A 48,818-nucleotide genomic window follows, 5' to 3' on the forward strand; every position below is an offset into this window, starting at 1 on the left:
CGCCGCACATCCGCATGGCGTGGCCGCTCCTGGTGCTGGTGGGCTTCTGCAACACGTTCTACCTCACCCAGACCAGCACCTATCTCCAGCAGCGCGTACCCGACCATCTTCGCGGGCGCGTGATGAGCCTCTACTCGCTCTGCTGGAACCTCATGCCGCTGGGCGGGCTGCTCGCAGGCGTGCTGGCGTCACTGGTCGATGCCCGCTTCGCGGTGCTGGTGGGCGGCGCGATGGTCGCGGTGAACGCGCTGCTGCTGCTGGGCTCGGCGCGGCTGCGCGCGATCCGTTAGGCGCGCTTCCAGGGTATCCTGAGCGGCCATGACGGTCCCGCGACGCATCTTCACGAAACTCCTGGCCATCGGCGTGCTCGCCGCGCCCCTCGCGGCAATTGCCCAGTCGACGCGGACTCCGCGTATCGGATGGCTCGGAAACGGCGGCCCAAGACCAGTCTCCAAGAGCCTCGCGGCATTCCGACAAGGGCTGCAGCAGCGGGGCTGGATCGAGGGCCAGAACGTGATCATCGACTATCGGTGGGCGGAAGGAAACCTCAGTCGGTTCCCTGCGCTCATCGACGAGCTCATCGAGCTCAAGGTCGATGTCATCGTGCTCTCGGGTACATCGGCGATCCAGGCCGCCCGGAGCGCAACCAGCACGGTGCCGCTCGTCATCATCTACCTCGTCGATCCGGTGACGGCAGGGTTTGTACCGAGTCTCGCGCACCCCGGCGGCAATGTGACCGGAGTGGCCTCCGAGTTCGAAGCGCTGATCACCAAGCAGCTCGGACTTCTCAAGGAGACGGTGCCCGCCGCGTCTCGGATCGCTGTCCTGAAACGCCCTGAGCTGCCGCCCGCCGTCATGCGCTCCGCCGAGATGGCGGCCCGCGAGCTAGGTCTCGTGCTACAGCTCATGGAGGTTACCGAAGCGGCGCAATTCGAATCGGCCTTTCGGAAGGCGCGGGCCGATGGAGCGGGCGCGATGCTCGTGCTTCCCTCACCGTTCTTCTACGTGCAACGTCGGTTGTTGATCGAGCTCGCCGCGAAGTACCGCCTGCCCGCGATCTATGAGCTGAGCGACTACGTCGAGGCCGGGGGTCTCATGTCCTACGCTCCGAATGTCAACGAGATGTTCCGGGCCTCCGCGAGCCATGTCGATCGGATACTCAAGGGCGCCCGACCGGGGGACCTGCCGATCGAGCGCCCGACCACGTTCGAGTTCGCGGTGAATCTGAAGGCAGCCAAGGCGATCGGCCTGACGATTCCGCCCGCGGTGCTCGCGCGCGCGGATTCGAGGATCGAGTAGTCGGCGGCGCGCCTACGCGGTCACCATCTCAAGCTGCGCACGGCACCACGCGAGGTCGTCCTCGGTGGCGGGGCACACCACGGCGTCCGGCAGCTCGGGCGCGGTCGGGCCCTCGCCCGCCACCGTGGTGCGATGCATGACGCGGCGATAGCGGTTCTCGTCCCACGGGCGGCCGCGATGCAGCGTGCAGCGGTTGTCCCACATCACGAGATCGCCCGACTCCCAGCGATGCGTGTACACCAAGTCAGGGCGGGTGGCGCGCTCGAGCAGCTCGCGAATGAGGAGCCGCGCCTCGGCCGTGGGCATGCCCACGATCTCGCACGCGTGCGACGCCACGTAGTAGCCCTTGCGCCCGTTCATCGGGTTGACGCGCACCATGGCCTGCGGTACCGGCGGCACCTGGGCGGCGTGCTCGGGCGGCAGGAGATCGCCGCCGACGAGGCCGCGCGAGTACGCGAAGCTGTGGATCGCCACCTTGCCCTCGAGCTGGGCCTGCAGCTCCGGCGAGAGCCGCGTCCACGCCACGCGCATGCTCGCCCACTGGGTCTCGCCGCCCTCAGGCGGCACCTCCCGCCCGGAGAGCAGGGAGGCCATCGCGGGCACGCGCTTGAACGAGCTGTCCGTGTGCCACATCTGATTGCCGGCGTTGAACAGGTTGCGCTTGTCGCCCTTGGGAATGAGCTGGTCCTCGGCGTCCACGTTGGCGAGGTTGGCGATCTGGGGTAGCGTGCGCGCCTTCGTGTCGGTGTTGATGCTGCGGATCGTGACCTCGAGCGGCCCGAAGCGCTCGCTGAACGCGATCTGCTCCTCGTCGGTGAGCGACTGCCCGCGGAAGAGCAGCACCGAGTGCTCGTTGAACGCCGCGACGATCTGCTGGAATGTCGCCTCGTCCGCACGCTTGACGTCGACGCCCAGGATCTCGACGCCGAAGAGAGGGTGCAGCGGGCGGGTCGCGAGGGCCATGGCCAGTCCTCCTCGATGCGGTGCGACCCAGCATAGCACCGACGACGTATCGGAGACGCGACATTGACCGGACGCGCGCCCTCCGCTACCGTGACCTTCATGACGGAAACGCTGCGCCGCTGGCGGCGTGACGAGTACGACCAGCTGGTCGCCATGGGGATGTTCGTCGGCGAGCGACTCGAGCTACTCGACGGCGCGCTCGTCGTGCGGGAGCCGCAGGGCAGCTCGCATGCCGCGATCGTGGCGCACATCGGGCAACTGCTTGGTCGCGCGTTCGGCTCTCGATGGCATCCGCGGCTCCACGCCCCGCTGGCCCTCGACGACGACTCCGAGCCGGAGCCGGACATCGCCATGGTCGAAGGCTCGCCGCTCGACTACCTCGGCGCCCATCCCTCGACGGCACTCCTCGTCGTCGAGGTCAGCGATTCGAGCCTGAGCATCGATCGGCGTCTGAAGGCGAGTCTCTACGCGCGAGCCGGCATCGCCGAATACTGGATCGTGAATCTCGTCGATGGCGCGCTCGAGGTGTATCGCGCGCCCGAGACCGAAGGCTACCGGACCACCCTGCGTCTCGTCCCCCCAGCCACGGTCACTCCGCTCGCCGCGCCCCGGGCTATCATCGCAGTCTCGGACCTCCTGCCATAGCGCCGCGGCACGTGATCGTGTGCGGCGCCGGCGTCGTCGGCGCCTCCACCGCCTACTTCCTCGCCAAGCGTGGCGTCCGCGTCACGCTCATCGAGCGCTCCGGCGTGGCCTGTGCGGCCTCGGGCAAGTCGGGCGGCTTCCTGGCCCTGGACTGGTGCGACGGGTCGCCGCTGGGCCCGCTTGCGCGGGCGAGCTTCACGCTCCACGCCGAGCTGGCGCGCGAGCTCCCCGGTGATCACGGCTACCGCCGCATGGACACCTTCATGCTGGCCGCGCGCGAGCGGGGCGCGGTCGGCGGCGGGCACCGCATCGCCGCGCCCTCGTGGCTGGACGGCGCGGGCGTGGTCACCGCGGCGCTCGGCACGACGGAAACCACCGCGCAGGTGGATCCCGCGCGCTTCACCGGAGCGCTGGTGGCGGGCGCGCAGGCGCGCGGCGCCGCGCTTCACATGGGCGTGGTGGAGCGCGTCGTGGTCGACGGCGGCGGGGCGCGCGGCGTGGTGGTAGCCGGCGCGACGCTCGAGGCCGACGCGGTGGTGCTGGCGCTGGGGCCGTGGACCAGCCACGTGGCGGGCGCGCTGCTCCCGCGCGTGCATGGGCTCAAGGGCTACAGCGTCACGCTGGCCGCGGGCGACATGCCCGCGCACGCGCTGTTCGTGGACTACCGCACCGCGGAGGGCCGGGCCCTCGAGCCCGAGATCTTCCCGCGCGAGAAGGGCGAGGTCTACGTGTGCGGCATGGCCGATCCCGCGCCGCTCCCCGACTCGCCGGACGAGGTGACCGTGAACGCCGCGATGTGCGACGTGCTGACGCGTGCGGCCGGGCGCGTGTCCACCGCGCTGGCCGCGGCCGCCGTCACGAGGCGGCAGGCCTGCTACCGGCCGGTCACCGACGACGGGCTGCCCTTGATCGGCCCCGTCCCCGGCGCGCGCGGCGCCTTCGTGGCGACCGGTCACGGCCCCTGGGGGATGCTGAACGCGCCGGCCACGGGGCACGCCCTCGCCGAGCTGATCGCGACAGGCGCGTCCTCGCTGGATCTCGCCGCCTTCGATCCGCGGCGACTTCGCCCGGCGCGCGGCTAGAGCGTGGCGCGTACGAGCCGCGCGCCCTCGACCAGCGCGCGCAGCTTGCCGCTCGCCGTCTCGCGCGGCAGGTACTTCATCCCGCAGTCCGGCGCCGGCACGAGCCGGTCCGGCGGCAGCCACTCGAGTCCCGCACGAATGCGGTCGGCCACCTGCGCGGGCGTCTCCACCGCGGGGTCGCCGAGGTCGATCACGCCCAGCATGACCGTCTTCGGAGCGAGGTCGGCGAGCACGCCGAGATCGAGCTTCGGCTGGGCGGCCTCGATGGAGATCTGCTGGGCGATGGTGCCGGCCAGCTGAGGGAGGAAGCGGTAGCCGGTGGGCTTCTGCCCGTGCACCACTGCCGCGTAGCCGAAGCAGAGGTGGAGCGCGGTGGGCACGCGCAGCCCCTCCAGGGCGCGGTTGATCACGGGCACCGCGAAGCGCTTGGCCGCCTCGGGGTCGTTGCGGAGCCACGGCTCGTCGAGCTGGATGACGTCGGCGCCGGCGGCCTCGAGGTCGCGCGCCTCCTCGTTCACCGCGATGGCGAAATCCATCGCCAGCGTCTCGATGTCGCGATACGCCTCGTTCTGCGCCTGCTGCGCCAGCGTGAAGGGACCGGGCAGGGTTATCTTGGCCGGGCGGTCGGTGTGGCGCCGGAGGAACTGCATGTCGCGCAGCTCCACGGGCCGCGCGCGGCGGATGCGCCCCACGATGCGCGGCACCGGCGTCTCGGCGCCGTTGGCGGCGCGGATCATCCCGGGATTGGCGGCGTCCACGCCCTCCAGGGCGGTGGCGAAGCGGTTCGAATAGCTCTCGCGGCGCTGCTCGCCGTCGGTGACGATGTCGACGCCCGCGCGCTCCAGCTCGCGAATGGCCAGGATGGTGGCGTCGTCCTGGGCCTCCTCGAGCATCTCAGGCGGCACCTTCCACATCGACTGCAGACGCACGCGCGGCACGCCCTTGGCGAGCGTCGCGCGGTCCACCAGCCACTCGGGCTGGGGCAGGCTCCCCACCACGGTGGTCGGCAGCCGGTGCGCCGGCATCATGAGCGGGCCCGCAATCCCGACTCGAGCAGGCGCGGGAACACGGTGTCGCGGAACGCGGCGATCTCTCCGTCGGGCGGCGCGAACGTGAGCAGCGGCATCAGGTAGAGGTTGCGCACGCCGAGCTTGGTCATCTCGGCGATGCGCGCGGCGGCGTCCGCGGGCGTGCCGATCAGGCCCATGGCCTCGCAGAGCTGGGCCACGATGTCGTCGGGGACGAACGCGGTGGCCTTGATCGCGGCCTCCCAGTCGTGGGCGTGCGAGAGATCGGGATAGACCTGCTTCACCGCCTCGGGAATCTCCATGGGCGGCAGGCGCAGCCCGGCGGGCCCGAGCCAGTAGCCGCCCCAGCGCAGGATGCCCCAGTGGACGGCGGTGGGCCGCGCCAGGCGCAGCGCCTCCGCGCGGCTCGTCATCGTGGACACGCGCACCGCCCAGATGATCTCCAGATCCTCGAGCGACCGGCCCGCGCGCTTGGCGCCGCGCTCGAGATGACCGAGCGCCGTCTCCACGATGCCGCGGTTGAAGCCCACGAGCAGCAGCGCCCCGTCGGCCACCTCGCCCGCCACCTCGATGGCCTTGGGCCCCGAGGCCGCCATGATCACCGGGATGCGGCGCTTCGAGGCGTAGCCCAGACGCCCGGGCGCCGCGCCGAACGTGACCGCCTCGCCCGCGAGCAGGCCCTTCACGGCCTTGATGCACTCGCGCATCTCGGCGAGGGTGGCGGGGGAGCGGCCGATGGTGCTGGCCGAGGTGTAGCCGGTGCCGATCACGAAGCGCACGCGGTTGGGCGCGAGCTCCTCCACCGTCTGGATCGCGCTCGCCAGCACCGAGGCGTGACGCGTGAACGGATTCGTCACCGCGGGGAACAGCGACAGCCGTTTCGTGTGCGCGGCGGCCTGGCCCAGGACCACGAAGGTGTCTCGGCTCAGGAGCTGGCTATCGAGGATGCCGGCGCCGTCGAAGCCCGCCGCCTCGATGCTCCCGATGAGCCTCATGAGGTCCGGCATCGGCGCGGTGCCGGGCACGCGGATGTGGACGCGGACGGGCTCGGTCATGCGGTCAGGCTCCTTTGCGGTCGCGCAGCGTCTTCCGGTCGATCTTCCCCGCCGGCGTCTTCGGCAGCGCGCCCACGATCTCGATGGCCCGCGGGTACTCGTGCTGGCTGAGCCGGCTCTTCACGAACTCCTGGAGCTCGACGGCGAACGCCGGCCCCTTCCCCGGAGCCACGATACACGCTTTCGGGATCTGCCCGCGGAGCTCGTCGGGCACGCCAATCACCGCCGCCTCGCGCACGTCGGGATGCGCGAGCAGCGCCTGCTCGATCTCGAGCGCGCTCATGGTCCAGCCGGCGGAGATGATGACATCGTCCGAGCGCCCGGCGTGGAAGAAGTAGCCGTCGGCGTCCATGTGCCCGCGGTCCTTCACCCGGAACCACTCGCCGCGGCGGCGCACCGCGATCTCGCCCAGCTCGCCGGCCGGCAGCGGGCCCGCGTCGCCCACCACCGCGACCTCCCAGCCGGGCGCGGCCTTGCCGAGCGCACCGCGCCGCACCTCGTAGCCCTCGAAGCCCGGGTAGTCCACGATGATCACGCCGACCTCGGTGCTCCCGTACATGCTGCACGGGGCCACGCCGAAGGCGCCCTTCACGAAATCCCAGGTCTTGGCGTCCATGGGCTCGCCGGTGAACGAGAGCTTGTGCGGCGCAAAGCGCCGGCCCTCCGCCGCACCCGACTCGCGGAGCATGCGATACACGGTGGGCGCGGCGGCGAGATTGGTGATGCCGAAGGCGTGGAGCGCGTCCACGATCCGGTGCCCGTCGAACTTGCCCGAGTAGGAGCCCACCGCGATGCCGAGGGCCAGCGGCGCGATGGTGCCGTGCCAGAGCCCGTGCCCCCACGCGGGCGAGGACGGGCAGAAGTAGCGATCACCCGGAGCGAGGCCGATACCGTAGAGCGCGGCCACCATTAGCGTCACCACCGCCCGATGCGTGTGCCGCACTGCCTCGGGAAGCGCGCGGGTGGTCCCCGAGGTGTACTGGAACAGCGCGAGATCGTCCGGCGCGGTCTCCGGCGTGTAGCGCGGCGAAGCGGCGCGGAGGCGTTCGCCCAGCTCGTCGATGCCGAGCACGGTGACGGCGGGGAAGCGCTCGCGCCAGCGCGCCGCGTCGCGCTCGACGAGGAGCAGCCTCGGATGGCAGTCGTCGATCCGCAGCGCGAGGCCATCGGGGCCGAACAGCGTGAAGAGCGGCACCGCGACGGCGCCCCGCTTCATCGTGCCGAACAACGCGCCGTAGAAGGCCAGCGAGGGCTCGAGCATGATCGCCACACGGTCGCCGCGCGCCACGCCGGCGCCCTCCAGCAGGTGCGCGAAGCGCGACGACCACTCGGCGAGGGCGCTGAAGTCGTGCTCCTCGCGCCGACCGTCGGCGAACTGGATGCGCAGCGCCGTCCCCTTCCCCACGTGCCGGTCCACGCACTCGTGGGCGAGGTTGAGCCGCGTGCGGTCGCCGTCGAAGAGCTCCCACAGCGCGTCCCAGCGGAAGCCCTCGCGGACATCCGGGTAGCGCCGGATATCGAGAATGGACGTCATGCGGCTCAGCGGGTGGGTAGCACGACCTCGGCCATGCCGGAGGCGATCACTTCGCCACGTTGATTCGTCCCATCGAGCGCGAGCGTCACCACGCCCCCGGCGGATTTCCCGGTGACGCGGCCGCGGCACCAGGTCGTGTCGCCGATCAGGTTGTGGCGCAGCACCATCACGTTGAGCCGGCGCAGAAAGCCCGCGTTCCCCATCCAGTTGGTCACGACATGGCCGAGCCAGGCCACGCGCTCCGGGCCGTAGTCGTAGGGGCCGGGCACGCCCACCGCCTTGGCCAGGGCCTCGTCCCAGTGGACGCGCTCCGGCGGCTCGGGCACGCCGAAGTCGTTGGGGATGCCGAGGGCGGGATGACGCTCGAAGAGGTCGAAAGCCAGGCCGTGCGCGCGCACGTAGAGGCTCCCCCAGCCCTGCACGAAGGCCACCACGGAGGTCACGGTGAGCGGGCCCTTCACCACCTCGGGCAGCGCCTCGCCCACGGTCACGTCGTCCCAGCGGCGCGGCGTGGCGCCGCGCGGCGTCTCGGTGGCGTAGGCGCGCTTGATCTGCTCGATGTCCTCCTCGGAGTAGCGGTGCGGGCCGGCGGACTTGTACTTCCCCCGCTCGCGGGCCGTCTCGCGCTCGGTGCGGAAGCACCACGAGTCGGCCTCGCACACGCGCTCGCCGCGCTGATTGGCGAACGTCGTGCGGTAGATCTGCTGGATGGCGCGCTTGGCGAACTTCGACGGCTTCTCGACCAGCGCGTGGAGCACACTCTCGCCCACGACCTTGTCGTCCATCTTAATGGGCCGCTCCCAGCGGAAGTCGGTGCCCGCGTACATCGCGTGGATGCCGGGGAGGCCGCCCACGTAGCCGGACACGATGCGGTCCATGGCGAAGAGAATGGTCGGGGGCGCCACGCCCTCGGCCAGCCAGTAGGGATTGCGGTCACCGATCCCGTGCGCCCAGTGGCGGATGGCGTCGCGGGTGGCCACCTCGATGTAGGGGTCCGGCCGGCGCACCGGCTTGCCGAGCCGCCCCTGCAGCTCGGCGAGGGCCTCGGGAGTGATCGTGGGGAAGCGGGTGGTCGCCAGCGTCTTCATGGTGTGCCGTCCTTTCGCGCTCTGCACGATACCATCGGCCCGTGCGCCTCTTCGACCGGAAGTTCGGCGCCGGCTTCCTCGCCGGCGTGCCCGCCGAGCCCGGCGTGTATCGCTTCTTCGACGCCGCGGGCGCCCTCCTCTATGTCGGCAAGGCGGTCAGCCTGCGGCGACGACTCGGCCAGTACCGGACGGCGCGGCGCAAGAAGCGGGAGCGCAAGCGCCGCGCGCTCGTGAAGGCGGCCGCCACGATCACCTGGGAGGTCTGCGAGTCGGACCTCGCCGCCTCGCTGCAGGAGCTGCGGCTCATCCAGAGTCTGCGCCCGCGAAAGAACGTCTCCGGCGCCTTCTCCTTCCTGTATCCCTTCATCGGGCTCCGCGTGGAGGGGCACGAGACGTTCTTCTGCCTGACCACGCGCCCGGAGATGGTGCCCGCGTTCGAGCTCCACGGGGCCTATCGCTCGCGCGCGATCACGCGCGAGGCCTTCGACGCCCTCGCGCGCCTCCTGCGCTTCGTGGGCCACCCGATCCCCCGTCTGCGCTGCCGCGAGGCGGCGGCCGGCGCCCGCGCGGTGGTGGTGGGCTTCCGTCGCTTGCCGGCGGGCGCCGCTCGCCGCTGGGCCGAGCTTCTCCGGGGCACCTCGCGCGAGGCCCTCGAGTCCCTCGCGCTCGAGCTGCTCGAGCATCCCGGCGCGGTGGCCCGGCGGGCCGAGATCCAGGAGGACCTGGCCGCCGTCGCGCTGTTCTTCGAGGAGGAGGCCGCGGCGCTGGCGCGGGCCCGCGGCGCAATCGGCTACGCCGCCTATCCGGTGCCGCAGCGCGAGCGCGATCTGCTGTTCGTGGAGTCGCGTTACAGTCGCGTTACGTGATCAGCCCGTAGAACTTCCCCGCGTTCTCGCAGACGATCTTCCGCACCGTGGCGGGCGGCAGGTGGCCGAACTGCTCCTCGATGTACTTCGAGGACTCGGGCCAGACACCGTCGCCGTGGGGATAGTCCGAGCCCCACATGAGCGTGTCCTCGCCGATCTCCTCGACAAGGCGAGTGCCGATGCGGTCGAACTGAAAGGTCGCCTTGCACTGCCGCTTCCAGTAGTCGCTGGGGCGCATCGTGAGGCCGAGGTCGTGGAAGCGGTCCTCACACTCGAAGTCCATGCGATCGAGCGCGTAAGGCAGCCAGCCGATGCCGCTCTCGCCGAACGAGATGCGCAGGCGCGGGTAGCGCTCGAGCACCGCGCTGCCGATGACGGCGGCGAGGATGTTGATCAGGTTCATCTGGAAGCCCGACACGCTGGTGAACATGGCGGCGCGCCGGGTGAGGCCGGTCGCCTTCTCGCGCACGCTGGGCGGCATCGTAGGGAAGGTGTGGAAGTGCAGCGGGAGATCCACCTCGTTCACCGCCTCCCAGAGCGGCTCCCACGCGGGATGCCACATGGGCTCCATGTCCCACGAGCACGAGAGCTCCAGCCCGCGCAGCCCGAGCTTGGCGACTCGGTGAATCTCTGCGACCGCCGCGCCGATGTCGCCATAGGGCAGGCACGCGAGCCCGATCTGCCGGTCCGGGTAGTGGCGACAGAAGTCGCGCAGCCAGTCGTTGTAGATGCGGAACATCTCCGCGGCCGCCTCGTGGTCACCCAGGCGCGTGGCCGCGCCGAGGATCCCGAAGATGATCTCGGCCTGCACGCCATCCCGCTCCATGTCCTGAATCCGAAGGTGCGGGTCCGTGGGACGGTAGACGCCGCGCTTGCCATCGTCGTAAAGACCGGTAGACGCCATGACGTCCGCGCGGTAGTGCATGCCCGCCACGTACTTCTGCCCGGAGGGCCCCACGCCGCCCACCAGGCCGAAGGCGGCGCCGTTCTTCGCCGTCCAGCACGGCCCGTCCGGTCCGTCGGTGACGTAGGGCATGCGCTCCTTGAGCGCGGCGGTGGCATTGCTCGTGAATAGGTCGGCGGGAATCCACGGCATGTCGATGTGGCAGTCGGCGGAGATGCGCGTGTAGTTCATGGCTTGAGCCTCAGCTCCTCGTACGGCGCGGAATAGGGAAAGTAGGGGATGAGCGCGAGCCCCGGCTCCTCCACGCGCGGCCCCACGCCGCGGATGAAGCCATTCTCCCAGATGGGGGCGTATGCCGCGCGCTCGTAGAGCAGGCGCTGGATCTGATGGAGCAGCTCCTCGCGCTTCTTCCGATCGGTCTCGCGTGCCTGCCGCTCGTAGAGGTCCTGCACCTCCGGGAGCACACCCGCCGCGTAGGGCGCGCCCTTCACGGCGAGGATCTGGAGGCGCGAGGCCGCGTTGCCCGCGGGGCCGAGCCCGCCGAACACCACGCCCTTGAGCTTCCCCTCCCGCCAGGCCGAGAAGAAGGCCGCGCGCTCCATGGTCCGGATCCTCATGCGGATGCCGACGGCGCTGAGATTGGCCACGATCGCCTCGCCCGCGCCCTCGTAGGGTGGCGCGATCGTGAACTCGCCGCCGTCGAAGCCGCGCGGGTACCCCGCCTCCGCGAGCAGCCGCTTCGCGCGCGCGGGATCGTAGGGATCGGGCTCGATGGTCAGCGCGAAGTCCATCGAGCGCGGCACCACGTTGCCGGTGAGCCCCGCGTAGCCGAGCTGCTCCGCCTGGTTGAGCGTCGGGCGGTCCACCGCCAGGCTCGCCGCCCGGCGCACGCGCGGATCGCGCCACGGCGAGGCCTGGTCCCACTGATCGCGGAAGTCGAGGAAGAAGATCGCGTTGCTGCGCACCGCCATGAGCTTGAGGCCGGGCGTGCGCCGCACCTCCTCGGCCACCGGGCCGTTGAGGAAATAGGCGATGTCCACGTCGCCCTTCTTGAGCGCGGCGCCCCGCGTGGTCTCGTCGGGCAAGCTTCTGAGGACGAGCCGCTTCACGCGTGGCGTCTTTCGCCAGTACCCCTCGAACGCCTCGAAGACCATCTCCACGCCGGGCGTGACGCTGACCACCTTGTAGGGACCCGCGCCGATGGGCGCCTTCTTGAAGCCCTCGTCGCCCACCTTCTCCACGTACTTCCGGGGCACCACCCAGCCCGCGCTGCTCGCGGTGGTGCCGTAGAAGGTGAGGAAGTCCGGCCACGGGTCCTTCAACCTGAACTGCACGCGGTTCGCGTCGAGGGCGCGCACCTCCTTCACCTTGTCCTTGAGGACGTCGGCGAACGCGCCCTTGTAGCGCTCGAAGGAGAACTTCACATCGTCCGCCGTCACCGGCTCGCCGTTGTGGAAGCGAACCCCGCTCCGCAGCCGGAAGTCGTAGACGAGCCCGTCCGGTGACACCGTCCACGACTCGGCGAGGCTCCCCGTGGTCGGCCCCGCGGGCATCGGCTTCACCAGCGCGTCGTGCACCGCGTAGAAGATCATGAAGGGCGTGATCGTGCCCTCGTTCTCCCCGGGATCGAGCCAGCGCGGCGCGAGCGTGAAGTGCACGGCCCAGGTCATCTGCCCGGCCGGCGGCGGATCGGCGGCGGCCGCGGGCGCGGCGTACAGCCCCTGGAGCAGGAGGACGAGAGCGAGCAAGCCGAGCCGTGGCGTCATGAACCCCCTCCCCCTCAGCCCCTCCCCGGCGCTGGGTGGGCCCATGATAAGCCACTGGGCTAGAATCCTCCTGCCCCATGACGCCGACACCACCGGAGACGCGCCCCTTCCAGGTCTTCCGCGGCGGCCGCGTGCTCAGCCTGCCCGAGCATCGCGGCGAGCCAGCCGACGTGCTGCTGGAAGGCGCGACGATTCGCGAGGTCGGCCCGCCGGGCCTCGCCACGCCCGCCGATGCCCAGGTGATCGACGCGCAAGATCGCCTGCTCATGCCCGGGCTGATCAATGCGCATACCCACGCGCACGGGACGCTCGGCAAGGGGCTCGCCGGCGATCGCTGGTCGCTCGAGCTGCTGCTGAACGCCAACCCCAGCGTGGCCGCCGAGCGCACGCTCGAGGACAAGCGCCTCTGCTCGACGCTCTCCGCGGTCGAGATGATCCGCAAGGGGGCCACGGCCTGCTTCGATCTCTTCGTGGAGTTTCCCGCGGCGACCGTCGACGGTATGCTCGCGGTGGGCGAGGGCTACCGCGACGCCGGGCTCCGCGCGGTGGTAGCGCCGATGATCAGCGACCGCACGCTCTACGCCGCCATCCCGGGCTTGCTCGACGCGCTTCCCGAAGCGGAGCGTGAGCGGCTCCAGCACATTCAGGCCGCGCCCACGGAGACGACGCTCGCCACCTGCGCCGAGGTCCTCCGCCGCTGGCCCTTTGACCGCGACCGGCTGCGCCCCGCGCTTGGCCCCACCATCCCGCTGCACTGCACCGACGAGCTCCTCACCGGCTGCCGCGATCTCGCGCGCGAGTGGGGCGCACCGCTCCAGACCCATCTGGCGGAGTCGCGCGTGCAGGCGGTGGCGGGTCCGGCGCGCTATGGTAAGAGCCTCACCGCGCATCTCGACGCGCTCGGCCTTCTCGGCCCCGGCTTCAGCGCGGCGCACGGAGTGTGGATCAGCCCCGACGACATCCGCCGCCTCGCCGATCGCGGCGCCGCCGTCTCGCACAACCCGCTGAGCAATCTCCGCCTCGGCGCCGGCATCGCGCCCGCCCATGCGATGCACGCAGCCGGCGTGCGCGTGGCGATCGGCACCGACGGCGCCAACACCTCGGACTCGCAGAGCGTGTTCGAGGCCATGCGCGCCGCCGCTTATCTTTCACGTGGGCGCAGTCTCGATCCGCGAGAGTGGCTCTCGGTAGGCGACGTGTTCCAGATGGCCACAATGGGCGGCGCGGCGCTGCTCGGCCTGCCCGGGATCGGCCGCATCGCGGCGGGCTACCAAGCCGACCTGGTGATGCTCGATCTCCGCCACGTGAGCTATCTTCCCCTGCACGATCCGCTCCTGCAGGTGGTGGGCGGCGAGAGCGGGCTCGCCATCGAGGGCGTGATGATCGGGGGCCGATGGGCGCTCCGCGACGGGCGCGTGCTCACGGTGGACGAGGAGCGGCTGCGCGCCCGGGTGCACGAGGCATCGGCCCGTCTCACGCCGGGCATCCGGAGCCGGATCGCTCTCTCCAAGGCCCTCGAGCCCTATCTCGACGCCTTCTGCCTGGCCCAGTCCCAGCGGCCGCTCCAGATGTGATACGTTCGCCCCCGGTCGACCCTTCACCCAATCGGAGACTCAGGACCATGGCCGAGAACACCGCCCTTCCCCTCGCCCGCTACACGATCCTCGACCTCACCCGCGCCCGCGCCGGGCCCACGTGCGTGCGCCAGCTCGTCGACTGGGGCGCGCGGGCCATCAAGATCGAGATGCCCGGCGGACGCGACGGCGACGGCATGGGCGGCAACCGCCACGGCTTCGACTTCCAGAACCTCCACCGCGGGAAGGAAGCGATCACGCTGAACCTCCGCGATCCCGAGGGCGTGGCGATCTTCAAGCGCCTCGCCAAGGACGCCGACATCATCGTGGAGAACTACCGCCCGGACGTGAAGCGGCGGCTGGGTATCGACTACGAGGACATCCGCGCGATCAACCCGCGCATCATCTACGGCAGCATCTCCGGCTTCGGCCAGAGCGGGCCATATCGCGATCGCCCCGGCGTGGACCAGATCGCGCAGGGCATGGGCGGGCTCATGTCCATCACCGGGCTACCCGGCCAGGGCCCCGTGCGCGTGGGCATCCCGATCGCCGATCTCTGCTCGGGCGTCTTCCTCGCCCAGGGCATTCTCGTGGCGCTGATCGAGCGCGAGACCACCGGGCAGGGCAAGTGGGTGCACACCTCGCTGCTGGAAGCGCAGCTCTCCATGCTCGACTTCCAGGCCTCCCGCTGGCTCATGTCCAAAGAAGTGGCGCCGCAGGCGGGGAACAATCACCCCACCGGCATTCCGACCGGCGTGTTCGAGACCAAGGACGGCCACATCAACATCGCCGCCGCGGGCGACGATCTCTATGGGCGTTTCTGCAACGCGATCGGGCGGCCCGACCTCCGCACCGATGCGCGATTCTCGACCGCCCGAGCCCGATCGAAGAACCGGGATGAAATGATGGCGGTGCTCATGCCGGTCACACGGCTCAAGACGAGCGCGGAGTGGATTCAGATCCTCAACGACGCGGGCGTGCCCTGCGGGCCGATCTATCGGATCGACGAAGCGTTCGCCGATCCGCAGGTGCAGCATCTCCAGATGGCGCAGCCGGTGACGTCACCCGTCCTCGGCGATCTCACCATCCTCGGCCATCCCGTCTCGCACGGCCCCAAGCGCCTCCCCATCCGGAAGTCGGCGCCCGAGCTCGGTCAGGACAACGACGGCATCCTGGGCAAGTTGGGCTTCGGCCCCGACCAGATCAAGGACCTCGCCAAGCGCGGCGTCATCTGACGGTGAGCGCAGTTCCGCTCGTGGACGCCGATGGCCATGAGCCCTTGCCGATCTGCCGCCGGCATCGGGAGTGGCTGATCGACTACTACAAGGGCCCCGACGGCGTCGTCCTTCGCTACTTCTCCGATGCCGTGCCGATTCGCAAGAAGGACCACGCGGACGACGAGCGGTCCGTGAAGCATCTGCGCGAGTGCCCACGCTGCCGTGCCTGGATCTCCACCATCGTCCCCGAAGCGCAGTATCATCGGCAGGCGCGTCTGGCCCGGTATTGCTGCGCCGGCATGTTCTGCGCCGTCGAGGAGCATGAAGTGCGCGGGTCGCCACGCTTCAGCTTCGACATGTTTCGCGGCGAGGATCCGTGCTGGCAGATCGACGGCCAGAACGTCTTCGCGGTTTACTGTCCATGGTGCGGCGCCAAGCTGCCCGACGGACCCTTCATCACGGAATAGCATCGCGAACGGAGGCGGCATGGACTTCGGGCTCTTCTACCTCATGCAGCGCGACGAAGCCTGGAGCGAGGATGCCGTCTACTCGTCCGACGTCCAGCAGATGCTGGCCGCGGAGGCGCTCGGCTATCACTCGGTGTGGATCGCCGAGCATCACTTCAACGACTACGGGCTCTGCCCGGCCCCGCCGGTGCTCGCCGCCTTCCTCGCCGCGCGCACCACGCGACTCCGCTTCGGCATGGGCGTCTCGCTCCTCCCACTCCATCATCCGGTGGATCTCGCCGAGCAGCTCGCCGTGCTCGACGTGGTGAGCGGCGGCCGGCTCGACGTGGGAATCGGACGCGGCGGCACGCTGCAGGACTACCAGACCTTCCAGTCCAACCGCGACGACGCGCGAGCGCGGGTGGAGGAGGGCATCGAGCTGCTCACGCGCTCGTGGACGGGCGCGCCCTTCGACTTCCAGGGGCGCTTCCACTCCGCGGAAGGCGTGCACGTGCGGCCGCGCCCGGTGCAGCGCCCGCATCCCCCGCTGTACATCGCCGCCAACAGCGAGGACAGCGTGCTCTCCGCGGCGCGTCTGGGCCTGCCCACGCTGGCATCGTTCTTCGTGCCGGTGGCCGAGCTCGAGCGCCGGCGCGACCTCTACCGCGACACCGCCCGCGGCGCCGGCCGCCCCGATGCGGAGATCGCCGCGCTGGAAGCGCGTGGGTGGGGGATGCGAGTCGTTCACGTGGCGCCGAGCCGGGCCGAGGCACTGGCCGCGGTGGAGGCGCCCTTCATGAGCTATCAGGGGAAGATGGCGATGCTGCGCTCCGATCGCACGGGCGGCTCCGTGCCCAACTCCTTCGACCGCAATCTGCTCCGCCTGCGCCCGTTCGAGGAGTACCTCAACGCGGGCTGGACGCATCTGGGCACGCCCGACGAGGTGCGCGAGGGGCTCGAGCGCTACATGGAGACGACCGGCATGCGGCGGCTGCTCCTCCTCATGGCCCTGCCCGGGATCGCCACCGACCTCGCATTGCGGTCGATGCGGATGTTCATGGACCACGTGGCCCCGAAGCTCTCGGCGGCGACCGCTCGCGCCGTCTCGGGTTGAGGGCCGCGCCATGAAGGTCGCCGGGCTCGAGACCTATTTTCTCGCCGCGCCCCTGCCGCAGCCGGTGCGCACGTCCACCCATGTGATCTCCGCAGTGAGCGAGGTGGTGGTGCGGCTCACCACCGACGCGGGCCACGTCGGGATCGGCGAAGGGCATGGGCCCTTCCTCTTCCAGCAGGGGCCCGAAGGCCTCCGCACCGTCGGCAATATCCTGCGCGCCATCACCCCGCTCGTGGTCGGCCAGGATCCCTTCGACACCGAGCGCATCTGGCAGGATCTCTTCGCCCTCACGTACACGAGCGTGCGCGGGATCCCCACCCTCGCGCGGCAGCAGCGGCCCCTCATCACCGCGCTGAGCGCCATCGACATCGCCCTGTGGGATCTCAAGGGCAAGGCGATCGGCCGGCCGGTGCACGCGCTGCTCGGCGGCGCGCTCCGCCCGCGCGTGCCCGCCTACGTCACCGGCTTCTACTACCGCGACGGCGAGACGGACGACGATCTCCGCCGCGAGGCCGCGATGTATCTCGAGGCGGGCTACCGCACGCTGAAGCTCAAGGTGGGCGGGCTCACGCCGGAGGCCGACGCCACGCGCGTCGGCAAGATCCGCAAGGCGGTGGGCAAGGACGTGCAGCTCATGGTGGACGCGAACCAGGGCTGGAGCCTTCCCGACGCGCTGCGCGCCGCCGACCTCCTCGCCGAGCACGACATCTTCTGGTTGGAGGATCCGATGCCCTGGTACGACGAGCGCCAGACGCTCCGCCGGCTCAAGGCCGCGACGAAGATCCCCCTCGCCGCCGGGGAGACCGAGGTGAGCCCGTTCGGCCTGCGCACCTTGCTGGCCGAGGGCCTGGTGGACTACCTCATCGTCGACTCCACCTGGGCCGGCGGGCTCACCACGTGGCGCAAGGCCGCGGTGCTGGCCGAGCTCCATCAGATCCCCATGGCCGCTCACCACGATCCGCAGATCCACGTGCACGCGGTGGCGGCCAGCCCCACCGGCTTCATCCTGGAATCGTTCGCCGATCCCACGCGCGATCCGCTCTGGTTCGAGCTCTTCCGCGAGCGGCCGGCCATCGTGGATGGCTTCATGGCGGTGCCCGAGACGCCCGGCCTCGGCCTCGAGCTGCGCGACGAAGCGCTACAGAAGTACGGCGTGAAGGTCGGCTGAGCCGATGCGCGCCGCCGCCCTCGGCCTCGTCGTCGCGCTGGCGCTGCTGTCGCTGCCTGCACCGTCCGCCCACGCCAAGGACTGCCGCGGCGAGACCCCGCTGCCCGCCGATCACGCCGTCGTCCCCGCTGCGTCCAGCGTCCCCGCCGAGATCGCCGCATTCCTGGGTGAGTGGAGCGGCACCTGGACGGCGCGCGGGCAGGAGTGGGAGTGCATGGTGCTGGTCGTGCAGGAGGTGTACGCGAACGGCTACGCGCGCGGTGTGTACAGCGTGGGCATGGCCGAGGCGCCGGGCAATTCGGCGCCAACGTTCTTCAAGATAGCCGGACGCATCGCCGATGCAACCCTGCGCTTCACCCTTCCCATAGAGCTGCCGACCGCCTTCGCGTATCGCTTGGACGGCGACCGCTTGCTCGGCACGTTCAACGGCGACCGCGCCGAGGTGATCCTGACGCGGGTGCCGGACCTGGCCGCGCTCGAGTGTGGCACCGCCTACCGCACGCCCGTCGCCGCACCCGGTGCGACTCGCGACCGCCTCACCGCCGGCGAGCTGCTCGCGACGCCGGAGGACTCAAGGCGGCCGATCCACAACGACTACTTCCTCCCCATCGGCCCCGTTGGCCCACCACGTCACACCCTTCGTGGGATCCTGACGGTGCCGCCCTTCACCGCTGCGCCCACGCAACTCGGCTGTGATGCGCGCTCCCAAGATATCCCCGGATTCTCCGTCGCGTTCTTTACGGATGGGGACCAGCTCGTGCCCGTACTCCGCGACGTGATCCCCGGCGCGCGCATCATCCTCTCGCGCGGGCGCGTCTGGTCCGAGCCGGGCGACGGCGGCCTCTCGCGCGCGTCGTTTCCGTTCGTGGCCATCAACGACGTCAACAACTTCACCCACAACGTGATCGCGACCTTCGTCTACGACGACACGCGCGTGTCGAGCCTCGCCGTGCAGACGGTGCAGGAGACGGCGATGTGGGCCAAGCTGGACTACGCCGCGCGCCTTCCCATGAGCTACACGCCCGGCCCCATTCCCGGCGAGGCGGCGCAGCGCGCCGAGCTCCGCGCCGTCGTCGCCGCGGAGCTGCCGATGCGTCCGTGGTCCTCCCTCGGAAACGTGCCCGCCCTCGCCGGCTTCGACGGCGACTCTCGGACGGAGGACGTGAGCGCCAGCGGCCTCGTGATGGACGGCGTGCTCTACGTGCGGGGCTGCAACACGCGCTACGGCCCCTTCCCCTATTGCCGCCAGATGCGCCACGGCGTCTTCTCCGTGACGAAATCGCTCGGCGCCGCCGTGGCCCTGCTGCGCCTCGCCCAGAAGTACGGCGACGCGGTCTTCGACGCCGAGCTGACCGACTATCTGCCCGCCGGTGCCCACGCAGGCTGGAACAAGGTCACGTTCGCGCACGCGCTCGGCATGACCACCGCCATCGGCGACGAGAAGCCGGTCCGCGAGCCCAACGACATCGTCGCGGACGAGAATCGCCCAAAGATGTTCCGCTTCCTGGAGAAGCGGACCGCGCGCGAGAAGCTCGACCTCGCCCTTTCCTACCGGCGCTATCCCTGGAACCCCGGCGAGGTGCTTCGCTACAACTCGACGCAAACCTATGTCCTCGCCTGGGCCATGGATGCCTACCTCAAGCGGCGCGAGGGGCCGCAGGCGAATCTCTGGGACATGATGCGCCGCGAAGTGCTCCGGCCCATCGGCATTCTCGACACCCCGATCATGCGCACCCTCGAGCCGGAGGGCCGGCCGGGCCTGCCCATTCTCGCTTACGGCATGTACCTCAGCGTCGACGACGCGGCGAAGCTCGCCGGCCTGCTCCAGGCGGGTGGACGCCACGGGGGCGTGCAGCTCCTGAGCCCCACCCGCCTCGCCGACGCGCTCTATCAGAAGGACGCCGGCGCGGGGCTGCCCACCGGCGGGATCAATCAGTTCGGCGACGGGCGCTATCACTTCTCCTTCTGGTCGATTCCCTATCGAGCCGCCGCCGGCTGCACCGTCCGCGTCCCGTTCGCGCTGGGCTACGGCGGCAACGTCGTGATGCTCCTTCCCAACGGGATCTCCACCTTCCGCTTCTCCGATGGCGGCAATCTCGACGTCGACTCGATGGTGCTGGCCGGCGACGCGCTGCGCCCGCTCTGCACATCCGCCGGGCCGACCCCGCCGGCCGCGCCGCCCCTTACCGCCGCGCAGATCGCCGCCGACGTGGTCGGGCGCGCGTACACCGTCGGCCCCTCCCGGATCACCTACGCGCCGGAGGGCCGCGTCTACAGCCGCTGGCCCGAGGGCGTGGACGTGGGCACGTGGCGCGTCACCGCCGACGGGCGCTTCTGCCGCATCTGGCACGTCTCGGACGGCGGGCGCGAGCGCTGCTACGTCGTGCGGCCGACCGCGGACGGCTGGCAGCTCGACAACCCCGAGCGATTCACGCGGGTGCTGCTCAAGCGCGCGCCCGCCGAGTGAGGGAGAGGACCCGCCCATGCCCGTCGTCTTCGAGAAGCGCGGACCCATCGGCCTCGTCACGCTGAGCCGGCCCAAGTCGCGCAACGCCTGGGGCGCGGACTTCAACGAGGGCCTCGCGAAATATTTTCTCGCCATGGAGGACGACGACGAGATCCGCTGCGCCGTCCTCACCGGCGACGAGGCGGGCGGCGCCTTCTCCGCGGGCGCCGATCTCAAGGACCCGAAGACGCATACGATGGCCTCCGCCGCCGACTTCATCAAGAGCCTGCCCAAGCGCCGCGACCGTGCCTTCGAGGTGCTGGGCAATTTCCCCAAGCCCCTCGTGGGCGCGGTGAACGGTTACGCGGTGGGCATCGGCTGCATCGTGACGTTCTGCTGCGATCTGCTCGTGGCCTCTGACCGCGCGGAGTGGCGGCTGCCCCAGGTGAAGCTCGGCATCCTGCCCGCCTACGGGGGCGCCGCGCGCCTCGCGCGCTGGGTGGGGCGCGGCAACGCCATGCGCCTCACGCTCGGCATTCCGCTCGGCGCGGAGGAAGCGCTCCGCATCGGCCTCGCCCAGTGGGTGGTGCCGCACCCGCGCCTCATGGACAAGGCCCTCGAGGTGGCCGAGCACCTCGCCTCCCTGCCCCCGCTGGCCGCGCGGCTCGCCAAGGAGTCGCTGATTCGCGGGCTGGACGTGCCGAACCTCGCCGACGCCTCGCTGGTTGACCTCTACCGCTTCGCGACCCTCGAGCTCACCGAGGACAAAGCAGAGGGCCACGCGGCCTGGCGGGAGAAGCGCAAGCCGACGTTCCGCGGCCGCTGAGCGGCCGGCGGCGCCTCCGCTCACTCCGTCGCGCGATCACTTGCTGTAGCTGATCCGGTAGATCGCGCCCGCGTGGTCGTCGGAGACGAGCAGTGAGCCGTCCTTCATCACGAGCACGTCGACCGGCCGGCCGAGATAGGCGTTGTTCTCCACGAGGCCGTTCATGAAGGGCTCGACGCTCTTCAAGGTCCCGTTGGGGTTCAGGAACACCGCCACCACGTCGGCCGCGTACTTCCTCGTGCGGTTCCACGGGCCGTGCCGGGCGATGAAGATCGCGTTCTGATACTTCTCCGGGAACATCTTGCCGGTGTAGAAGCGCATCCCGAGGGGCGCCGCGTGCGGGCCGAGGAGGGCCGCCGGCCTGGTGAAGTCGGCGCACGACTTGCCCCAGCCGAACTCGGGATCGAGCAGATCGCCTTGATGGCAGTACGGGTAGCCGAAGTGCTGACCGGTTTTCGTGAGGCGGTTCAGCTCGTCGTTGGGGAGATCCTCGGTGAGCCAGTCGCGCTGATTGTCGGTGAACCAGAGCTCGCCCGTCTTGGGATGGAAGTCGAAGCCCACGGTGTTGCGCACGCCCCGGGCCACGATCTCCATGCCGCTGCCGTCGAGGTTGATGCGGCGGATCTGCGCGTAGTCGTCGCCGGTCGTGTCGCAGATGTTGCACGGCGCGCCCACCGGGATGTAGAGCTTACCGTCGGGCCCGATCCGGATGAACTTCCAGCCGTGCGGCACCACGCCGGGCAGCTTGTCGTAGACCAGCACCGGATCCCTGGGCTTGTCCAGCGTGCTCTCGATGTCGTCGTATCGCGTGACCTCCTTCGGCGTGGCCACGTAGAGCGAGCCCTTGTAGAACTCGATCCCGTTCGGGAGCATCAGCTTCTCGGCGATGGTCTTGACCTCGCGCGCCCCGCCCTTGTCGATGACCGCGTAGATCTTGCCCGCCACGAAGTTGGAGCTGACGAACAGCGTGCCCTTGTCACCGAGCCGCATGCCGCGCGCGTCGAGGATCTCGGGCACCCACACCTCGACCTTGAAGCCGGCGGGCACCCTGATCTTGCCGACGGGAAGCTGCGCCGCCGGCGTCGGCACGGGGAACGGGGGCACCGGCGCCATCTGCGCGCCCGCGCCGGTCTTGGGACGCCCGATCGCCCAGAACGGCACTTCCTCTTCCTTGGGCGGCGCCGTTGGCTGCTGCTGGGGGCGAGCGGGCACCGGCATGATGCCGAAACAGGTGAGAATCGCGAGCAGCAAAACTGCCAACCGCGCCATCGAGGATGAAGTCACGCCCCACTCTAGCGCGGTCGGGCGGGTGAGGAAAGGAGCGCGGGAGGGCTGTAACAAAGAACAGCCTCCCGGCCGGGGGGACCGGGAGGCTGCTAGCCACCCCGGAGAACGCCTCGCGGCGCTCCGAGGCGGGTGAAGCTCATTTCATCGAGAGATCACACCCGATGGTGGTGCTCGTGAATCTCGGTATCGCCGCCGCCCCCGCGGCTCATCGCCACGAGACCGAGCACGATCACGACCAGCAGCACGGCGCCGATGATCAGGGCCACCGTGGGCTGCATCCCGAAGATCCGGCCGCTATCATGGTCCACCACCGTGGTCTTCTCGGTATTGCGCTCGATGGTGCTGGTGGACGGCGGCTGCGGCGTGTCCTGCCGCATCTGGCCGCTCGGCGCGGCCGGGTCGGGCGAGGTCACCGGCGGCGGCGTCACCGCGCCGGGCTTGGTAGGCTCCGTCGGCGGCGTGGACGGCGCGGCGGACGGCGGAGCGGTTTGCTGTGCGCTCACGTCGTAAGCGAGCCCGCCCAGCAGGAGCAGGCTCAAGCAGGCTGCGAACACCCAGTACGTACGCTTCATAGGTGCAGTCCTCCTGTTCGTCGAGGCGCCGCCGGTGCGGGCGACGCCGTTGGGAAAGAGAGGAGCAATGCGGGTGCCACGCGCGTTCGCATCGAGGATTCACGCGGTTGGCGTCTCGGGGGGGTCCCGGGCGGAAATCGCCCACGCACTCTCTCCCAGGTAAGCCCTACCGGGCGGTTCAGACGGGCGTGGCGGGGCGGCCAGGTTCCCGCTATGATCTCTGGCGCAGCGGGGGCGGCCCGGCCCGCCCGAGCCACCACTCACAAAGGGGAACCACCGTGCGACCGAACAAGATGAAGCAGCTTTGGCGCGAGGGGAAATGCGTCACCATGGGGTGGCTCTCGGTGTCCCACGGCTTCACCGCCGAGATCATGGCGCGCCAGGGCTTCGATGCGCTCGTCGTGGACATGCAGCACGGCCTCACCGACATGAACGACGTGTGGCCGATGCTCCAGGCCATCTCGCAGACCGACACGGTGCCAGTGGTACGCGTGCCGTGGAACGATCCGGCCACCATCATGAAGGCGCTCGACTTCGGCGCCTACGCGATCCTCGTCCCCCTCATCAACACCGCCGAAGACGCCGCCAAGGCGGTGGCGGCCTGCCGCTATCCGCCGGTGGGCATGCGGTCGTCCGGCCCCGTGCGCGCCGTCCACTACGGCGGCCCCGACTACGTGGCCAAGGCCAATGACGAGATCGTGGTGATGGGGATGGTGGAGACCAAGGAAGGGCTCGCCAATCTCGACGCGATCTGCGCCACCCCGGGGCTCGATGCCATTTACATCGGTCCTTCCGATCTCGCTTTCGCCATCGGCATGAATCCTCGCCCCGACAACCCCGATCCCGTCCACATGGCGACCTGCGACAAGATCCGCGACACCGCCCACAAGCACGGCAAGAAGGCCTGCATGCACTGCGCGAGCGGGACCTTCGCGGCGGGCGCGGTCAAGCGCGGCTACGATCTCGTCATGGTGACCTCCGACCTGGCCTCGATGATGGCCGGGGTGAAGAAGCATCTCGACGACCTCAAGGCCGCGACGGCGTGACGCTCCGCGGGAGCGGTAGTACAATCACCAAATTCCAGGAAAGGTGAGCGACCCCACATGCGCTATGAGGCACCTGAATCGCTCGAGGGGGCAGTCGCCCTCCTCGCGGGCGCGAAGGGCGAGGCCCGGGTTCTGGCGGGAGGCACCGACCTCCTTGTCCAGATGCGGGCCGACATCCTCGAGCCCGATCTGATCGTCGACATCAAGAAGATCCCCGAGACGCGCGCAATCACCGAGGAAAACGGCGGCTGGCGCATCGGAGCCGCCGTCACCGGCGCCGAGCTGAAGGAGCACCCGCGGCTCAAGAAGGTGTGGCCGGGCGTGATCGAGGCCGCCAACCTCATCGGCTCGACGCAGGTGCAGGGCCGCGCCACGATGGGCGGCAACCTCTGCAACGGCTCGCCCGCCGCGGACAGCGTGCCGGCGCTCATCGCCGCGGGCGCCATCGCCACGCTGGCGGGGCCGAACGGAAAGCGCGATCTGCCGGTCGAGGACGTGATGCTCGGGCCCCGGAAGCTCGCCCTGCAGAAGGGCGAGATCGTGGCCTCGTTCCTCCTGCCTCCGCGGCCCCCGCGCTCGAGCGACGCATATCTCCGCTTCATCCCCCGCACCGAGATGGACATCGCGGTGGTGGGGGCGGGCGTGAGCCTGACGGTGGACGGGGCGGGCACGATCACGGCGGCGCGCGTGTCGCTGGGCGCGGTGGCCGCGCGCGTGCTGCTCGTGGCCGAGGCGGCGCAGGCCATCATCGGGAGCCGGCTCGACAAGCCGGCGCAGGACCGGCTGGAGGCGGCCGCGCAGGCCGCGTGCCGGCCCATCGACGACAAGCGGGGTACCGTGGAGTTCCGAATTCAGGTCGCGGGCGTGCTGGCGCGCAGGGCCGCCTTGATCGCGCTCGACCGTGCGAGGAATAGCTAGATGGCCAAGCATCATGTCGAGGCGATCGTGAACGGCGATCCGGTGGAGTTCCTCTGCGAGACGGAGGAGACCCTGCTGGACGTGCTGCGTGACACGCTCAATCTGACCGGAAGCAAGGAAGGCTGCGCCTCCGGTGACTGCGGCGCGTGCAGCGTCATGCTGGACGGGCGGCTGGTGTGCTCGTGCCTGGTCCTGGGCGCGGAGATGAACGGAAGAAAAGTCGACACCATCGAGGGGATGGCCACCGGCGAGAAGCTCCATCCTCTCCAGCAGGAGTTCCTCAAGCACGCGGCGCTCCAGTGCGGGATCTGCACCCCGGGCGTGCTGGTGGCGGCGAAGGCCCTGCTCGATCGGAACACGGACCCCAGCGAGACCGAAGTGCGGTACTGGCTGGCCGGCAACCTCTGCCGGTGCACGGGGTACGACAAGATCGTGACCGCGGTGATGGACACCGCCGCGTCGATGAGAAAGGGATAGGGGACATGGCCGAGACCAACGGACACGCCAACGGGACCAACGGTCAGCACGCGGTCGGCACCCGCAACATCCGTCCAGACGGGGTGGACAAGGTTACCGGGCGCGCGCGCTTCGGCGCCGACTACAATCTGCCCGGTCAGCTCGTCGGGCGCGTGCTGCGCAGCCCGCACCCGCACGCGCGCATCGTCTCCATCGACACCACGAAGGCGGAGGCCCTGCCCGGCGTCAAGGCCGTCATCACCCGGGACGACTTTCCGGATCAGTCGTCGGAGTTCATCCCCGCCGGCGAGATGATGATGAACTACAAGGACGTGGTGCGGAACGTCATGGCCCGCGAGAAGGCGCTCTACGAGGGCCACGCGGTGGCCGCGGTGGCGGCCACCAGCGTCGCCATCGCCCGCCGGGCCCTCAAGCTCATCGCCGTGAAGTACGAGGTGCTGCCCCATGTGATCGACGTGGTGGCGGCCATGGCCCCCAACGCGCCCCTGCTCCACGACGATCTCTTCACCGCGGGCGTCGAGCCCAAGCCGGACAAGCCCTCCAACGTCGCCAAGCGCGTCGAGATCAAGCTGGGCGACGTGGACGCGGGCTTCGCCAAGGCCGACCTCGTCGTCGACCGCGAGTTCAAGACCGCCCCGGTCCATCAGGGCTATATCGAGCCGCATGCCGCGCTGGCCACCGTCTCCGAGGACGGCACCACCGAGTGCTGGACCACGACGCAGGGCCACTACATCGTGCGCGCACACTGCGCGCGCCTCCTGGGTCTCGACATCGGCAAGGTGCGCGTCACCGCCACCGAGATCGGGGGCGGATTCGGGGGCAAGACGGTCGTGTACCTCGAGCCCCTCGCCATCGCGCTGTCGAAGAAGGCCAAGCGGCCCGTGAAGATGGTGATGTCGCGCGAGGAGGTGTTCAAGGCCTCCGGACCCACCTCGGGCGCCACCGTCCGGGTCAAGCTGGGCGCCACCAAGGATGGCAAGTTCGTGGCCGCCTTCGCCGAGCTCAAGTATCAGGCGGGGGCCTTCCAGGGCTCGCCCGTGCAGCCCGGCGTGATGTGCGCCTACGCGCCCTACGACATCGAGAACGTCCACGTGATCGGCTACGACGTGGTGTCCAATCGCCCGAAGGTCGCGGCCTATCGCGCCCCCGGCGCGCCCATCTCGGAGTATGCGGTCGAGAGCGTGGTGGACGAGATCGCCAAGAAGCTCGGCGTCGATCCGATCCAGCTCCGCATGATGAACGCCGCCCGCGAGGGCACCAAGGCGGCTTATGGCCCCAAGTTCGGGCCCATCGGCCTCGAGGAGACGCTCAACTCCATCAAGAAGACCGAGCACTGGAACACGCCCCTCCGGAAGTGGCAGGGTCGCGGGGTCGCCTCCGGCTTCTGGTTCAACATCGGCGGCGAGACCTGCGTGTCGCTCACGGTGAACGAGGACGGCACGGTCTCGCTCATGGCGGGGACGCCGGATATCGGCGGGCTGCGCGCGTCGCTGGCCGCGGTGGCCGCGGACGAGCTGGGCGTGCCCTACGACAAGGTACGGCCCATCATCGGCGACACCGGCTCGCTCGGCTTCAACTTCCTCACCGGCGGCAGCCGCTCGGCGTTCTCCGGGTCCATGGCCATCGTGGAGGCGGCCAAGCTGATCAAGGCCGATCTCATCGCGCGGGCCTGCAAGCTCTGGGAGGCCAAGCCGGAGCAGGTCGAGTGGAAGGATGGAGCAGTCCGGCCGCTCGGCGCCCTCGCCGAGAAGGTGAAGCCCATGACCGTCGTGGACTTCGCCAAGGTGGCGGGCAAGACCGGCGGCCCCATCGCCGGCCTGGGCCGCATCAACGCCCAGGGCGCGGGCCCGAGCTTCGGCACCCACCTGGTCGATCTGGAGGTGGACCCCGAGACCGGGCGCGTCACCATCCTCCGCTACACGGTGGCTCAGGACGCGGGCAAGGCGCTCCACCCCGCCTATGTCGAGGGCCAGTATCAGGGCGGCGCCGTCCAGGGCATCGGCTGGGCGCTCAACGAGGAGTACATCTACGGGGAGGACGGCAAGCTCCAGAACGCGGGCTTCCTCGACTACCGCATGCCGGTGGCCTCCGACGTGCCGATGATCGACACCGTGCTCGTGGAGGTCGGCAATCCCAAGCATCCATACGGGGTGCGGGGCGTCGGCGAGACGCCCATCGTGCCGCCGCTCGGGGCCATCGCCAACGCGATGGAGAACGCGACCGGGATCCGGTTCACCGAGCTGCCGATGTCACCGCCCAAGGTGCTCAAGGCGCTCAAGGACAAGGGTCTCAACAAGGTTTCGTAAGGGCGCCAGGCATGGCGCGCGTGGTGCTGATCGGCAACCTCGCGCAGCTGACGGGGGGCGTCGCCGAGTTCGAGCTCTCGGCGACGTCCGTCAAGCAGCTCTTCGAGCAGCTCGCCACCCTGCACCCCGCCATCGAGCCCCATCTCGAGCAGGGCGTGGCCGTGGCCATCGACGGCCAGATCGTGCAGGAGGCGCTCTTCGAGCCGATCGGCCCGCGGAGCGAAGTGTTCATCATGCCCGCGATCGCGGGCGGCTGCTGAGGGCTGCCGGCATGCGCTACCGTCCGTTCGGTCGTACCGGCTTGAAGGTCTCCGCGGTGGGATTCGGCTGCTGGCCCATGGCCGGCGACCGCTACGGCGCGATCGAGGATGACCAGGCCGTCAAGGCCATCCATCGCGCGCTCGATCGCGGGGTGAACTGCGTGGACACCGCCCCCGCCTACGGCGCCGGCCACTCCGAAGAGGTGGTCGCCCGCGCCCTCGAGGGCAAGCGGAAGGACGTCACCCTCGTCACCAAGTGCGGGGTGAAGGCGCCGCCCCCGGGCCAGCTCGGGCCGCTGCGCGACGCGAGCCGCACGAACATCCTCCGCGAGGTCGACGCCAGCCTGCAGCGCCTGCGCACCGACTGGGTGGACGTGCTGCTCGTGCACTGGCCGGACGCCCAGACGCCGTTCGAGGAGAGCATGCGCGCGCTGGAGGAGGTCGTGGCGACAGGGCGCGCCCGCTTCGTGGGCGTGTCGAACTTCACCGGCGCCATGCTCCGCGAGTGCCTCGGCACGCGCCGGGTGGACGTCTCACAGGTGGGCTATCACATGTTCGACCGCCGCCAGGAGACCGAGACCTTCCCGCTGTGTCGCGAGGAGGGGATCGCCGTGATGGGCTACGGCTCGCTGGGCCACGGCCTCCTCACCGGCGCCTTCTCGTCCGACACGGCCTTCGATCTCAAGAACGACTGGCGTGGGGGCGGCGTGGCCTTCGGCCAGCCCATCTTCCGCCGCGAGAACTTCGTGGCGAATCTGGGCGTGGTGGAGCGTCTGCGCCGCGAGGTGGCGGCGCCGCGTGGCGTGCCGCTCTCCCACATCGCGCTCGCCTGGGTCCTCGCCAATCCGGCCGTCAGCACCGCGCTGGTGGGCGCGCGCACGCCCGCCGAGGTGGACGCCAACGACGCCGGCGCCGAGCTGACGCTGACCAAGGACGAGCTCGCAACCATCGACACGATCCTCGCCGGAGTGGCGGGCCGGGTGCGCGAGTTCACGCCGCTGCGCCCCGCCATGGAGCCGTGGGGCGAGGAGATTCCCGCCCCGCGCGCCTAGAGCCCGCCGTGCACGTCGGGATCTTCATCGAGGAGCTGCGCCAGGGGGCGAGCCAGGCCGAGGCCTTCCGCGACATCTTCGAGCTGGCCGACCGGTGCGAAGCCTGGGGTGTGCCGTGCGTGTGGCTCGGCGAGATTCACTTCACGCCCACGCGCTCGGTGATCTCGGCTTCCCTCCAGGTCGCGAGCGCCATCGCCGCGCGCACTCGCCGCCTCCGCGTCGGCACGGCCGTGCAGGTGCTGCCGCTGAATCACCCCCTGCGCATCGCCGAGGAAGCGGCCACCGTCGACCAGATCAGCGGGGGGCGCTTCGAGTTCGGCATCGGGCGCAGCGGCGTGGTGCGCACCTACGACGTCTATGGCGTCCGCTACGCGGAGAGCCAGGCGCGCTTCCGCGAGGCGCTGGACATCATACGCCTCGCCTGGCGGGGCGAGCCCTTCAGCTACGAGGGCGAGTTCTACCGCGTGCAGGGCGCGGTGGTGGTGCCGCGCCCCGTGCAGCAGCCGCATCCGCCCATTCGCATGGCCACGACCAGCGACGAGACGTTCCCGGCCGCCGGGCGCATGGGCCTGCCGATCTTCGTGGGCCTGCGCACCACCGAGCTCGACGATCTCCAGCAGCAGCTCGCCCCTTATCGAGAGGCCTGGCGTGAATCGGGCCATCCGGGGAACGGAAGCGTCTACCTCCGCATCCCCGTCTACGTCTCGCCCACGGCGGAAGGCGCGCGCGAGGAGCCGCGCGCGAGCATGTCGGCCTTCTTCGCGCGCCAGACCGAGCTGGCCCGCGCGGCGGTGGGCCGCGCCGGCGCGGGCCCGGCCGACAAGCGGCGCATGCAGGCCGAGCGCATGGCGAATCTCACCTACCAGGACGTCCTGGCCCGCAAGGTCGTGTTCGGCACCGCGCCTGCTGTCGTCGACCGGTTGAAGCAGCTCGCGGCCGAGCTGGGCCTCGACGGCATCATCGCCGAGCCGAATCCGGGCGGGCTGATCCCGGCGGAGCTCGAGACGCGCAGCCTGCGCCTCCTCACTCACGACGTGATTCCCGCGCTGGCGTGAGCCCGATGGCGCGGCCGAGCATCGGGCGCGTCCTCGCCCTGGTCGCCGCGTGGGTGGTGGCCATCACCGTCCTGCACGTCGCGATCAATCACCGGCCCGCCCTCGCGCCGCGTGCCGAGGCCCGGACGCTCGCGGTCGGCGGCCTCCCCGTCACGTGAAACCTCACCCTGCCGATCGCCAGTGTGGCGATGTCGCGGGACGCGGAGGGGCGCTCGGTGGTCGACGTGACCCTCGCCGACTCCATCGCCGAGTACCAGAAGTACAGCGGCTGGCCGGAGCTCAAGGAGTCGTTCATGGCCGGCAAGGTGCGCGCCGCGTATCTGCTCGCGCCCATGGTCATGGACCTGGTGGAGAGCGGCGTCCGGGCCAAGATCGTCTCGCTGGGCCATCGCTCGGGCGCCGTCATCATGGTGCGCACGGACTCGCCGGCCCGGAGCTTCCGCGACCTGCGCGGCAAGCGCGTCGCCATCCCCAGCCGCTTCGCAGTGGACCATCTCTTCGTGCGCCGCATGCTCAAGGAAAACGGCATGACCGTGCGTGACGTCGAGCTGGTGGAGATGGCGCCGCCCGACATGCCGGCCGCCCTCTACGCGCGGCAGGTGGACGCCTACGCCACCGGCGAGCCCTTCGGCGCGGTGGCGGAAGTCGGAGGCTACGCGCGCATCCTCTACATGACGCGCGACAAGTGGCCCACCTACGTGTGCTGCGTCCTCACCGTGCACCAGGACCTGATCGACCGCGACCCTGCCACCGTCCAGCAGATCGTGAACCACGTCCTGTCCGCTGGGGCATGGCTCGAGACCGCTCAGGCCAACCGTGATCTCGCCGCCGATCTCGCCGCCGGGCCAGGCGTCTTCAATCAGCGGGCGGACATTCTGAAGCATGTGCTGTCGAATCCCCGCGATCGCGTGACCTATGCCGATCTCCGCCTGGTCCGCGCGGAGCTGGACGATCTCATGGAGGCCTCGCTCGAGGCCGGCATCATCCGCCAGCGCATCCCCTACGAGCGCTACGTGGACGACTCGTTCCAGCGCAATGCCCGCCCGGTGGACATCCGTGTCGCGCGCTAGCCTGCGGGGGCTCACCGCCGCGGCGCCCGTCCTCGCGCTGCTCGTGATCTGGCACCTGGCGGTGGTTGCGAGCGGGAGCCTCATCTTCCCCACTCCCGTCCAGGTCGCGGTGGGGCTGATCGATCTCGCCCGCCAGGGGCTCTTGCTCAAGCACGTGGTGGCGTCGCTGTTTCGCGTGACGGTGGGTTATCTCCTCGCGGTGGCGCTGGCGGTGCCCGTCGGCATGCTGATGGGCTGGTTTGCGAGCGTGCATACGTTCCTCAACCCGCTGGTGCAAGGGCTGCGCCCGATCTCGCCCATCGCCTGGATCCCGCTCGCCATCCTCTGGTTCGGCGTGGGCGATCTCTCCCCGATCTTCCTGATCTTCCTCTCGTCGTTCTTCCCCATGGTGGTGGGGACGGCGGCCGGGGTGATGACGATCGACGCAAAGTACCTCCGCGCCGCTCGGAACTTCGAGTTCTCCGGGCTGCGGCTCTTCCGCTCCGTCGTCCTGCCCGCCGCCCTGCCCCAGATCGTCACGGGCATGCGCATCGGCCTCGGCGTCGCGTGGCTCGTGGTGGTGGCCGCCGAGATGATCGCGGTGAGCTCGGGCCTGGGCTATCTCATCATCGACTCGCGGAACGCCGGCAATCGCTACGACCTGGTCGTCGCCGGCATGCTCGTGATCGGGGCGGTGGGCTTCGCCCTGGACATCGTCATGCGCCGGCTCGAGCGGCTCGACGAGGTGCGCTGGCGTTATGAGAGCTGACACCCGGTGACGCCCAAGATCGACGTGCGCGGGCTCACCAAGACCTTCCATCCCCGCGGCGGCCCGGTGCCCGTCCTCGACGGCGTCAGCTTCACGGTGGGCGACGGCGAGTTCGTGGCCATCGTCGGGCCCTCCGGCTGCGGGAAATCGACGCTCTTGAGCCTGCTGGCCGGCTTCGAGACGCCGGACGCGGGCGAGACGCGCGTGGACAACCGACCCGTGAGCGAGCCCCGGCGCGAGGCGATCTTCATCTTCCAGCAGCCGTCCTTGTTCCCGTGGCTCGACCTCGCCGACAACATCGTCTTCGGGCTCGACAGGGAGGCCGCGGCGGCGCGCCGCGCGCGCGCCGCCCACTACATCGAGCTCGTCGGGCTCCAGGGGTTCGAGCACGCCTTTCCCCGCGAGCTGTCCGGCGGCATGCAGCAGCGCGCGGAGCTGGCGCGGGCCCTCATCGTGAAGCCGGAGATCCTCTATCTCGACGAGCCCTTCGGCGCGCTGGACGCGCTGACCCGGCTGCGCATGCGCGCGGAGCTCTCGCGGATCCTTTCCGAGGAACGGCACACCGTGCTGCTCGTGACCCATGACGTGGAGGAGGCGCTGCAGCTCGCCGACCGCGTGCTGGTGCTCTCCCCCCGCCCCGCGCGCGTGCAGCACGTGATCGAGGTGAAGCAGCCGCGCCCGCGCACCCTGTCGGATCCGGAGCTGGCGACGATGAAGACCGCGCTCCTGCGCGAGCTGGGCGTGGCGCCGTGAGGGGGCTCCGCCGCGGCGCCGCCCTGACCCTGACCGCCCTCGTGCTCACGGGGTCGGCGCCGGGCGCGCCCGCGCAGGCCGCGTCCACCCCCGCGTTCCGCAGCGGCGCCTTCGATCCGCCGCGTCCCGCGCCCGAGTTCACCCTGCCCGCGGCGGGCGGCGGCGAGTTCCAGCTTCGCCGCCAGCAGGGCAAGGTCGTGGTGCTCACGTTCGGCTACTCGAGCTGCCCCGACGTCTGCCCCACCGTGCTGGCCGAGCTGGCCCAGGTGCGCGTACGCCTGGGCGCGGCCGCGAAGCGGGTGCAGGTGGTCTACGTGAGCGTCGACCCCGAGCGCGACACGCCCGCGCGCCTGCGCGCCTTCACCGAGCAGTTCGACAAGACCTTCGTCGGCCTCACCGGTCCCGCCGCCGAGCTCGCCGCGGTGTGGAAGGCGTACGGCGTGTCGGTGGTGCGGAAGGATCTCCCCGGCAGCACGCCCCCGACCTATCTCGTGCACCACGCCGCCTCCGTGTTCCTCATCGACGCGGCCGGGCGGCTGCGCGTGATGGCTCCGTTCGGCACACCCTCGGAGGACGTGCTCCACGACGTCCGCCTCCTCCTCGCCGACGCGGCCGAGGCCGACCAGGACGCGCCCGTCCTCGTCGAGAAGGCCTGGGTGCGGCGCGCCGCCGTCATGCCCGACGCCAGGCCGGGCGCGCCCAGCACCGCGGCGGGTTACGCCCTCCTGCGCAATCGCGGCAAGTCGGCGGATGCGCTGATCGGCGCGAGCGCGGACGCCGCGGAGCGGGTGGAGGTGCACGAGACGCGGAACATGTCCGGGATGATGATGATGGAGAAGGTGGACAAGGTGGCGCTGCCCGCGGGCCGCCGCGTCGAGCTCAAGCCCGGCGCGTATCACCTCATGCTGATCGGGCTCAAGCGCCCGCTCACGCCGGGCCAGTCCGTGGAGCTCACGCTCGAGTTCGAGCGCGCGGGCAAGATCACGACCCGCGCCGAGGTGCGATGACCCGGCGCGTGGTGGCGGTCGCGGCCGCCCTGGCCGTGGCCATCCTGGGCCTGGCCGGCCTCGCCTGGGCGGCCTTCGCCCCCATGCCGGAGCGCGGCGCCGCCCTCACGTTCGTGATCCCGCCGGGCACAGCGGCGCGGCTCAAGGCCGGTGAGCCCCTGAGCGTGCTGCCCTCGCCCGTCCACCTGGCCGTCGGCGTGCGCGACGTCCTCGTGCTCACCAACGACGACGAGGTCGCGCATCAGGTCGGCCCGATCATCCTCGGCTCGCGGCAGACCTATCGCATCCCCTTCCGCCGCCCCGGCACGTTCAAGTACAACTGCTCCCTCCACACCACGGGCACGCTGACCCTCGTCATCGACCCGCCGCCGGCGCCCGGCCTCGAGCGGCTGCGCTGGCGGCTGGCCTCACTCGTCACCTCCTCGTAGCGCCCCCGCGGGCGCGGAGACCCCGTCATGCAGGACGAGCCGACTTCCCTTCGCATCCCCGATCCCGGCGTGCGGGCGCTCTTCACGGAGCCTGCGCGCTTTCAATCGTGGCTGGACGTCGAAGCGGCGCTGGCGCGGGCGCAGGCCGAGCTCGGCATCATCCCCGAGGCGGCCGCGCGGGAGATCGTCGCGAAGGCGCAGCTCCGCCTCCTCGACATGGATGCGGTGCGGGCGGGGCTCGCGAAGACAGGGCATCCCCTCGTGCCGCTCGTCTGGGCGCTCGACAAGGCGTGCGCGGGCGACGCCGGCGGGTACGTCCACTGGGGCGCCACCACCCAGAACGTCACGCAGACGGGCCAGCTCCTCCAGGCGCGTCGCGCGCACGAGATCTTCCTGGGCCAGCTCGCCGCCCTCCTCACCACGCTGGCCGACCTGGCCGAGCGCAGCAAGGACATGCTCCTGCCCGGCCGCACCCACGGCCAGCACGCCGTACCCGCGACGTTCGGGTTCAAGGTCGCGGTGTGGATCGACGAGCTGGGGCGTCACGTGGAGCGCCTCGTCGGCTGCGAGAGCCGCGTGTTCGTGGTGATGCTGGGCGGCGGCGCGGGGACGCTCGCCTCGCTGGGCGAGCTCGGCCTCGCCACCCAGGCCAGGATGGGCCCCATGCTCGGGCTCGAGCCGATGCCGGTGCCCGCCCGCACCATCGGCGACCATCAGGCGGAGTACGTGTGCCTCCTCGGCATGCTCGCCGCCACCTGCAGCAAGATCGGCCGCGAGATCTACACGCTGATGAAGCAGGAGTTCGGCGAGGTGGAGGAGCCGGTGCCCGCGGGCACCGTAGGCAGCAGCACGATGCCGCAGAAGCGGAACCCCAAGCTCTCGCAGGACATCATCGCCGCCGCCGCGCAGATCCGCGCACTGGTGCCGCTCGCGCTGGAGGCGATGCAGACCGAGCACGAGGCGGATCGCACCACAAGCATCATGATGAGCCGCGCGCTGGTGGGCGCGTGCGAGCTGACCGGCGACATGCTCGCGCGCATGGTCGCCCTCTTCGAGGGCCTTCAGCTCTTCCCCGCCCGCATGCGCGAGAACCTCGACCTCTCCGGCGGGCTCATCATGGCGGAGGCCCTGATGCTGGAGCTGGGCAAGCAGATCGGCCGGCAGCGGGCCCACGACGCGGTCTACGACGCCGCCCAGGGCGCGGTCACCGAGTCGCGGCCGTTCCGCGAGATGCTGGCCGCGGATCCCCACGTGCGGGAGCGGCTCGGCGCCGCCCAGGTCGAGACGCTGCTCGACCCCGCGCGCTACACCGGGCTCTGCCGCCAGTTCGCCGAGCGCGGCGCGGCGCGCGCATGGGCGCTCGCCGCGTCCCTCACTGCGCCATCGCGCCGCCGTCGATGAGGATCTCGCTGCCCGTCATGTAGGCCGACTCGTCGGAGGCGAGGTAGAGGACCAGGCTCACCATCTCGGCCACCGTGCCCATGCGCCCCAGGGGGATACGCGCGAGCCGCCGCGCCAGCTGCTCTTTGTCTCGGAAGGCGGCGTGGAACATCTCGGTATCCACCGGGCCCGGGTGCACGGAGTTGCAGCGGATGCCGTCCTTGGCGTGCTGGGCCGCCGTCACCTTGGTGAAAATGCGGACGGCGCCCTTGCTGGCCGCGTAGGCCGGCTCCTGCTGGAGCGACTGACCGATGCCCGCGATCGAGGAGATGTTCACGATGGAGCCGCCGCCGGCCCGGCGCATGGCGGGGATGGCGTGCTTGGTGCCGAGGAACACGCCCTTGGCGTTCACCGCCATCACCCGGTCCCACTCCGCCTCCGTGCGCTCCTCGATGGGCACGCGGTTGATCACGATGGCGGCGTTGTTGATGAGGATGTCGAGCTTGCCGTAGCGGTCCACGGTGGCGCGCACCGCCTTCTCCCAATCGGCCTCGCGCGTCACGTCGAGGTGCACGTAGGTGGCCTCACCGCCCTTGGCGCGAATGGCCGCCTCGACCTGCTGTCCCTCCGCGTCCAGGATGTCGCCGAAGACGACCTTCGCGCCTTCCTTCGTGAACGTCTCCGCCTCGGCCGCGCCCTGGCCGCGCGCGCCTCCGCTGATCAACGCGACCTTGCCGGCGAGCCGTCCTCCGTCGGGCATCGTGGGATCCTCCCTCGTGGGGTATGGGCTACGCGGCCATCGGGTGGCTCGACAGCCGGCGGCCGGATTCGCGCTCGAAGACGTGATAGCGCCGGAAGCTCAGCCACACGGGGTCCCCGGCGGCATACGGCGCGGTGCCGGGCGCCAGCGCGTGCACCTCATGCTCGCCGACCCGCATCGTGAGCAGGGTGGAGTCGCCCAGCGGGTAGCGGACCGCCTCGGCCACGCGCGCGGCCACGGCGCCGGCGGTGCGCTCACGCGCCACCGTCACATCCTCGGGGCGCACCCCGATCAGCACGCGCTCGCCGCCCGCCCCGTCGGGGAGCGCGGCGCCGCCCAGCAGGCTGATGGGCGGCGCGCCCACGTGGAGGTTCAGGAAGCCCGCGACGAAGGCACTCACCGGCGAGTCGTAGATCTCCCGCGCCGTCCCGACCTGGGCGATGCGTCCCTGGTCCATCACCGCAATGAGGTCGGCCAGGATCAGCGCCTCGTGGTGGTCGTGGGTCACGTAGACGGTGGTGATGTCGAACTGCCGCAGCAGGGCCTTGAGGTTCACGCGGTACTTCTCGCGCAGCGCCTGGTCGAGGTTCGCGAAGGGCTCGTCCACCAGGAACAGCGCGGCATCCCGCGTGATGCAGCGGCCCAGCGCCACTCGCTGCTTCTCCCCGCCGGACAGAGTCGGCGGCATGCGGTCGAGGAGATGCGCCAGCTCCACGCCCATCAGCTCGCTGGTACGCTGGTACTTGGCGCGCTTCACCGCGTCCATCTCGGGCGTCTTCTTCCGGAAGAGAAAATAGGACAGCACGTTGGTCCGCGCCGTCACGTGCGGGTAGAGCGCATAGTTCTGGAACACCATGCCGATGCGCCGGTCGCCCGGGCGCACGTCGCTCACGTCGACGTCGTCGTAGCGCACGTGGCCCGAGTCCGGCCGGATCAGGCCCGCGATGATCTTGAGCAGGGTGGTCTTGCCGCACCCGCTCGGCCCCAGCACGACCATGGTCTTGCCGTGGGGCACGCGGAGCGAGAGGTCCTGGATGGCGAAGGTGGACGGGCGCCCCGCGCCCGCGCCGGGATCTCGGAGCGTCTTGCAGACGTCCACCAGGTCAATGCGCGCCACGGCGGGTCTCCTCCGGGGCCGCGTGACAGGCGGCCACGACCGCCGGCAGCGCGTCCAGCGCCTCGCCCAGGCATTGCCGCAACCGGACGAAGGTCGCCTCCGCCCTCTCGGGAACGCCGCCCCGTGAGATGTGGGCGATCAGCTCCTCGCGGCTCATGGTGATGAGGAGCGCCGAGTTGATCTCGATTTGCAGGGCATGGACGCGCCGGTCGCCCGGTTGGCCGAAGGTCGCGACGATGTTGCCGCCGGTGTAGCCCGAGACGTCGCGGTGCACCTCGAAGCCGTGGCGCGTGAAGGCCTGGGCCACGGTGTCCACGATCGCGCGTCCGCACGTCGTCTCGTGGCGCGTCCCCAGGATGACCTGATGGTCCTTCATGCGCCGCGGGCTGCCCGTGTGCCCGTCGATGAGGAGGGCGTGGCCGTAGTCGTCACGGAGTCCATCCAGCAACGACCCCAGCATCGCGTAGTAGGGATCGTAGAGGGCCTGCAGCCGCGTCTCCAGCTCGTCGAGGCCCAGGGGACGGGCGAAGATCGGCACCTCCTTCATGGTGTGGGTGCGCACCACGCCGCGGCGGGAGCGCACCTCGCCGTCCCGGTGCTCGTAGTCGTCGCGCCGGCGGTTCACGTCCACGAACATGCGCGAGAACGGCGTGGCGAGCACGGTGGCGCCGCGCTCGTGGAGATTGCCGTACACGTCACTGGCGAAGAGATCGGCGAAGCCGTAGGCGAAGGTCTCGAACCACGGCTCGCCGTAGTGCTCGCGGGTGATGTGCGGCAGGGGCTGCGTCCCGTAGTGCGGCACGCTCACCAGGATGGGCGCGCGGGCGCCGGCGGCGGGATGCCGGACGATGGGATAGCTGTCGGTCATCGCCTGGATGCTATACGATACCGGGCCGGGAGGGCCACCACCGCCATGTTGCCCGGCCACGGCCGCTACGACTACTCCAGCATCGTCTCGCGCCCCGACTACAGCTGGCCCGGCGGCCGCCGGCTCGCCGTCTACGTCGCCCTCAACATCGAAGCGTTCGGCTTCGGCGTGGGCAAGGGCGCGGCCATCGCCCCGCCCGACCAGGCGCAGAGTCACAGCGTCTATTCCTGGCGCGACTACGGCAATCGCGTGGGGATCTGGCGCCTCTTCGAGCTGCTGGACGAGCTGGGGCTGCCCGCCGAGGCCCAGATCAACACCGCGGTCTACGAGGGGGCGCCCGACATCCCCGGGCGCCTGCGCGCGCGCGGCGACGAGATCCTCGGCCACGGCGTCACCAACTCCGACGAGCAGGGGCATCTCTCCGAGACCGCGGAGCGGGCGCTGATCGAGGACGTCACCGCCACCATCGCGCGCCACGAAGGGAAGCCGCCGGCGGGCTGGATGAGCCCGTGGCTCTCCAATAGCGCCGTGACCATGGATCTCCTCCAGGAGGCGGGCTACCGCTACGTGATGGACTGGACCATGGACGATCAGCCCATCTGGTTGAAAACCCGTAAAGGCCGCATCCTCTCGCTCCCCTACCCCATCGAGGTCAACGACACGCGCGGCATCGTCTGGTACCGTTACACGTCCGAGGAGTTCGCGGAGATGATCGTGGACCAGTTCGACGAGATGCTGGCGCAGTCGGCGCGCCAGCCCCTGGTGTGCCCCATTTCCCTGCACCCGTTCGTCATCGGGCGGCCGTATCGCATCCGCCGGCTGCGTCGCGCGCTCCAGCACATCCTGGCCCACCGCGACCGGGTGTGGATCACGCGGCCTCGCGACATCTGCGCCCACATCGAGTCGCTGCCGCCGGGCGTGGTCCCGGGCAGCAAGTGAATCATCGCCACTGAACCGAGGAGGTCATCCATGAAGATCGGTGTGGTGCTGCCGCAGACCGAGATCGGCAACGACCCCGGCGCCATCAAGGCCTATGCCGAGGCCGTCGAGGGCATGGGCTTCACCCATGCGCTCGTCTTCGACCACGTGCTGGGCGCCAATCCCGAGCGGCCCGGCGGGTGGAAGGGCCCGTACACGTATCGCCATGCCTTCCACGAGCCCTTCGTGCTCTTCGGCTTCCTCGCCGCGGCCACGCGCCGGCTCGAGCTCGTCACGGGCATTTTGATCCTGCCGCAGCGCCAGACCGCCCTGGTGGCCAAGCAGGCGGCAGCGGTGGACGTGCTCTCTGGCGGGCGCCTGCGCCTCGGGGTAGGTGTGGGCTGGAACGCGGTGGAGTTCGAGGCGCTCGGCGAGAACTTCCACAACCGCGGCCGGCGGGTGGAGGAGCAGGTGGAGGTGATGCGGGCGCTCTGGACGCGCGAGCTCGTGACCTACAAGGGCGCGTTCCACCAGGTCCCCGACGCCGGGCTCAATCCCCTGCCCGTGCAGCGCCCCATCCCGATCTGGATGGGCGGCGAGAGCGAGCCCGTGCAGAAGCGCATGGCCCGGCTGGCCGACGGCTGGATGCCGCACTTCCGCGCGGGCGACGCGGGCCAGGCCGCGGTCGACCGGATCCACAGCCTGATCCGCGACGCCGGCCGCGATCCGGCGACGTTCGGCGTCGAGGGACGCATGACGCTGTCCCAGATCCCGGGGGGCGACTGGGCCAAGGAGCTGGAGGCCTGGCGCGCGATGCGCGGCATCTCGCATCTCTGCGTGCATACCGCCGGCATGGGCCTCGGCTCGCCGGACGAGCACGTGAAGACGCTGCGCCGCTTCCGCGAGACGGTGGGGCTCCGCTGATGCCCCGCAAGGAGATCGTCAAGGTCGAGATCGGCCAGCCGAACCCGAATCTCTCCCTCGCCACGAAGTTCGGCAATCTCGTGTTCGTCTCCGGCCAGACCGGCCGCCATCCCGTCAGCGGCCAGGTGGGCAAGGACGTGCGCGAGCAGACCCGCTTCATCCTCGAGCGCATCAAGGTGATCCTCGAGGCGGCCGGCACCTCGCTCGACAACGTGTTGAGCGCGATGACCCACGTCACCCGGCGCGAGGACGTGCCCGCCTACAACGAGGAGTGGGCGAAGTACTTCCCCGGGAACAAGCCCGCCCGCACCACCGTCACGGTGGCTTCGCTGAACCAGCCCGAGCTGGTGATCGAGATCACGGTGATCGCCTGCATCCCGAGCTGACCGCGGCCCGGTGACGGACTCCGCGTCGACGAGCGCGTGGCGGGCCATCGCCGCCGCCACCGCGCTCAACGCGCCGCTGGGCTCGATCTACGCTTACAGCGTCCTCCTCAAGCCGCTGGAGTCGCTGCTCGGGCTCTCCCGCGCGGACCTCGCCTTCGTCTTTGCGGTGGCGGCCAGCGTGTTCGCCGTCGGGATGAACGTGACGCCCTTCACCTTCGGGCGCGCCTCTGCGCCGGTGCTGGTGCTCGCCTGCGCGGCGCTGGGCGCCGGCGGCGTCGCGGTCGCCGCCAGCGCGACCGGCCTGCGCCAGCTCGCCTTCGGCTACGGGGCGCTCTTCGGCGCCGGCGTCGGCGCCGCGTACGTGCTCCTCCAGCAGATCGTGAACCTCGCGGTGAAGTCCCGTCACGGCCTCGTCAACGGCTATCTCGTGAGCCTGCTACCCCTGGGGGCCATGCTCAGCGCGCCCGTCTTCGGGTGGGCCATTCCCGCGATCGGCGTCCGCGCGGCTCTCGGCTGGTTCGCCGCGATCCTCGCGGCGCTGGGCCTCCTGAGCGCGTGGCTCACCTGGCGCTCGGGCGTGTCGCTGGCATCGGCCACCACGCGCGTGCGCATGACCGTCGCCGAGCGCCGCACCGGCGTCTTCTGGCGGCTCTGGCTGGTGTTCTTCCTCGCCGCCTCCGCGGGGCTCATGGTCCTGAGCCAGGGCGCAGGGATGATCGCGGCCTATGGCGGCGCCGCGATGCTGGCGGTCTACGGCACCACGCTGATCACCGCCGTGGTCGCCGCCGCGCGCATCAGCGGGGGCTGGATGGTGGACGCGCTCGCCATCCCGACGGTGGCGGCGGGCGCCCACGCAGTCTCCCTCGCGGGCGCCCTCGTGCTCATCGCCTGGCCCGGGCCCGGCGTGGCGGTGCTCGCGCTGACGCTGGTGGGGCTCGGCTACGGGCTCATCTCCGGCATCACCGCCGGCGGCATCGCCGTCTACTGGCCGCGCGCGTTCTACGGCCGCATCGCGAGCCGCCTCTACATCGCGTGGTCCGCCGCGGCTATCGTGCTGCCGATCGTCGCGGGCCGGCTCTACGACCTGACCCAGGGTTACGGCACCGCGATGGTGATCGCGGCGGTCGGCAATGTCCTGGGCATCCTGATCTCGCTCGGGCTGCCGCGACGCCCGCCCGAGCAGGCGTAGCGGCGCCCCCGGCTACTTTTCCTCGTCCTCCGCGTCGTCCTCGCCGTCCTCGTCGCGAGCGCCCTTCTCCACGAGCTGCTCCAGCGTCTCGTAGGGATGGGCGCCGACCACGCCGTAGCGGCCCACGACGAAGGTGGGCACGCCGGTGACGCCGAACTGGCGTGAGAGCGTCCAGTCCTCGTCGACCGCCGCCTTGAACGTGCGCTGCTCCAGGACCTCCCGCGCCTTCTCCACCGAGAGGCCGACCTTGCCCACGATGTCGAGGAGCACCTCGGGGCTGGAGATGTCGCGCGCGTCCACGAAGTAGGCGCGGAACATGGCGTCGTGGAACGCGTCGCCGCCGCCGGGCTGGGTGTCCGCCCACTTGCCCAGCTCCTGGGCGAGCCGGCTGTTGTAGGTCATCGTGCGCTCGCCGTAGGGCAGGCCTTCGGCGTCCATGCGGACCTTCATCTGCGCGTGCATGGCCTTGCGGTCGACGCCGCGTCCCTTGAACAGCTCCTCCAGCGACTGGCCTTCCGGCGGCGTCTCGGGATGCAGGGGGAAATGCACCCACTCGACCTTCACGCCATGCTCCTTCTTGAGCTTCTCAATACGCACGGTACTGAGATAGCACCAGGGTCAGACGTAGTCGGAGAAGATCCTCATCGTCACGGGCTGGGTCATGTCGGGCCTCCTGGCCTTCAGTGTACCTTGACGAGCTTCTGCAGCGACCGCAGGCCGGGCGGGATCGGGCCGCGCCGGCCCCAGTTGGTGTACGAGACCTCGCCCACGTAGATGTCGCCGCGCGAGTCCACCGCGAGGCCGTGCGGCGAAATGAACTGCCCCGGCTCGAGCCCGGCGGGGCGCTGGCCGAGGCGCGCCAGCAGCTCGCCCTTGGCGGTGTAGATGCTGACGCGTGGGCCGATGTTGGGCATATCCTGGTTCACCGCCACGCCGCCGCCGATCTCGCCCACGTAGAAGCGCGGCTCGCCGCCGCGTGCGAGATGAAGGCCCGAGGGCCGGTGCATGTTCACCCACTGCGTCTCGAAGCGTCCGTTGCCGTCGAACACCTGCACGCGGTGGTTCTCCCGATCGGCCACGTACACCCAGCCGTCGGCATCGCAGGCGATGTTGTGAGGAATGTTGAACTGGCCGGGATCGGTGCCGGCTTCGCCCCACGACCGCAGCAGCTTGCCGTCCGGGGAATACTTGTGCACGCGCGCGTTCCCGTAGCCGTCGGAGACGTAGAGCTCGCCCTTCGGCGAGAGCGCTGTGTGCGTGCAACGGTGAAACGGCTCGCCGCTCAGGTAGGCCGCCGGCTTGCCGGGCACGCCGAGGGTCAGCAGTACCTTGCCGTCGAGAGTGCAGTGGCGCACGGTGTGGTCCCCGTCGTCGGTGAGCCAGAGCGTGTCGTCCGGCGCCATATGCACGCCGTGCGCCCGCCTGAACACGCCCTCGCCCCAGGAGCGAAGGAAGTTGCCGTCGCGGTCCAGCACCATCATGGGATGCGCGCCACGATTGAAGCAGTAGACGCGATCCTGCGCGTCGATGCCCACGGCGGCCACGTCGGCGTTGAACTCGTACCCGGGCGGCAGCTTCGCCCAGTCGGAGACGACCTCGTAGCGGTGGACGCCCGTCCCCAAGATCACCGCCATGGGCTCATGCCCCCTTGAGAAAGTCCGCGAAGTACTCTTCCGGCGTGATGAGCCGGCTGGTCAGCCCGAGCTTGAAGGCCTCTTCGGCGAACATCTCGATCTGCTTCCGGTTCTTCTCGTAGCCGTGCGGGTGGAAGTCCTCGCCCATCACCGCGTCGGTGTGCTCGAGCTCGGCCTCCGTCCACGGCGTGGCGTAGGGGAAGCCGCGCTGCGACGCGGTGAAGCTGTCATTCGCGGCGATGAAGGCGTCGGTGAGGCTCTTGGCGATCCAGCGATTGGCGTCCCAGGCCTCGCGCCGCAGGATGATCAGGTGCTGAGGCGGGAAGGCGCCGGTCTTGGTGTAGTACTCGCTCTCGATCGCGCGGAAGTCGGGAAAGAGCCGGACGATGGGCCCCCGTGTGGGGTGGAAGCGCGCCGGGCGCGGCGGGCTGTAGATCGCCTCGAGCTCGCCGGCGATCAGGAGATCGGACAGCGAGCGTCCGGCCGGCGGCGTGCGGAGGCCCGCGGGCAGCCCGGCCGCATCCATGGGCTGGGCCGACCACGGCGTGTCGATGTCCCCCACCCACCACTCGACCTTGGCGGGGTCGATCCCGACATAGCGGAGAAAGTGCCGGTACCAGAGCGAGCCGCTGGCGCTCCAGCTGTACATGCCGATGCGCTTGCCCTGCAGATCCTCGGGGCGGCGCACCGGGCCGCCCTGCCGCACGTAGAGATCGCGCGCGGTGAAGTTCCGCAGGGGGAACACGGGCAGGCCCACGAAGCGATGGTCGCCCTTGTCGATCCGGTAGAGGTATTGCGCCATCGACCACTCGCCGCCCTGCACTGCCGGGTCCGACACCGCGCGGCTGATCATGTCCGCGCGCGCGGGCCACGAGCCCCGGCTTCCCAGCACCATGGTCAGCGCGATCCCCTCGGGCTTCACCTCGCCGGTGGCGAGGGGCATGATCCGCGCGTAGTCGCCGCACGTCAGCGTGATGGGCAGCATCGGGGCCTCCCGGTCAGGGTTGCAGTCATCGAGCGAAGACCTCCAGGACAGGCTGCTCTTCCCGTAAAGTCGTCAGAAGCACGGCTTCGATGGCGGGCTCGCGCAGCAGCCGCTCGGCGGTATCGCGGGCCGGCGCGCGGTCGTCGAGGGTCTCCACCTTGTTGACGACGACGATGAGCCGCGCGGCGGGGGGCACGCCCTTGCGGCCGCCGTCCGGGTGCGCGAGCACGCGCGCCACGACCTCCGGCGTCACCGTCGCCCCGGGGCGCGCCCCGCTGAGCAGGCTCACGCGCTCCGGCCGGTGCACGTGCTCGGCATCCAGCGGCGCGCCCAGGACGTCGGCCCCGACCACCAGCAGCACCAGGGTGGTCTCGACGGGAATCACCGGCTCGTGCTCGGCCGGGGCCTTGAACGGATGCATGCGCGAGCCGTCGGCCTCGGTGAGGAGGCAGGCGTCGGGGCACCAGGCGCGCAGCTCGTGGAAGCGCCCACGAGAGATGCCGGCGGTGCGCTTCGTCTCGGGGTTCGTGGGACCGGTGATGAGGACGTGGCGATGCTCGTCCAGCGCGGCCTGCAGGCGCCGGCGCGTGACCTCCGCGTCGAGAAGATGCGCGGGCGCCAGGGCGAGTTGCGAGGCGAAGATGTGCGTGGTCGTCGTCGTAATCGCGCGCCCGCCGCCCTCCGTCACCTCGCGCGCCAGTCGGAACATCGCGGCGCTCTTCCCCCCGCCGCCCACGATGCCCACGGCCTCGTCGCGCTTGAGACCCAGCGCGGCGCTCAGCGGCTGCCGGGCCGTCACTGGACCACCTGGTCCGCCCGCATGAGCACCGGATGGGGAACCGTTAGGCCGATCTCCTTGGCGGTTTTGAGATTGATGGCGAAATGCAAGCGATCCATCTGCTCCACCGGAATGTCGCCGGGCACAGTGCCCTTGAGCACCCGCTGGACATGCTTGGCCGCGAGCTTGCCGACCGCGCGAAAGCTGATGCCGTAGCTGGCGAGCGCCCCCCGGGCGACGGTCGACGTGTCCGTGAACATCGTGGCGAATCGCTTTTCCCGTGCGGTCTCGATGATCATGTCGACCTGGCTCGTCACCATCGCGTCCGGCACATAGAACAGCGCCTCGACCTCACCCGGCTTGATCGCACGCACCGCCGTACGCAGCTCGTCCGGCGTGGCGACACGACGCTCGATCAGCTGCACCTTGAGCTGCTGGGCCGCCTCCTGCGCGGAGGCGAAGGCCTTCACGGCGATCGAATTGCCTGGATTGTACGGGGTGAAGACGCGCGCGAGCTTCGGCATGATCGCCTTGAGCAGCTCCAGTCGCTTCGCGGTGACGTCGGCCTGTCGGCCAAAGACCCCGGTCAGCCGCCCGCCGGGTTTCCGGAAGCTCGCCACGAGACCGGACTCGACCGGATCCGTGCCCGCGTAGAAGACGATGGGCACGCGGCTCGTGGCTTTCTTGACGGCCAGCGCGGTGGAGGAGGACACGGCGAAGATCAGGTCGACCTTGTCGGCCTCGAGCTGGCGCGCGGCGGCCTCCACCACCGTGATGACTCCCTTGGCGTCGGTCACCTTGAGGGCGTAGTGCTTCCCCTCCTCGAGCCCGCCTTCACGGAGCCCCTCGCGCAGCCCCTCGATCGCCTCCGAGTACGGGCCGCCCTGCTCCACCACTCCGATGCGATAGACACGCGCGCCTTGCGCGCCGGCCGGAGGGGCGACGAGGGAGAGGGCGAGCAGGGCGAGACCCGTCGCGAGCAGCGCGGCCAGGCGCGCCCGGCGCATGGAGCGTTACCCCTTGGCCCCCTTTGCCGCGCGCTCCGCCAGGTCCTTGAGCCCGGCCTGAATCCAGGGGAAGAACGGCGTCATCACCGCGCGCACGCCGAGCTTGGTGTAGCGCTCGACGTTGCCCAGGTTCACCAGCGTGCCCGCGACGCGGCCGGCCCTGACGATGGTGCCGATGGCGTCGTCGATCGCCTTCTGCACGTCGGGATGCGTCATCTGGCCGATGTGGCCCATGGAGGCGGCGAGGTCGCCGGGCGCCACGAAGAACACGTCGATGTGCTCGACCTTGACGATCTCGTCGAGGGCCTTCACCGCGGCGATGTCCTCGATCAGGATCATGAGCGCGCTCTGGTCGTTGGCGGTCTTGAGATAGTCCTCCACGCCGAAGCCCTGACGGCTCGTGAACATGCCGCGCTTCCCCACCGGCGCGAACTTGGCCGCCTCCACGACGGCTTCCGCTTCCCGCCGGTTGTTCACGTGCGGGACGACGATCGCCTGGGCGCCGCGGTCCAGCGTGCGATAGATGGTGGCGTAGTCGTTGTCCTGCACGCGCACCACCGAGGTCTTGCCCCAGATATCGCAGGCGCGGGTGAGGTTGCCGAGATCGGCGAAGTCCACGCCCCCGTGCTCGCCTTCCAGCCAGATGCCGTCCACGTCCAGCGTGCCGAGCTGATCGATCAGGTCGGGCTCGTTGGTGCCGGCGACGATGGTGGCCACCTGGCCGGCGGCCAGCCGCTCCTTCACGCGATTGGGTCGGATTCTCATGTCAGGCCTCCTTGGCACCGCGGATTCTAGCACCGGCGCGCTTGCCCGCGGCGGCAAGGAGATCGGCCAGGCGGGCCAGCGCCGGCGGCCGGCGCGCCGCCGCGCGCCACACCAGCAACACCGGCAGGGCAGGCACGCGCGCGGGCTCGGTCACCACGCGGCCGGCCGGCGCTTCCGCCAGCGCCAGCGCGGGCACGAGCCCGATGCCGAGCCCGCCGGAGACGTACGAGAGGAGCAGCGACACGCTCGGCACGTCGATGGTCGAGACGGGCCGGAGGCGGTGGTCCGCGAGATACTGGTCCAGCAGGGCCCGCCCGCGGCTCTCCGCGGCCAGACGTAGCACGGGCTCGCGCGCGAGCCGCTCGGTCAGCGGCGCGCGGTCGCGCCGGCCCCGCCGGGGCCCCACCCACACGAACGGCTGGTCGAAGAGATGCCGGTCCTCGAGCCCGCGCGGCACCTCCTGCCCCGTCACCACCGCGAGGTCCACGTCGCCCGCGGCCACGAGCCGCACGCCCGCGCGCGAGTGCGTGGTGACGATCTCGAAGCGCATGGGTGGGTCCTCGTCGAGGAGATCGCGGAGCACGGGCGCGAGGAGCCCCTTGCCGAGATAGTCGCTGACCGCCATCCGGATGGTCACCGCCGAGCGCCCGGCGAGCCCCGCGAGCTGGCCGAAGGCCGCTTCCGCTTCCGCCCACAGGGCGCGGAGCACGGGCACCGCCGCTTCCCCCGCGGCGGAGAGGCGCACGCCGCGCCCCGCGCGCTCGAAGAGCTTCACGCCGAAGTGGGCCTCGAGCCGCCGGATCTGCTGGCTCACCGCCGAGGAGGTGATGTGGCGCTGGCGGGCCGCGGCCGCCACCGAGCCGGTGCGCACGACCGCGAGCAGGGTCTCCAGCGCGGGGAAGAGGGCGGCGTCAATCATTGACTGTTAATCGGAGCTTATCATTCCACGAAGAACCTTTCACTGGACTACACGGTATGGCTGGGGCACCATGGCCTCCCCCGAAGGAGGAGGCGCCACATGGCACGCACGCTGCTCGACAAGGTGTGGGAAGCGCACACGGTGCGGACGCTGCCGTCCGGCCAGACCCAGCTCCTGATCGGTCTCCACCTCATCCACGAGGTGACGACGCCGCAGGCCTTCCAGATGCTGAAGGAGCTCAAGCTCAAGGTGCGCATGCCCGAGCGCACCTTCGGCACGCTCGACCACATCATCCCGACGACGGACCAGGCGCGGCCCTACGCCGATCCCATGGCGGAGGACATGGCCGCGCACATGTACAAGAACATGAAGGACTTCAACCTGAACCTCTTCGACATGGCCACGGGCAAGCAGGGCATCGTGCACGTGATCGGGCCCGAGCAGGGCCTCACCCAGCCCGGCATGACCATCGCGTGCGGCGACAGCCACACGTCCACGCACGGCGCCGTCGGCGCCATCGCCTTCGGGATCGGGACCACGCAGGTGCGCGACGTGCTCGCCACGCAGTGCCTCAGCATGGCCAAGCCCAAGCTCCGCCAGGTGCGCGTGGAGGGCGCCCTCGCCAAGGGCGTCTACGCCAAGGACGTGATCCTCGCCATCATCAATCAGCTCGGCGTGAAGGGTGGCGTGGGCTTCGCTTACGAGTACGCGGGGCCCGTGATCGACCGCATGACGATGGAGGAGCGCCTGACCGTCTGCAACATGTCCATCGAGGGCGGCGCGCGCTTCGGCTACGTCAACCCCGACCAGACCACCATCGACTACCTCCGCGGCAAGCCCTACGCGCCGCAGGGCACGGCGTTCGACCGGGCCGTCACGTGGTGGAAGAGCGTCGCGACCGAACCCGGCGCGTCGTTCGACGACGTGAAGACGATCGACGGTGCGTCCATCGAGCCGGTCGTCACGTGGGGCATCAACCCCGGCATGTCGATCGGCGTGAGCCAGCGCATCCCGGCGCCGGACGCGGCGCCCGAGGCGGACCGCCCGACGTTCCGGGAGGCGCTCGCCCACATGGGCTTCTCGGCGGGGCAGACGATCAAGGGCGCGAAGATCGACGTGGCGTTCGTCGGGTCGTGCACCAACGGCCGGCTCTCGGACCTCCGCGCCGCCGCCGAGGTCGCGCGGAAG

General features: G+C 70.4%; 50 protein-coding genes. 31 read left to right on the forward strand and 19 right to left on the reverse strand.

Annotation, left to right across the window (positions count from 1 at the left end; translation table 11 throughout):
• Positions 1-290, forward strand: a 290-nt coding sequence (locus VFX14_19770) for an MFS transporter (GenBank protein ID HEU5191934.1), incomplete at its 5' end; no start/stop codon positions are given.
• Between the two features lie 28 nt (positions 291-318).
• Complete coding sequence (locus VFX14_19775; GenBank protein HEU5191935.1) at positions 319-1,299, forward strand: ABC transporter substrate-binding protein; 981 nt, start codon at positions 319-321, stop codon at positions 1,297-1,299.
• Between the two features lie 12 nt (positions 1,300-1,311).
• On the opposite strand, the gene VFX14_19780 is transcribed toward VFX14_19775, so the two are convergent.
• A complete protein-coding gene (locus VFX14_19780; GenBank protein ID HEU5191936.1) occupies positions 1,312-2,262 on the reverse strand; it encodes a TauD/TfdA family dioxygenase in 951 nt (316 codons plus the stop codon).
• A gap of 63 nt (positions 2,263-2,325) precedes the next feature.
• Between VFX14_19780 and VFX14_19785 the strand changes: the two genes are divergently transcribed.
• Together VFX14_19785 and VFX14_19790 are read left to right on the forward strand one after the other, a co-directional pair.
• Positions 2,326-2,907, forward strand: coding sequence for a Uma2 family endonuclease (locus VFX14_19785; GenBank protein HEU5191937.1), 582 nt, complete (start codon positions 2,326-2,328; stop codon positions 2,905-2,907).
• A gap of 11 nt (positions 2,908-2,918) precedes the next feature.
• Entirely contained in the window at positions 2,919-3,989 is a 1,071-nt protein-coding gene (locus tag VFX14_19790; protein HEU5191938.1) for an FAD-binding oxidoreductase, read from the forward strand.
• Here the strand turns inward: VFX14_19790 and VFX14_19795 are convergent.
• The 4 genes from VFX14_19795 to VFX14_19810 are packed head-to-tail and all read right to left on the reverse strand — an operon-like array spanning position 3,986 to position 8,694.
• Entirely contained in the window at positions 3,986-5,014 is a 1,029-nt protein-coding gene (locus VFX14_19795) for a 5-methyltetrahydropteroyltriglutamate--homocysteine methyltransferase (protein ID HEU5191939.1), read from the reverse strand. The two genes, VFX14_19790 and VFX14_19795, sit on opposite strands and share 4 nt — an antisense overlap.
• Complete coding sequence (locus VFX14_19800; GenBank protein HEU5191940.1) at positions 5,014-6,072, reverse strand: LLM class flavin-dependent oxidoreductase; 1,059 nt, start codon at positions 6,070-6,072, stop codon at positions 5,014-5,016. Before VFX14_19800 ends, VFX14_19795 begins: the two co-directional genes overlap by 1 nt.
• Before the next feature lie 4 nt (positions 6,073-6,076).
• Positions 6,077-7,606, reverse strand: coding sequence for an acyl-CoA synthetase (locus tag VFX14_19805; protein HEU5191941.1), 1,530 nt, complete (start codon positions 7,604-7,606; stop codon positions 6,077-6,079).
• A 5-nt stretch (positions 7,607-7,611) separates the two neighbouring features.
• Positions 7,612-8,694: a MaoC family dehydratase N-terminal domain-containing protein gene (locus VFX14_19810; protein HEU5191942.1), complete on the reverse strand. Its 1,083-nt coding sequence runs from the start codon at positions 8,692-8,694 to the stop codon at positions 7,612-7,614.
• A 41-nt stretch (positions 8,695-8,735) separates the two neighbouring features.
• Here VFX14_19810 and VFX14_19815 point away from each other — a divergent pair, with 41 nt between their 5' ends.
• Positions 8,736-9,560: a nucleotide excision repair endonuclease gene (locus VFX14_19815; GenBank protein ID HEU5191943.1), complete on the forward strand. Its 825-nt coding sequence runs from the start codon at positions 8,736-8,738 to the stop codon at positions 9,558-9,560.
• On the opposite strand, the gene VFX14_19820 is transcribed toward VFX14_19815, so the two are convergent.
• Both VFX14_19820 and VFX14_19825 read right to left on the reverse strand, forming a co-directional pair.
• Positions 9,553-10,695 (reverse strand): amidohydrolase family protein, encoded by a 1,143-nt coding sequence (locus VFX14_19820; protein HEU5191944.1) that lies wholly within the window; start codon positions 10,693-10,695, stop codon positions 9,553-9,555. The genes VFX14_19815 and VFX14_19820 overlap by 8 nt on opposite strands.
• On the reverse strand, positions 10,692-12,230 hold the full coding sequence (locus tag VFX14_19825) for an ABC transporter substrate-binding protein (protein HEU5191945.1): 1,539 nt from the start codon (positions 12,228-12,230) through the stop codon (positions 10,692-10,694). Before VFX14_19825 ends, VFX14_19820 begins: the two co-directional genes overlap by 4 nt.
• Positions 12,231-12,307: 77 nt before the next feature.
• Here VFX14_19825 and VFX14_19830 point away from each other — a divergent pair, with 77 nt between their 5' ends.
• The 7 genes from VFX14_19830 to VFX14_19860 are packed head-to-tail and all read left to right on the forward strand — an operon-like array spanning position 12,308 to position 21,021.
• Entirely contained in the window at positions 12,308-13,804 is a 1,497-nt protein-coding gene (locus VFX14_19830) for an amidohydrolase (GenBank protein HEU5191946.1), read from the forward strand.
• 47 nt (positions 13,805-13,851) lie between these two features.
• Positions 13,852-15,039 (forward strand): CoA transferase, encoded by a 1,188-nt coding sequence (locus VFX14_19835; GenBank protein HEU5191947.1) that lies wholly within the window; start codon positions 13,852-13,854, stop codon positions 15,037-15,039.
• A 2-nt stretch (positions 15,040-15,041) separates the two neighbouring features.
• Positions 15,042-15,488 carry a hypothetical protein gene (locus VFX14_19840; protein ID HEU5191948.1) on the forward strand — a complete coding sequence of 149 codons (447 nt, stop codon included), beginning with the start codon at positions 15,042-15,044 and terminating at the stop codon, positions 15,486-15,488.
• A 19-nt stretch (positions 15,489-15,507) separates the two neighbouring features.
• Positions 15,508-16,581 carry an LLM class flavin-dependent oxidoreductase gene (locus tag VFX14_19845; GenBank protein ID HEU5191949.1) on the forward strand — a complete coding sequence of 358 codons (1,074 nt, stop codon included), beginning with the start codon at positions 15,508-15,510 and terminating at the stop codon, positions 16,579-16,581.
• A gap of 10 nt (positions 16,582-16,591) precedes the next feature.
• Positions 16,592-17,749 carry a mandelate racemase/muconate lactonizing enzyme family protein gene (locus VFX14_19850; protein ID HEU5191950.1) on the forward strand — a complete coding sequence of 386 codons (1,158 nt, stop codon included), beginning with the start codon at positions 16,592-16,594 and terminating at the stop codon, positions 17,747-17,749.
• Positions 17,750-17,753: 4 nt separating this feature from the next.
• Positions 17,754-20,216, forward strand: a complete 2,463-nt coding sequence (locus VFX14_19855; GenBank protein ID HEU5191951.1) for a serine hydrolase domain-containing protein — start codon at positions 17,754-17,756, stop codon at positions 20,214-20,216.
• A 16-nt stretch (positions 20,217-20,232) separates the two neighbouring features.
• A complete protein-coding gene (locus VFX14_19860; GenBank protein ID HEU5191952.1) occupies positions 20,233-21,021 on the forward strand; it encodes an enoyl-CoA hydratase-related protein in 789 nt (262 codons plus the stop codon).
• 36 nt (positions 21,022-21,057) lie between these two features.
• Here VFX14_19860 and VFX14_19865 read toward each other — a convergent pair whose 3' ends face one another.
• Entirely contained in the window at positions 21,058-22,305 is a 1,248-nt protein-coding gene (locus tag VFX14_19865; GenBank protein HEU5191953.1) for a PQQ-dependent sugar dehydrogenase, read from the reverse strand.
• Positions 22,306-22,460: 155 nt separating this feature from the next.
• On the reverse strand, positions 22,461-22,880 hold the full coding sequence (locus tag VFX14_19870) for a hypothetical protein (protein ID HEU5191954.1): 420 nt from the start codon (positions 22,878-22,880) through the stop codon (positions 22,461-22,463).
• A 278-nt stretch (positions 22,881-23,158) separates the two neighbouring features.
• Here VFX14_19870 and VFX14_19875 point away from each other — a divergent pair, with 278 nt between their 5' ends.
• From VFX14_19875 to VFX14_19940, 14 genes are read left to right on the forward strand one after another with little or no spacing between them, the layout of a single operon-like run.
• Complete coding sequence (locus VFX14_19875) at positions 23,159-23,926, forward strand: aldolase/citrate lyase family protein (protein ID HEU5191955.1); 768 nt, start codon at positions 23,159-23,161, stop codon at positions 23,924-23,926.
• 57 nt (positions 23,927-23,983) lie between these two features.
• The gene (locus tag VFX14_19880; GenBank protein HEU5191956.1) at positions 23,984-24,844 is read left to right on the forward strand and encodes a xanthine dehydrogenase family protein subunit M; all 861 of its coding nucleotides are present in this window, start codon (positions 23,984-23,986) and stop codon (positions 24,842-24,844) included.
• On the forward strand, positions 24,845-25,321 hold the full coding sequence (locus VFX14_19885) for a (2Fe-2S)-binding protein (protein ID HEU5191957.1): 477 nt from the start codon (positions 24,845-24,847) through the stop codon (positions 25,319-25,321).
• Between the two features lie 5 nt (positions 25,322-25,326).
• Entirely contained in the window at positions 25,327-27,627 is a 2,301-nt protein-coding gene (locus VFX14_19890) for a xanthine dehydrogenase family protein molybdopterin-binding subunit (GenBank protein ID HEU5191958.1), read from the forward strand.
• A gap of 11 nt (positions 27,628-27,638) precedes the next feature.
• Positions 27,639-27,887, forward strand: a complete 249-nt coding sequence (locus VFX14_19895; protein HEU5191959.1) for a MoaD/ThiS family protein — start codon at positions 27,639-27,641, stop codon at positions 27,885-27,887.
• An 11-nt stretch (positions 27,888-27,898) separates the two neighbouring features.
• On the forward strand, positions 27,899-28,939 hold the full coding sequence (locus VFX14_19900; GenBank protein ID HEU5191960.1) for an aldo/keto reductase: 1,041 nt from the start codon (positions 27,899-27,901) through the stop codon (positions 28,937-28,939).
• 8 nt (positions 28,940-28,947) lie between these two features.
• Positions 28,948-29,994 carry an LLM class flavin-dependent oxidoreductase gene (locus tag VFX14_19905; GenBank protein ID HEU5191961.1) on the forward strand — a complete coding sequence of 349 codons (1,047 nt, stop codon included), beginning with the start codon at positions 28,948-28,950 and terminating at the stop codon, positions 29,992-29,994.
• Complete coding sequence (locus tag VFX14_19910; GenBank protein ID HEU5191962.1) at positions 29,991-30,152, forward strand: hypothetical protein; 162 nt, start codon at positions 29,991-29,993, stop codon at positions 30,150-30,152. Before VFX14_19905 ends, VFX14_19910 begins: the two co-directional genes overlap by 4 nt.
• A 30-nt stretch (positions 30,153-30,182) precedes the next feature.
• A complete protein-coding gene (locus VFX14_19915; protein ID HEU5191963.1) occupies positions 30,183-31,064 on the forward strand; it encodes an ABC transporter substrate-binding protein in 882 nt (293 codons plus the stop codon).
• Complete coding sequence (locus VFX14_19920) at positions 31,051-31,812, forward strand: ABC transporter permease (protein ID HEU5191964.1); 762 nt, start codon at positions 31,051-31,053, stop codon at positions 31,810-31,812. The genes VFX14_19915 and VFX14_19920 overlap by 14 nt, the downstream gene beginning before the upstream one ends.
• Before the next feature lie 6 nt (positions 31,813-31,818).
• On the forward strand, positions 31,819-32,565 hold the full coding sequence (locus VFX14_19925; protein HEU5191965.1) for an ABC transporter ATP-binding protein: 747 nt from the start codon (positions 31,819-31,821) through the stop codon (positions 32,563-32,565).
• Positions 32,562-33,572, forward strand: a complete 1,011-nt coding sequence (locus VFX14_19930) for an SCO family protein (GenBank protein ID HEU5191966.1) — start codon at positions 32,562-32,564, stop codon at positions 33,570-33,572. The genes VFX14_19925 and VFX14_19930 overlap by 4 nt, the downstream gene beginning before the upstream one ends.
• Complete coding sequence (locus tag VFX14_19935; protein ID HEU5191967.1) at positions 33,569-34,000, forward strand: hypothetical protein; 432 nt, start codon at positions 33,569-33,571, stop codon at positions 33,998-34,000. Before VFX14_19930 ends, VFX14_19935 begins: the two co-directional genes overlap by 4 nt.
• 27 nt (positions 34,001-34,027) lie before the next feature.
• Complete coding sequence (locus tag VFX14_19940; GenBank protein HEU5191968.1) at positions 34,028-35,401, forward strand: adenylosuccinate lyase family protein; 1,374 nt, start codon at positions 34,028-34,030, stop codon at positions 35,399-35,401.
• Here the strand turns inward: VFX14_19940 and VFX14_19945 are convergent.
• Genes VFX14_19945 through VFX14_19955 form a run of 3 tightly spaced genes read right to left on the reverse strand, consistent with a single transcriptional unit; the run spans position 35,373 to position 38,125 of the window.
• A complete protein-coding gene (locus VFX14_19945) occupies positions 35,373-36,140 on the reverse strand; it encodes a glucose 1-dehydrogenase (protein ID HEU5191969.1) in 768 nt (255 codons plus the stop codon). The genes VFX14_19940 and VFX14_19945 overlap by 29 nt on opposite strands.
• Positions 36,141-36,168: 28 nt before the next feature.
• Positions 36,169-37,257, reverse strand: a complete 1,089-nt coding sequence (locus VFX14_19950; GenBank protein ID HEU5191970.1) for an ABC transporter ATP-binding protein — start codon at positions 37,255-37,257, stop codon at positions 36,169-36,171.
• Positions 37,244-38,125 carry an N-formylglutamate amidohydrolase gene (locus VFX14_19955; protein ID HEU5191971.1) on the reverse strand — a complete coding sequence of 294 codons (882 nt, stop codon included), beginning with the start codon at positions 38,123-38,125 and terminating at the stop codon, positions 37,244-37,246. The genes VFX14_19950 and VFX14_19955 overlap by 14 nt, the downstream gene beginning before the upstream one ends.
• 45 nt (positions 38,126-38,170) lie before the next feature.
• On the opposite strand from VFX14_19955, the gene VFX14_19960 reads away from it, so the two are divergent.
• From VFX14_19960 to VFX14_19975, 4 genes are read left to right on the forward strand one after another with little or no spacing between them, the layout of a single operon-like run.
• Positions 38,171-39,064 (forward strand): polysaccharide deacetylase family protein, encoded by an 894-nt coding sequence (locus tag VFX14_19960; protein ID HEU5191972.1) that lies wholly within the window; start codon positions 38,171-38,173, stop codon positions 39,062-39,064.
• A gap of 30 nt (positions 39,065-39,094) precedes the next feature.
• Positions 39,095-39,967 (forward strand): LLM class F420-dependent oxidoreductase, encoded by an 873-nt coding sequence (locus VFX14_19965; protein HEU5191973.1) that lies wholly within the window; start codon positions 39,095-39,097, stop codon positions 39,965-39,967.
• Entirely contained in the window at positions 39,967-40,353 is a 387-nt protein-coding gene (locus VFX14_19970) for a RidA family protein (GenBank protein ID HEU5191974.1), read from the forward strand. The genes VFX14_19965 and VFX14_19970 overlap by 1 nt, the downstream gene beginning before the upstream one ends.
• 10 nt (positions 40,354-40,363) lie before the next feature.
• Positions 40,364-41,542 carry a hypothetical protein gene (locus VFX14_19975; protein HEU5191975.1) on the forward strand — a complete coding sequence of 393 codons (1,179 nt, stop codon included), beginning with the start codon at positions 40,364-40,366 and terminating at the stop codon, positions 41,540-41,542.
• A 12-nt stretch (positions 41,543-41,554) separates the two neighbouring features.
• Here VFX14_19975 and VFX14_19980 read toward each other — a convergent pair whose 3' ends face one another.
• Genes VFX14_19980 through VFX14_20010 form a run of 7 tightly spaced genes read right to left on the reverse strand, consistent with a single transcriptional unit; the run spans position 41,555 to position 47,630 of the window.
• Positions 41,555-42,205, reverse strand: coding sequence for a DsbA family oxidoreductase (locus VFX14_19980; protein ID HEU5191976.1), 651 nt, complete (start codon positions 42,203-42,205; stop codon positions 41,555-41,557).
• Positions 42,206-42,222: 17 nt separating this feature from the next.
• Positions 42,223-43,176: a peptidyl-alpha-hydroxyglycine alpha-amidating lyase family protein gene (locus VFX14_19985; GenBank protein ID HEU5191977.1), complete on the reverse strand. Its 954-nt coding sequence runs from the start codon at positions 43,174-43,176 to the stop codon at positions 42,223-42,225.
• Positions 43,177-43,180: 4 nt separating this feature from the next.
• Positions 43,181-44,161, reverse strand: coding sequence for an ABC transporter substrate-binding protein (locus VFX14_19990; protein ID HEU5191978.1), 981 nt, complete (start codon positions 44,159-44,161; stop codon positions 43,181-43,183).
• 25 nt (positions 44,162-44,186) lie between these two features.
• Positions 44,187-44,960, reverse strand: coding sequence for a selenium cofactor biosynthesis protein YqeC (gene yqeC / locus VFX14_19995; GenBank protein ID HEU5191979.1), 774 nt, complete (start codon positions 44,958-44,960; stop codon positions 44,187-44,189).
• Positions 44,957-45,946, reverse strand: coding sequence for an ABC transporter substrate-binding protein (locus VFX14_20000; GenBank protein ID HEU5191980.1), 990 nt, complete (start codon positions 45,944-45,946; stop codon positions 44,957-44,959). Before VFX14_20000 ends, yqeC begins: the two co-directional genes overlap by 4 nt.
• Positions 45,947-45,952: 6 nt before the next feature.
• A complete protein-coding gene (locus VFX14_20005; protein HEU5191981.1) occupies positions 45,953-46,711 on the reverse strand; it encodes an aldolase/citrate lyase family protein in 759 nt (252 codons plus the stop codon).
• A gap of 1 nt (position 46,712) precedes the next feature.
• Entirely contained in the window at positions 46,713-47,630 is a 918-nt protein-coding gene (locus VFX14_20010) for a LysR family transcriptional regulator (GenBank protein HEU5191982.1), read from the reverse strand.
• A gap of 99 nt (positions 47,631-47,729) precedes the next feature.
• Between VFX14_20010 and VFX14_20015 the strand changes: the two genes are divergently transcribed.
• On the forward strand, positions 47,730-48,818 hold a 1,089-nt coding region (locus VFX14_20015), incomplete at its 3' end, for a 3-isopropylmalate dehydratase large subunit (protein HEU5191983.1).

This window comes from Candidatus Methylomirabilota bacterium, assembly GCA_035764725.1.
Taxonomy (GTDB): domain Bacteria; phylum Methylomirabilota; class Methylomirabilia; order Rokubacteriales; family CSP1-6; genus DASRWT01.

Coding starts and splice junctions, on each gene's coding strand:
- VFX14_19880 (HEU5191956.1), top strand. CDS start 23,984: ATGCGCTATGAGGCACCTGAATCGCTCGAGGGGGCAGTCGCCCTCCTC.
- VFX14_20000 (HEU5191980.1), bottom strand. CDS start 45,946: ATGCGCCGGGCGCGCCTGGCCGCGCTGCTCGCGACGGGTCTCGCCCTG.
- VFX14_19960 (HEU5191972.1), top strand. CDS start 38,171: ATGTTGCCCGGCCACGGCCGCTACGACTACTCCAGCATCGTCTCGCGC.
- VFX14_19885 (HEU5191957.1), top strand. CDS start 24,845: ATGGCCAAGCATCATGTCGAGGCGATCGTGAACGGCGATCCGGTGGAG.
- VFX14_19990 (HEU5191978.1), bottom strand. CDS start 44,161: ATGCTGCCCATCACGCTGACGTGCGGCGACTACGCGCGGATCATGCCC.
- VFX14_19895 (HEU5191959.1), top strand. CDS start 27,639: ATGGCGCGCGTGGTGCTGATCGGCAACCTCGCGCAGCTGACGGGGGGC.
- VFX14_19935 (HEU5191967.1), top strand. CDS start 33,569: ATGACCCGGCGCGTGGTGGCGGTCGCGGCCGCCCTGGCCGTGGCCATC.
- VFX14_19870 (HEU5191954.1), bottom strand. CDS start 22,880: ATGAAGCGTACGTACTGGGTGTTCGCAGCCTGCTTGAGCCTGCTCCTG.
- VFX14_19945 (HEU5191969.1), bottom strand. CDS start 36,140: ATGCCCGACGGAGGACGGCTCGCCGGCAAGGTCGCGTTGATCAGCGGA.
- VFX14_19970 (HEU5191974.1), top strand. CDS start 39,967: ATGCCCCGCAAGGAGATCGTCAAGGTCGAGATCGGCCAGCCGAACCCG.
- VFX14_19985 (HEU5191977.1), bottom strand. CDS start 43,176: ATGGCGGTGATCTTGGGGACGGGCGTCCACCGCTACGAGGTCGTCTCC.
- VFX14_19820 (HEU5191944.1), bottom strand. CDS start 10,695: ATGAACTACACGCGCATCTCCGCCGACTGCCACATCGACATGCCGTGG.
- VFX14_19775 (HEU5191935.1), top strand. CDS start 319: ATGACGGTCCCGCGACGCATCTTCACGAAACTCCTGGCCATCGGCGTG.
- VFX14_19955 (HEU5191971.1), bottom strand. CDS start 38,125: ATGACCGACAGCTATCCCATCGTCCGGCATCCCGCCGCCGGCGCCCGC.
- VFX14_20005 (HEU5191981.1), bottom strand. CDS start 46,711: ATGAGAATCCGACCCAATCGCGTGAAGGAGCGGCTGGCCGCCGGCCAG.
- VFX14_19850 (HEU5191950.1), top strand. CDS start 16,592: ATGAAGGTCGCCGGGCTCGAGACCTATTTTCTCGCCGCGCCCCTGCCG.
- VFX14_19810 (HEU5191942.1), bottom strand. CDS start 8,694: ATGAAGACGCTGGCGACCACCCGCTTCCCCACGATCACTCCCGAGGCC.
- VFX14_19835 (HEU5191947.1), top strand. CDS start 13,852: ATGGCCGAGAACACCGCCCTTCCCCTCGCCCGCTACACGATCCTCGAC.
- VFX14_19860 (HEU5191952.1), top strand. CDS start 20,233: ATGCCCGTCGTCTTCGAGAAGCGCGGACCCATCGGCCTCGTCACGCTG.
- VFX14_19940 (HEU5191968.1), top strand. CDS start 34,028: ATGCAGGACGAGCCGACTTCCCTTCGCATCCCCGATCCCGGCGTGCGG.
- VFX14_19900 (HEU5191960.1), top strand. CDS start 27,899: ATGCGCTACCGTCCGTTCGGTCGTACCGGCTTGAAGGTCTCCGCGGTG.
- VFX14_19795 (HEU5191939.1), bottom strand. CDS start 5,014: ATGCCGGCGCACCGGCTGCCGACCACCGTGGTGGGGAGCCTGCCCCAG.
- VFX14_19965 (HEU5191973.1), top strand. CDS start 39,095: ATGAAGATCGGTGTGGTGCTGCCGCAGACCGAGATCGGCAACGACCCC.
- VFX14_19800 (HEU5191940.1), bottom strand. CDS start 6,072: ATGACCGAGCCCGTCCGCGTCCACATCCGCGTGCCCGGCACCGCGCCG.
- VFX14_19805 (HEU5191941.1), bottom strand. CDS start 7,606: ATGACGTCCATTCTCGATATCCGGCGCTACCCGGATGTCCGCGAGGGC.
- VFX14_19915 (HEU5191963.1), top strand. CDS start 30,183: ATGTCGCGGGACGCGGAGGGGCGCTCGGTGGTCGACGTGACCCTCGCC.
- VFX14_19890 (HEU5191958.1), top strand. CDS start 25,327: ATGGCCGAGACCAACGGACACGCCAACGGGACCAACGGTCAGCACGCG.
- VFX14_20010 (HEU5191982.1), bottom strand. CDS start 47,630: ATGATTGACGCCGCCCTCTTCCCCGCGCTGGAGACCCTGCTCGCGGTC.
- VFX14_19780 (HEU5191936.1), bottom strand. CDS start 2,262: ATGGCCCTCGCGACCCGCCCGCTGCACCCTCTCTTCGGCGTCGAGATC.
- VFX14_19845 (HEU5191949.1), top strand. CDS start 15,508: ATGGACTTCGGGCTCTTCTACCTCATGCAGCGCGACGAAGCCTGGAGC.
- VFX14_19830 (HEU5191946.1), top strand. CDS start 12,308: ATGACGCCGACACCACCGGAGACGCGCCCCTTCCAGGTCTTCCGCGGC.
- VFX14_19855 (HEU5191951.1), top strand. CDS start 17,754: ATGCGCGCCGCCGCCCTCGGCCTCGTCGTCGCGCTGGCGCTGCTGTCG.
- VFX14_19825 (HEU5191945.1), bottom strand. CDS start 12,230: ATGACGCCACGGCTCGGCTTGCTCGCTCTCGTCCTCCTGCTCCAGGGG.